We start from the raw sequence: 48278 nt of genomic DNA on the forward strand, positions 1-48278 counted from the left end.
ATTTTCAAACAAAATGGTAACGATTTGGTAACGTAATTACTGTTATCATTAGGTTGTTGTTGTCACAATTTTGACTTAAACAACTAAGTTCAAAGGTAATGATAAATTAGTAATAGTGAATTATTAAGTTTCCTTTAAAAGCCTAAATTAAATTGCACATAGCTTATCCTATTAGCTTTTAAGGTTACAATAGTTTTAAAGTTATTTAGTTCTTCGTTTTACTAAATGTTTATAATAAATAGTTTGAAAATATTTTTCTTTATTCCATTGTAGTAATACAGAAAAGATGTTTATTTGATAACACTATATTAACACATGTGATTTAAAACGGTTATACTTTTATGGTGTATTTACTAATCAAAATTAGTAATACACATCTTGATATTTTTCGTGTTCCTTTCCAAAACTTCATTTAATTTTCTGAATTAGAAATACAATGCCTAGGCGACATTGAGTGAAAACAGTAAAACATTTTATTCATCATAAAAACAGTATTATGGATATAATCACCTTTGAAAGCAAAGCCTATCATGATCTATTAGAAAAAATTGAAAAGATATTAGAGTTTGTAGAAAATCAGGCGCTATTATCTTCAAAGAATTCTGAAGATATCTGGCTTGATGGTCATGATGTATGCGAATTACTTCATATAAGTTCAAGAACCTTAATACGGTTGAGAAAAGACAAAACTATACCATACACCCTTTTAAGAGGAAAGTGTATCTATAGATTATCAGATATAGAGAAAGAGTTTAGCACTCGTTTAATAAATAATGATGTTAATACGTTGGCTGATTTTAAAAGAAACTATTTGTTATTACTTAACAAAAAAAGGAAGTAGTATATGTTTATATAGTAAACTAACATTAAGCTCAAGCTTTTGTGAGACTGTCGAAACTAGCAATAAAGAGCTGAATATTGAATTTATTATCAATCAATCATCTGTTATTATTTGACTATAAAGGCTCGACAGAATTCGAATCGCAAAAAATCCAAATAATTAATTTTCAATAATTTATATTATTTCAAAAAGAAAAAGTATCCCTTAGTTAGATTGTAGGTAAAACTTACTTTTAAACATCATTAATTAATTCAAGTACCTAAAGTATCTCTTCTTGTTCATTCGATTTATCTACAAATCTTGAAAATAGGAAAACTGATTGTCTCTCTACAAAATTATTAATCCTTTGCATGAGTAAAAAATCAAATTGATCTTTATCACCTTTTGAATAACCTATAAAGCGAATAAACTCTTTCATATCAAAAATATGGATCATCATATTTCCTTCTATCATAGCTTTTTGTAATGCGATTACAATTTCTTTCCAATCACCGAATGGAAGCAATTCGGATACTAAAATAACTCCATGAGGAACTAGCCTTTTATTAAAAAATATCTCTTCTCCTAATTGATCATATACAGAAACTTCTTCAGCAATGCTTTTTGAAGCTCCCACCAACTGTTTGATTGCTTTATTGACTTGTTTCTGCAGGCCTAAGGTCTTTCTTTCCATTGTCCTTTCGGTCTCCAGGTTAATCACACCTAAAGCCTTAGCTTCAATTAAGAAGATGCCATATTCAGAAAAAGTTAAAATATCCGTTAATTCCCTAGTAGTATTCTTATTGGGTATCCTTGCTCCTTTATATGTGTCCTTACCAAATAATGAGGTCATTGCTATAAAAACTTCGTCTTCCAGAGTATTGCCCTCATCTTTGTCATCAATTAAAAGCTCAACATGATGGTTATCCGTATAAATAAAATTCTTTATTACGCTGATATCCGAAATACGGCTATTGATCACTAGCATATTTAATCGCTTAACCTCTGATATATCCTTAAAATCATGACCAAGGCTAAACTGAAAATTGTCCAATGACTTACTAACCTCATCATTAAATGCCCCAACATATAAATTTTTGGGATTACCTAATAAAAATAGTACAGATTGCTTCCCCGGTTCATCGAACGTCAGTTTTCCAAATACTTGGCACGTATTTAATTCATTGTAAAATTGTATCTGAACGTTATCCAAATACATGATTTTTGCTATGGACAAATGTTCAAACAAAAACCTCTGGGCACAGATAATCTCCTGATAATTTATAGAATCATCATAAATTCTGATTCCAATATGAAAAAAATTAGGTTTTTGATAGGTGTCTTTGCAAAATAGAAACTCAACTTTACAGCCTTTAATTATTGCCTTAATCGATGGAGAAGGCACTTTTACCATCACTTTAGAACCAAAATCATCACTGATGTACCAAATCGCAGCAGTTTCATGTCTTAATTCATTTGATATTCTTTTAGCATCTTCCACTTAATGAAAATAAAGATTTTAAATAAATCGCCTACGATGAAATAGTCATTGCAAAAACTAATCATTCAATTCTTTTGAAAAATTTGCAAGATTAATCTATCGAAAGTCCACAATAATAACTTTTGTATTATTTTATTAGTATGAGCCTATTAATTTCTGCACCCTAAATACATAATCTTTATATTATCTGAATATTTCGGCAAAGTCTGATCAGTAAATCCCAATTTAACCTGACAGTTTGAAGCAAAATACACTGCAAAATTTCTTACATCAAAAAACTACCTAGAATGATAGCCTTTACGTACATTTAATTTGACCGTCGTATGGCTAAAAAGTGCCCCTTAAAATCCCCTATCCTCAATTCAAATACTTCCTAAGAATCAACTCTTTCTTTTTAGGAATTAAATCAATTTCATTTTCTAAATCTGTTAATTTCTTTTCAGTTTTTTCTATATCTAATACAATTTTTTCTTGTTCCGATAAAGAAATCTTAGGGATCTCAAATGAAGAATACTGCTGAGCATTAATATTTGGCTGGGCCGCTCCTCTCCTCATATCTAAAACCCAATTATTATAATTATCTCCTTTCAGGATAAAATTTAAAAAATCTGAGTTTAATTTTTCCTTCTTAGCATTAAATTTAATTAAGTAACCTGCATATAATGCCTTGCCATATTCTTTTTTATACAGAAATGTCTTTCCTGCCGTTGCCCCAGAACGAGCAAATAAAAAATCCCCTTCCTCCAAAATATATTTTTCTTCAACTTTTTCAGCTGTTTTCCAATCATTATTTAGCGAACCATTATCATTAATATCGGTAATCCTAATATATCGGTAATCAATCAATGGATTTCCACTAATTGCTTTTTCATTTGCTCCATATACTGGGACTTCACAGAAATGCCCTAATTTCTGAAGCTTATTATTTTCATATAATAAATTTGCTCTATTAATGATCTCTTGTTTTAAAACAGCAATCTCATTTTTAATTTGGCTTTCTTTTTTTTCTAAAATCTCAATTTCAGAAACAATTTTTTTCTGAATATCTTTAGATGGTACTGGTATTTTAATTTTTGCCAGATCATCTCCATAAACGTGAGGTTGAGCCTGACCTCTTTGCAATTTATAAACCTCCTGTTGCATTGATTTTAAAAAATCAAAAATCAACTTAGTCGTAATTATATTTTCATCTTTAGACTCAATTGTGTTACAATCAGAAGCAAAAATAGGTGTATCAAAATAATTCAAAAAACCAGCATAGGCACCTGATGCACTTACCGTTATTACATTACCACTCCTATTAGAATCATTATGATAATATGCTGGGCTTTGCCCGCCAGCAATTACAGGAATATCTCCTTTTATAGCTTTAGATGCTGTAATTGTTTTTCCTTTTTTAATTACGGCTATTTCATCTAAAAATTCCAACTTAGCTGTCTTCCATATTTCTTCAAATTTTACTTTTTTTTTAATTGAGAGGGAAATATTTTTTTCAAAATCTACACGATCAAAAGTAAACATATCAACCAAATTATGATAGCTAATATTCTTTTGTAAGTCCTTAGGTAAATCTAAGTCAAATTCACCTTTAAAGGCTTTATAAATATAAGTACTTGCCTTATTTGGGTTATCAAACAAATCAGGATCATAAAGATGCGTGCAATCATCTATAGTTTTTTCTCTTTGTATTGCGTGAATCCCTTCACTTCCCCTACGATTGCTAAACTCATAACCTAAAAAGCGTTTTTCTTCGTTCTTTTCTCCTGTTTTTACTAAAACAATTTTTTGAGGATATGCAATAACAAAATACAGTAATTTATCTTGTTCCAAAGCCAAAATACTATTCCATTTATCATATTCATTTTTAGCCTTGATCTTACTCCTATATTCTTGGTAAATTTCATGTTTTTCAATTACTGCGTTAGGTTGCTTTTGCAACAACGTAACATAGTCTTCTAGGCTTATATTATTCCAAACGTGAGAAATATATTTTTGAATTGGTTTTTCTATTCCGTTTATTGTCACGTCTTGAAAATTTACAAAAAACTTTTTTATAGCTTCTTCTATATTGAAAGAATCTGCATTATTTCTACGTCTTAAAAACAAAGTAACAGTATTTGTTCCTGTCGCCATAAAAGTACCTGAACCTAATTCAGTAATTCCTAGAATATCAAAATACTTTAATAATATCTCACGGGTTTGTGTATAAATTCCAGTATTACTCAAAATACTACTTGGTAGAATAATCCCTGCAACACCTCCATCTTTTAAGAGTTGTTTTGTCCGTTCAATAAATAAACATTCAATTTCACTACTTTGATCAGTTAATCTTGGATACAAATCAAAAGCTCTTTTAGCTTTTTCTTCAGTCACCATAGAACCTTTAAAAGCAGACACCGAATAAGGAGGGTTTGAAATAATAACGTCAAACTGTTTATTATCTTGTGGATATGTCTTATCTGTCTCCTTTAGCAAGTCTTTAAATTCTGTAGAAGTAGCGAAATCACCTAAACCGTCTCCATGTATTACTTTTGCCAAACCATCTCCATGCAAATAACAACTTACCTTTGCAGTTTTCACCAAACGATAATCTTTTTCAATTCCATACACATAGGTTTCAGCCCAATCAAACTGGTCTTCCTTCCATTTCTTAATAGATTTTTTAGTAGTAGGATTATATTTATTTTCATCTAAATTATCAATAAATTTTTGAACCACCTCCATTGATTCAGTTATAAAATGACCACTTCCCGCCGCATAATCAATTATAGCTGGCAATAAGTCATTTTTATTTCCTTGTTCAATTTTTTGCTCTGTAATTTCTTGAAAGGGCAAACTTTTTATAATAAATCTAGCTATTGGAACTGGTGTGAAAAATTGTCCTGATTCTTGCTTTAACCCCGTAGTTAGTAATAATTCGAAAAAATCACTTAAAAATTGCTGACGATAATTATAACGTATTTGATATACTTGAAGTAATTCAACAACTTCTTTTACAACCTTGGCATTCTCTTCAAAAGAAGCATCATCATAAACTTCTTTTATAGCAAACTCGTTATTTTTTTTAAGCCGGATTTCAGTTAAAATCTCTTTAAATTTATCTTTGTATTGGTCTTCGACTTGTAGAAACTGCTTATCAAATTCACTATCACTAACATCAGTAACTTTTTTTTCCAAAAGCTCCAACATTCCCCTATTATAAAGATCTGTCAGCCTCTTTTGAAAAGACACGTGATTATCTTCTCCCTCCAACCATTGAAAATGTAATTGTTCATCTTCATTTCTATTTTCATCAACAATTTTACAAAGGAAAAGTGTAAATATTTTATTAAAAGCATTTGGTTTATCAGACACTACATTGTGTCTTAAAATCTCTAAGAACCGATTAAATATAAAACTACTATCTTCTTGTCTTAATACTTTCAAATCATTTTTTGTAAGCGCCTTACTTTGAAACTCGTAAACAGACACCCAATTTTCAAAAACGCCATTAGATTTAGGTAACTTATTCCAGCGCTCATAAAAATCCTTTACATTTCCAGCTTGTCTATAATCCTCTTCGATTTTAATAATTTCATTTCTATACTTAGTTCCCGAACTATCTAAATCAGAAGCATACAGCATCAAAATCTCTGCATTTTTATCTTGTTGAAAATAAGTAAAAAGTTGCCCTCCGTTTTTTTCTAAGTTTTTCAACTCTTTATCAAATTCCGTTCCCCAAGTTTTACATTCAATCATTAAATAAGCCGAATTATCATCACGGCTTACCAACACATCTAAACGTCCGCTTGTCCCATGTCCCGTTTTCCAAGTTTTTTCTAATGCGATATTTTGAGGTTGGTACCCTTTTTCAAGTAACCTATCAACACACTCTAACACAACCCAATTTTCAGCTTGTGAAAAATTTTGAGTGGTTTTACTCTCTCCTTTTATTTTATCTCCAAAATTTATTACTTCTTTTTCAAAATCAATCTCTACAGCATAACCATTAGATTTTGAATACTTTTTTTGAAAAATTCCAGATGTATTTACTTTAGGCGTAAATCCTAATCTTTGTATGAGTTGCTTATGTTTCATAATATTAGAATTTAAGTTTTCCTTGTTTACTATTGATCTCTCTGAAATACTTTGTTTGTGTTTCAGCAGCTACAAAAACTTTATCAGAACAATTATATTGGAATGCTTCTTTTGCAAATTTATCAGCAAAATAAAGGTCTTTAACTATATCATAGTTCATCCCAAAAAGTTCTGACAGTAATTTTATCTTGTCTAAAGCAAGTGATTTCTTGTCATTTTCTATACGACTAACAAGAGGAGTATTAACCTTGATTAGAGCACCAAACTCCGTTTGACTCCAGCCTTTCTTCTCTCTTTCTGTTTTTATAAATTTGCCAAAACTTGCCATTTTATTGTTTTATCTAAAATCATTTTACAAAAAATGATTTTACCTAATTTAAGCAAATTTATAACATCGATGTCGTATAAGCAATTTTTTTGAAATATTAACTTAAAATAATCCTTTAAGAGTTACATCATAACGGTATTTGCCATATAACTGGATATACCAACTTAGCATGTTGCTAATATACCCTATATTCAGAATATCATAGTTAGTTTTTAAAGACTTATCTTTTAGACTATTTATTTCACAAACTTATTTATGTATTAATAACTAAATTGAAATTTTACAAAAGCAATAAAACGCAGAGTTTTTAATTATTTATCAGTCAATAAATTGTCAATATTTGGCTGTAAAGGTTCGAGAGAATTTGAATGCAAAAAAACACGCTGCAAATCATTGATTTACAGCGTGTTACATTAAAAAGCAGAGAGGAAGGGATTCGAACCCTCGATACTCTTTTGGAGTATACACACTTTCCAGGCGTGCGCCTTCGACCACTCGGCCACCTCTCTAAATTTTCAGACTGCGAATTAACGACTTTTATTTTGTTTTTTCAATGCTTTTCTGAAAAATTTTTAGCTCATTTCACCGCGAATCGCCGTTTCGAATATGGTTTTAAAAACCGATGGGGAAACCTGTTGTCCCAACAGGTACATTAGCTTGGCTATCGCGGCTTCGGTAGTGATATCCCGACCCGAAATAACGCCTATTTTTTTAAGCTCCAATCCGGTTTCGTATTTATCCATATTGACACTTCCGCCCGAACATTGAGTCACATTGACTACATGAAGTCCTTTTTCGATTGCTTTTTCCAGCGTTGCAATAAACCAGTCTTCCGTTGGCGCATTACCAGAACCGTAGGTTTCCAATACGACGCCTTTTAGGTTTGGAATATGCAAAACCGCCTGTAATACGCTTTCGTTGATGCCCGGAAACATTTTGATGATCACCACATGATCGTCGAAGGCCGTGTTGACTTTCAGCTTTTTAGTTCCGCTTTTATGGAACAGTAGTTCTTCGTTCACTTTTAAATGCACACCCGATTCGGCAATGGCCGGATAATTGGGCGATGCAAATGCATTGAAATGTTCCGCGCTTATTTTGGTTGTCCGGTTCCCACGGTATAATTTATATTCGAAATACAAACATACTTCCGTGATCAACGGTTTGTTTTTATTTTTTAGGGTCGCAATTTGTATTGCTGTGATCAGGTTTTCTTTCGCATCGGTTCTTAAATCCCCTATTGGCAATTGCGAACCGGTAAACACTACCGGTTTACTTAGATTTTCGAGCATAAAACTCAATGCTGAAGCCGAATACGACATCGTATCCGAACCGTGCAACACCACAAAACCGTCAAATTTATCGTAGTTCGTTTCGATTGCATTCGCCATAGCGACCCATTTTTGTGGGTTCATATTAGACGAATCGATCGGTTCTTTAAACGAAAACGTTGCAATATCACAATCTAACAGCTTTAATTCCGGGATACGTAATAACAATTCGTCAAAATCAAAGGCTTTAAGCGCACCGGTTTCGGCATCTTTCACCATACCAATGGTACCGCCTGTATAGATTAACAGAATGTTCGGTCGGTTAGACATTTTCGTATTTCATTTTATTGATAACCGGATTGGCATACATTGCCAGGAAACCATCACGCAGTGTTTTTACTTCTGCACCTAATTTCATTTCCAGTCTTCGTTCGAAAAGTTGCTTCTCTTTTTGCGTGTATTTATCCGAAAACTGATCCGTTTTATGTAGTAAATCGTAGGCAATAAAATTGGTTGGCCACAATCTGTAGGTCGACAGAATCGAATCGTCGATTACCTGTGCCAATGCCTGGATCTGTTTGTTGGAATTATCAAATTCGGCACCAATCTTATCCAATTCCGTATCCAATATATCACCAACATGGATATGAATTCTTTTTTTCTGTCCGATAATGCCGCTAATCAGCGTTATAAAATCTTCGTTTTTTTCTTTTATATATACCTCATCGTTAGCTTCAGCCATTAATTGTGGCATTTTTAACGCATCTGTAGGGTCGTATTCATAAGAAATCGAAACCGGTACTATTTTTAATTTCTTAAAAAAGGGAATTACGTCTTTTCCTTCACAGGCCATTGCCAACATTTTCAACACACCGGGATGTGTTGCATCATTACCGTCTTTTGTACGTCCTTCGCGCTGGGCAATCCATACCGAACGATTCTCTTTTGTCAGCAAATGATACATAAACTCCGACATCAGCTTGGAACTTTGCAGTAATTCTCTTGGCGATAATCCGCGTTGTACCAAAAAGTTACGGTTTAATTTGGAAAGGGATAATAAAAAGGACTTTTGTACCAGATTATCTCCAATTGCCGATGCAGTCATAACCATTCCATGGTCAAAAAGGCTGACATTCAATAAAGAAGTATCCAGAATGATATCCCTATGGTTCGAAATGAACAGATAAGCCGTATTCGGATCCAGTTTCTCGAAACCGGAAGTGGTTAAGCCATCGGAGCTTTTTTCCAACACTCTTTGTACCGACTGATAAATAAAATTCACCTGAAAGTCCCTGATAGAATGTGTCCTTTTTAATTGCTCCATCCATACCGCTTCATCTACATCGGGAAACGTAAAGCTCATCAAAGCCTTCATCATCGGATGATGCATGATACTTTGCAGTGCTTCATTTACTTCAGAATCATAAAACTGGCGTATATGATCAAATTTTGACATTAGTTATAAATTTAACAATCCACAAATGAACGAAAATTTTATTAATTGAAGGGAAATTCTTTGTTAAATCCCAAAAATTGCTTTGGAGTTCTCCGTAGTGATTCGGGCGATTTCGGCAACCGGGAGTTGGTATAGTTCTGCCAGTTTTTCGGCCACCAATCGGGTATAGCCACTTTCGTTCCGTTTACCGCGATACGGAACCGGTGCCAGATAAGGCGAATCGGTTTCCAACACAAGATGTTTTAAGTCAATTTGATTTAAAAATTGATCAATTTTACCGTTTTTAAAGGTTACAACACCGCCAATTCCCAATTTCATATTATAGGAAATGGCCTGCAAAGCCTGTTCGTAGGTTCCGCTAAAGCAATGAAAAATCCCGAATAGCTCGTCTGATTTTTCCAATTCGAGTACTTCAAAAATTTCATCGAATGCTTCCCGGCAATGAATGTTAATCGGCAATTTGTATTTTTTAGCCAGCTGAATCTGGTGACGGAAGGCTATTTTTTGAATCTCCAGTGTTGTTTTGTCCCAATACAAATCGATCCCGATTTCTCCAATGGCTTTAAACTCCCGTTGCGCCAATGCTGCTTCCACATGCGCCAGTTCTTCTTTATAATTTTCCTTTACATAGCATGGATGCAAACCCATCATGAGGTATATATGTCCCGGATAGGCTTTTTCCAACGCATACATTTTTTCCGTATACGTCGAATCGATCGACGGTACAAAAAAACGGGTCACACCTGCTGCAATGGCTCTTGTTATCATTTCATCCCGATCCTGGTCAAATTCTTCCGAATATAAATGCGTATGGGTATCTGTTAAAGTCATCCTAATCTTGTCTTTTTAAAGTTGCAAAGGTACAAAGTTGTTCGTTTTTTAAGCTACATTTGATTTATGGAAAATTTACAGGGCGTTTTAAAAGACAACGGCTATACCAAGATCCCTTTTAAAGTATCAAAAACACAACATTTGTTGGTCAAAGCAAAAATCAACGGGGTTTCCGGTGATTTTATTTTAGACACCGGTGCTTCCAACAGTTGTATCGGTTTTGAAAGCATTGATCATTTTCTGCTATCCGCGGAAGATTCGCCAACAAAAGCTTCCGGTGCCGGCGCTACCGGTATGCATACACAAATGGCTTCGGGCAATTTGCTACAACTTTCGCGTTGGAAAACAGATGATTTTTCAGTAGTCATTTTTGACATGAGCCATGTAAATCTTGCGCTACAACAGTACAAAGCGAAACCCGTTCACGGGATAATTGGTGCAGATATCCTATTAAATGGCAAAGGAATTATCGATTACTATAACCATTATCTTTATTTGAAGAAAAAATAATCGCTATTCGCAATTTTTTAGTAGTTTTAGAGTCAAATTAGCAACTATTTGACATCATGACAAAAAACTACTTATTCTCCTTACTCGTATCACTTTTAACGACTGTCGTTATGGGGCAAGTTTGTCCTGTACCGGGCAACATCGCGGTGACCAATATTACTTCGAATTCGGCTGTTATCAACTGGACCGGTTCCGGTACAACACAATGGGAAGTCTATATCACACCTGCCGGAACGGCTCCTCCAAACAGCAACACAGTCGGAACTATCGTAACCAGCAATCCTTATGTTGTGACCAATCTTATCGGATGCACTTCTTATAATGCTTATATAAAAGCCGTTTGTTCTCCAACACAGAGTAGCAATTGGTCGGCTGCAATGTCATTTTCGACCGTTTTAGGACTTAATTCCGATATTCCGGATCTGGAAGCCTGTGACGCAAGCACGACCGGTTTTGCAACATTTGACTTAACTTCGAATAATTATGCCGTATTATACGGACTTAATCCTTCCGAATATACCGTAAGTTATTTTGAAACCATAACGGATGCCTATACTAATACGTCTGCTTTGGCCTCACCAACAAACTATGTAAATATTAATCAGCAACAAATGCAGATTTATGTTCGGGTTGAAAACAACACTTCGGGATGTTTTGCGATTGCCTATTTTTACATCAGAGTGACACAAGCTCCTCATGTTTATTTGCCAGCCAACGGACAAATCTGTTACAACCAGGCAAACAGTACAGCAACCCCTTACACCATTAACACCAATTTATCAGGCAACGGATATACATTTCAATGGTCTAAAGATGGTGTGATCATCGCCGGAGCAACGGGGAATTCATTTTCTGCCACAACCGAAGGCACCTATGCTGTTTCCGTACAAAACATCATTACAGGTTGTTCGGCCATGGCTTCAACTTTATTAACCTATTCCAGTGCTGTAAATGCCAATGCTACCATAGATGATCAAACAATTACAATCAATACTACAGGACCCGGAAATTACCAATATCAGATCGATAATGAACCGGCACAATTGAGCAATACCTTTGAAAACGTAGCCTTAGGCTTTCATAGTATCGCTGTTATCCCTGTTAATTCCAGTTGCTCGCCTTTGTACCTAACCGTACAGGTAACGACACCTTCGGCACCTCGTGGACAATCGACACAAACATTCACGCAAGGACAAACGTTAGCCAACTTGGTTGTTAACGGACAAAACATTCATTGGTATGCAAATGCTTCGGCTCCCGGTTTAACAACAACTACCGAAACACGTCTACCACTGACTACAGTTTTAACGCATAATACCACTTATTATGCTTCGCAAACCATTAATGATATCGAAAGCCCGGATCGTCTGGCGGTAACGGTTCAATTAACGGCACTGAGCAACGAAGATTTTAACTTGAATAAACTAGCCTATTATCCCAACCCAGTGACGAATAGTCTTACTGTTTCCAATCCGGAAGCGTTTACCGGGATTACCGTTTCGAATTTGTTAGGACAGATCGTTTTCGACCGCAAAGTAAATTCCACTTTACACGAAATTGATTTTTCGAATCTTTCCAAAGGAATTTATATGGTCCGTGTCTCTGCTAATGATCAAAGCAAGACGTTTAAAATCATAAAAGAATAAAGAATTGAAATTACATTGTCATTAAAAAACGGAACTCAAAAGGTTCCGTTTTTTTATTATACACTAAAACAGCGATAGCATAACATGGCGCTTCTCTTTGTTCATTGCGACTATTTCGCCTCTCTTTACATCCATTTTCATTTCTCAATCGACTAAATATTAAATTATTTCACGCCGGAAAGACAAAAATAAAACTTCAAACAAATTCGTTAAATATATTTATATTTACATATATTTTGTTAAATCAACCACTAATTAACCAACAAAATAGCTCAAACTGATTTATTTTATTCAATGACACTAAACCCAAAATAAATTAAAATCTAACCCAATCTTAACTAACTAAAAAATGAAACTGATTATTGAGCAACTCAAAAAAGGAATTCAAACCCATCCTTCCGTTCTTAACAGTACCTTATCTAGTGTCAAATCATGGAAACGAGCCCAGTATATCATCCTTTCGGAGATTATAGCCGATACCTTATCGCGGTCGGAATACTTACAGGGAAATCGGAAAAACGAACTGGGAACCACTATTTCGAGTACCACGCTACACCGTATTTTTACCAATGACTACGAGACAAAAGAAAACTCCGATTTGCGTTTTCTGAAAACATTGGACAAACTGGCTATTTTTATCGGTTATGCTTCGCTAAATAGTTTTATCGCAAACCACAAAGAAAGAACCAATCCCATTTCGTTATTCGATACTAATGATGAACATACCGCCTATTTTGAACATCTTATTCATCAGTTTTGTGAAGATGAATTTCGATGCCTGCTGAAACTACCCGAAGTAAACCTGAGTCGGTTATCCGATTTTATTTTTGAAGACGGTCCGTTAACCCAACGCATCACCGGATTACTGGAAAAATATGCCAAACTGAACCTCTTTTTAAACAACGATGACAATCGGTCGAAATTTGAGATCTACGATTTCCGGATTACACGCATCGACGATACGCTGACCGTAATTTCCGCTAAAGAACGCTGGAATCTGGAATGGCGCGACGCTACCGGGACAATCAGTAACACCTACAACAAGGTAAACCTACAAACGTATTTTATCAAAAAACAACATAACACCTGGAAAATCTGGGACAATTACAATCCCGATTACCACAATCTCAGTTTGGAAGCATCGCTTAATATGCTTCAGAAAATTGAAGCCTGAAAAAACAAAAAACCTGTCAGAATACATCCGACAGGTTTTTTTTATGGTAAACATATACTATTTATAATTTTCCTTTCCGGAATACTGAATAGGATATTATCGTACTGATCAACATTAGAGTTCCTCCTAACAAAAAGGGCGCACCCGGAAATTGGAATGGCGCTTCGTCGTGGGTAAAAAAGTAGAACGTATTGGTCATTAAAGGCGGACCAATAATGGACGTTACACTCATCAAACTCGTTAAGGTTCCTTGTAATTCTCCTTGCTCCGTTGGTGGCACATGACTCGTGATAACCGATTGTAATGCCGGACCGGCGATACCTCCCAGACAATACGGTACCAGGAACATTAACATCATCCAGCCTTCATAGGCAAAGGCAAACAAGAACATTCCGATGGTATATAGTAACATTCCAACATAAATACTTTTCTCATTTCCAAGTTTTGGATTGATCCATCGGATTAAACCTCCCTGAACCAAACCAACTAGTAATCCGATGGCTCCTAATGAAATTCCGACCATTTTTTCGTCCCAATGGAAACGGTACATCGTAAAGAAACTCCAGTTACTGTGAACGGCGTGTGCCGCAATGTATAATATCGTCATGGATACCACCAATCCGATTAACGACGGGTATTTTTTCAGGTTTAACAACGAACCTACCGGATTCGCTCTTTTCCAGTCGAAAGCACGACGGTTTTCTTTGGCTAACGATTCCGGAAGGACAAATATTCCGTACAGGAAGTTAATCGCACACAAAACGGCGGCCGCATAAAACGGTACCCGCGCACCATATTGTCCCAATACACCACCAATTACCGGTCCGATGATAAATCCGAGGCCAAATGCCGCTCCAATCATTCCGAAGTTTTTCGCCCGGTCTTCAGTGGTACTGATATCGGCAATATAAGCCGAGGCTGTGGTAATACTCGCTCCGGTAATACCGGCCAAAATCCGCCCTATAAACAACCAGGTGATGGTTGGGGCGAACGAAAGCAACAGATAATCCAGTGCAAATCCCAAAAGAGAAACCAATATAATGGGTCTTCGTCCATATTTATCACTTAGGTTTCCGATTACCGGAGCAAAGATAAATTGGGTAAAAGCATAGGCAAATGTCAACCATCCGCCGTATTTGGAAGCCACACTAACGTCTCCCTGTATTAACTCTTCGATCAGTTTTGGGATTACGGGAATAATAATCCCCCAACCGGTAATATCGATGAGCATGGTTATAAATATAAAACCAATCGCTGCCGATTTTTGTTTCTGTTTCATTTATTTTTTCTTACTTAATCCGTCACAAAAATATTCTTTTTTGCTTCTGTTCGTATTTTTTCTTTTAAAGGTTATTTTATCTTTTTTAAATCGGCTTGCTTACAGGCATAAAAAAACCACGCAAAATGCGTGGTTTTATATCGTGTCGGAAGATCTCAATTATAGCTCTAACGCTTTTTTAGGATTGTTATCCATTAAGATTTCTACCGGGTTTTCCAACGCTTCTTTTACAGCCACTAAGAATCCAACAGATTCACGGCCATCAATAATTCTATGATCGTATGACAAGGCAACAAACATCACAGGAGCAATAACGATCTGACCGTTTTTAACTACCGCGCGTTCTACCACATTGTGCATTCCTAAAATACCGGATTGCGGTGGGTTGATGATTGGTGTTGACAACATACTTCCAAATACACCTCCGTTTGAAATAGTAAACGTACCACCTGTCATTTCATCTACTGTGATTTGTCCGTCACGGGCACGAATCGCCAAACGTTTGATTTCTGCCTCCACACCTCTGAAGGTCAACAATTCTGCACTACGTACAACCGGTACCATTAATCCTTTCGGACCAGAAACCGCTACGGAAATATCACAGAAATCGTAAGAAATTTTCTCTTGTCCGTCGATCATTGAGTTTACATCCGGATATAGTTGTAACGCTCTTGTAACCGCTTTTGTAAAGAAAGACATGAATCCTAATCCCAATCCGTGTTTTGCTTTGAAAGCTTCTTTATATTCTTCGCGTAAAGCATAGATCGCACTCATATCCACTTCGTTGAACGTTGTCAACATTGCTGTTTCGTTTTTAGCAGAAACCAATCTTTCCGCTACTTTACGACGCAACATGGATAATTTTGTTCTTTCCGATCCTCTGCTTCCACCTGTAGGCGTACCCATAGATGGAACTGCATTTACCGCATCATCTTTTGTAATTCTTCCACCTTTACCTGTACCAACGATTTCTGCAGGCTGAATGTTTTTCTCATCAAGAATTTTTCGTGCTGCCGGAGATGGTGTTCCCGTAGCATACGTAGTAGCTGCCGGTGCCGGAGCTGCTTTTGGAGCTTCCGCTTTAGGAGCTTCCGCCACTTTTTCTTCTTTTGCAGGTGCTGCTGCGCCACCTTCCGGTTTTGCGGCTCCTGTATCGATTAAACAAACTACCTGACCTACTGCAACGGCATCACCTTCTTCCGCTTTAAGGGTAATAATACCACTCGCTTCCGCTGGTAACTCCAGGGTTGCCTTATCGGAATCAACCTCTGCAATAGCCTGATCTTTTTCTACATAATCTCCGTCTTTTACCAACCACGTTGCGATTTCAACTTCTGTGATCGATTCCCCCGGTGAAGGGACTTTCATTTCTAAAATCATCGGTATATAATTTTATAAGGTGTTGTTATTTTTATCTGAATTTCAAATGTACAATTTAATTGAATAAATTTTTGTCAAAAACCATCGCAATTGCATTGGCGTGACGTTTTTTGGAACGGGTATAACTTCCTGCTGCCGGCGCACTGTATGCTTTTGGCGATGCTAAACGGAATTTCACTTCGTTAAAATTCATTAGCATATATCCGTAAGCTCCCATGTTTTTCGGCTCTTCCTGTGCCCAAACGAAATCGTCTGCATTCGGATATTTCGCCAATACCGCTTTTAATTGTTCTACCGGTAACGGGAATAATTGCTCGATTCGCACCAAAGCCACATCGTTTCTTCCTTTTTCTTCTCTTTCGGCCAATAGGTCGTAATAGAATTTACCAGTACAGAAAACAACCGATTTTACATCGTTCGGGTTTACCGTTACGTCGTCGATCACTTCCTGGAAGTTTCCGGTTGCAAATTCCTCAATTGAAGAAACTGCTAATGGATGACGCAATAAACTTTTCGGTGTGAATACAATCAACGGTTTACGGAACTTGGTTACCATTTGTCTACGCAACAAGTGGAAGAAGTTCGCCGGAGTAGTACAATCCGCTACATACATATTGTGTTTTGCACACAACTGTAAATAGCGCTCCATACGTGCTGAAGAGTGTTCTGCTCCCTGGTTTTCATATCCGTGCGGCAATAATAGCACCAATCCGTTTTGGTTGTTCCATTTGTCTTCCGCAGCCGAAATATACTGATCAATCATGATTTGTGCTCCGTTCGAGAAATCTCCGAACTGTGCTTCCCAGATTGTTAAGGTATTCGGGCTTGCTAAAGCATATCCGTAATCAAAACCTACAACTCCGTATTCCGACAATAATGAGTTATAGATATAGAATTTTCCTTTTTGATCTTTTAACTGGTTTAACAATACCACTTCTTCTTCCGAATCCTCCACCTTTACAACCGCATGACGGTGCGAGAAGGTTCCTCGTTCTACGTCCTGACCGGAGATACGTACATCGTACCCTTCGGTTAACAGGGAACCATAGGCTAACATTTCACCCATTGCCCAGTCTAACTTGTCCGTTTCGAAGAACATGTTTTTTCTGTCGTTAATCAGTTTCTGGATTTTGCTGATAAACTTCTTATCAGACGGTAATTCGGTTACGACTTTGGCAATGTCGGTCAATACCGCTTTGTCTACTTTCGTATCGAATTTTTGTAACATTCCTTCATCACTCACCTGCTCAAATCCTTTCCATTCATCCTGCATAAACGGTGTGATGATTGTCAAATCTTTTTTACGGGAAGCTTCCAGATTTTCTTCCAATCCCGCTTTATATTCGGCTTCCAATGCGCCAACATAGTTACTGTCGATTACATTTTCCGCTTTTAATTTCTCAGCATAGATATCTCTTGCATTTTTGTGTTTCGAGATGATCTTATATAATTGTGGCTGTGTAAAACGAGGCTCATCCCCTTCGTTATGCCCGTATTTTCTATATCCTAAAAGATCGATAAATACATCCGATCCAAATTCCATGCGGTAATCCAAGGCGAATAACATCGCGTGAACCACTGCTTCTGCATCATCTGCATTTACGTGTAATACCGGCGATAAGGTTACTTTGGCAATATCCGTACAGTAAGTAGACGAACGTGCATCTAAATAATTCGTTGTAAATCCAACCTGGTTATTGATCACTAAGTGAATCGTTCCGTTGGTTTTATATCCGTCCAGTTTTGCCATCTGAACGATTTCGTATACAATTCCCTGTCCGGCTACTGCGGCATCACCATGAACGGCGATTGGCAATACTTTTGCCGTATCGTTCGGGAAATAACGGTCTTGTTTGGCTCTGGCAATACCTTCGATTACCGCTCCAACTGTTTCCAGGTGCGACGGATTTGGCGCCAGGTTAATATTGATATTTTTTCCGGTTTGTGTCGTACGGTTTGCCGTTAATCCCAAGTGGTATTTTACGTCACCGTCGAACAACGCGTCATCATCATAATCTTTTCCGTCAAATTCCGAGAAAATATCCTGAGTTGCTTTTCCGAAAACATTGGCCAACACGTTCAAACGGCCACGGTGTGCCATTCCCATTACAAACTGCTCTACTCCTTTTTCGGCAGCCGTCTCGATCAAAGCATCCAATGCCGGAATCGCTGACTCACATCCTTCCAGAGAGAAACGTTTTTGTCCAACGTATTTGGTATGAAGGAAGTTTTCGAAAGAAACCGCTTCGTTTAATTTTTTAAGGATTCGTTTTTTCTGATCCGCATTAAAACTTGGGTGATTGTCGTTAATATCCAGTCTTTTCTGGATCCACTCGATCACTTTCGGATCACGGATATACATATATTCTACTCCGATAGACTCGCAGTATACTTTATTCAGGTGGTTTAAAATTTCCTGAAGCGTACATGGGTTAAGGTTTACTACCCGCGCTGCATCGAAAACGGTTGTCAGATCGGCTGTAGTTAGTCCGAAATTTTCAATTGCCAGTGACGGCGTAAAAATTCGTCTGTCGCGAACCGGGTTTGTTTTGGTAAACAAATGCCCACGGGTGCGATAACCATCAATCAATTTTAAAACGTTAAATTCTTTTTGTAGTTTGTCCGAAACAATAGAACAATCCGCTTGTCCATTTGCTACTGCTGCCAGTTGCTCTACCGAACCTTCGCTATATTCGCTAGCAAAATCAAACCCCTGGAAGAAGCTCCTCCAACTTGGTTCAACGCTATCTGGATTTTGTAAATATTGATCGTATAAATCTGCAAAAAATGCAGTGTGTGCCGCGTTTAAAAAGGAAAACCTATCCATAACTTTGTCTAAAGACCTTTTTTGTTAGAAAATTTTTCGCAAAAGTACGACAATTGTAATAATCTTTCAATGTTTTTCATACTTTTATGTCATAAAATATTCCTAAAAATGAACATCAAATCAAGCATCAACAGTTTTTTAACAATCTTTTTGAGTTGTGTCTTTTATTTAATGATGACTTCTACATTAAAAGCACAAGTTTATCAACAAACGGCTCAAAAAAGTGATTTCTGGCAACGCGTGCGGTTTGGAGGCGGTTTAGGACTAAACTTTGGGAATAATTTTACAAATATTAACGTTGCTCCAAGTGCCGTCTATCAGGTGAACGAATATTTCGCTGCCGGAATCGGTCTTAGCGGGAGTTATGTCAAACAAAAAAACTACTACGATTCGTATATCTACGGCGCGAGCATTATCACCCTTTTTAACCCACTACCGGAAATACAATTATCTGCCGAACTCGAGCAACTTCGCGTGAATAATACCTATACGCAATTTAACCCACATATTGAAGATGATTTCTGGAATACCGCATTATTTCTGGGCGCAGGGTATCGTGTACAGAACTTTACCATAGGGGTTCGCTACAATGTTTTGTTTAAGGAAAGTAATAATGTGTATAGCGAGGCGTTTTTACCTTTTGTCAGAATTTATTTCTAAACCAGACTTTTTGCCATTCACGTTTTAAGACCAGAAAAGCAACCTGTTCGGCCAATTCCACCAAATCGGAACCGTCCAGACTTTTAACCTGCTCCTCCGGTACGTCGATGATGTACAACAGGTTTAGGTATTCGGCAAATTTAAACTGGATCAACTGGTAAATTTTATCATGTAACCGCACTTTCAAGTCGATTGGCGCAATCGAAACGTCAAAATCAAGGCTTTCATTCGCCAGCGTAAAATCTTTATTGATCTGCTCCACCAATTTCAGGTACAACGCTTCTTTTTGTGCTTCCGAAAGCAGTAAATCGGTATTTAAAGGTGCTACAAACATGATTATACTTGTCGTTTCATCAGGTTTATCCCGAAATCTTTTAGTTCCCGTTTTTTCTCCGTCGAAATATTCATTTTTTCCAGGGTTTCGAATGCTTTTAACGTATAGGCTTCGATCGCTTCCTGCGTTACTTTGGCCGCTCCCGTTTCGATAAAAATAGTTTTAACCGACGCAATTTTATCGCTATTATCTACCGGCTGAATCGAAAATAAATGTTGCAACTCGGCTTTGGTTCCGTCGTTGGCAAATTCAAGTGCTTTTAAATACAAATAGGTCTTTTTGTTTTCGATAATATCACCACCAACCTGTTTTCCAAAAGTCAGCGGATCACCAAAAGCATCCAGATAATCGTCCTGTAACTGGAAGGCAATTCCGAGATTTAATCCAAAATCATATATCAGATCGGCATTTTCAACAGTTGCTTCCGCTACAATGGCGCCCATTTTCATGGCTGCTCCAACCAACACTGCGGTTTTGTATTCGATCATTTTCAGGTATTCCGGAATGGTCACATCGTCACGTTGTTCGAAATCGACATCCCATTGTTGTCCTTCGCAAACTTCCAAAGCGGTTTTGCTGAATAGTTTTGCAAGAGCCGAAAAAATACGGGGTTCGTATTGTTCGAAATATTGGTAGGCCAGAATCAGCATCGCATCACCCGATAAAATCCCGGTATTGATGTCCCACTTTTCGTGTACCGTTTCATTTCCTCTTCGCAAAGGCGCATCATCCATAATATCATCGTGAATCAACGAAAAATTATGAAACAGCTCCACTGCGGTTGCCGCCGCCATCGCCCGATTCGCATCGGTATCGAAAATTTCTGCCGCCATCAGCGTTAAAACCGGCCGCATTCGCTTACCTCCCAACGATAAAATATAGACAATCGGGTCGTATAAATTCCTCGGTTCTTTTTCGATCGAAAGTTTTGAAAAGTGTTCTGCAATGAGCGTCTGATAATAACTTACTGGGTGCATACCTGATATTTTCGGCTAAAATAGCGCAAATATCCGCGCCGTCAAAGCAAAAAATTTATGTTAAAATATCGTAAAAACTTTGGAAACTTTTTTAGTATTAAAAGTTTCCTTTATACATTTGCCGAAATTTTTTGACCATGAAAAACGAAATTTTAGAGAAAGCATCCGACATGTTCCTGAATCTTGGCTTTAAAAGTGTGACGATGGATGATATCGCTTCTGAAATGGGTATTTCAAAAAAAACCATTTACGAACACTATGCCACAAAAGTGGAATTAGTGAAAGCGGCGACTACCTATTTGTTTGAAAAAATATCGTCGGGTATTGATCAGATCTGCACACTGGGCAAAAATCCGATCGAAGAATTATTCGATATCAAAGATTATGTTCAGCACAATATAAAAGAGGAAAACTCCTCGACCATATTCCAGTTACAGAAATACTATCCTAAAATCCACGATTGTTTAAAATCGATGCAATTTGAAAAAATGGACACTTGTGTGATCGACAACCTGAACCGCGGTAAAGCAGCCGGATTATTCCGTCAGGAAATCGATGTAGATTTTATCGGACGTATTTACTATGCCAGCGCCATGAGCACGATGGACATTGAATTGTTTCCGGAAAAAATGTACACCCGTAAGGAACTGGATGAAAAACTGCTGGAATATCACGTTCGCGGTATTGCCACTCCGAAAGGGATTGAAATCTTAGAAAAATTACTCATTAATCAATAAACATCATATGAAAACAAGAATAACAATTGCGTTATTATTTTTTGCCATTGTCTCCCAGGCTCAGGTACAGCGTTTGTCATTAAAAGACGCGCTGAAATATGCTTTGGAAAATAAAGCCGACGCCAAAAAGGCCAAGCTGGAAGTGGAAAACAGTAATCACAAAATAGCCGAAGTGCGTTCCCGTGCCTTACCGCAAATCAGTTTGAACGGAAGCCTTACCTATAACCCTATCTTACAGTTAAATGCCTTACCGGGTGATTTCTTCGGACAACCGGGTACGACTATTTTAGCGCCGTTAGGACAAAAATGGAATTCGGTTGGTGGTGCTTCCTTAACTCAGAATATTTTCGACTATTCGGTTTTTACGGGTTTAAAAGCGGCCAAATCAACACGTGAGTTCTATCAGGTAAATGCACAGTTAACCGAAGAGCAAGTGATCGAAAAAGTAGCCAATGCCTACTATCAGGTGTTTGTTCAAAAACAAAAACTAAATACGATCGACAGCACATTGGACAATACAACCAAAGTGCGTAACATCATCGACGGTCAGTTTAAAAACGGATTGGCTAAAAAAATCGATTTGGATCGTGTAAATGTTAAATTGATCAACTTAAACTCAACAAGACAACAATTGGTCAATGGGGTACAAATGCAGGAAAACTCATTAAAGTTCCTTATCGGTTTACCGGCTTCCACGCCTATCGAAATCGTAAAAGAGGATATTCAGGTAAAACCGTTTATAAACGAAACACCATCGGTTACGAATCGTTCCGAATATCAATTGCTTGAAAAACAAAAAACACTTTTAAAATACCAGAAAGAGTCTTTTGTAGCCGAGCATTATCCAACGCTATCGCTTACAGCCAACTATAACTATATCGGACAAGGTCCTGTGATGCCTTTGGGTGCCAAACCTGCTGACGGTGTATACTGGTCGGATTTCTCAGCGATCGGATTAAACCTTAAAATTCCTGTTTTTACCGGTTTTGCGACACGCTCAAAAATCAGACAGGCGGATATCAGTTTACAAAAAATCGAAGAAGATCTTAAAGACTCTCAATTGGCTTTAGGATTGGAATTTGAAAATGCCAAATCGCAATTGAACAATAGTTTGATCACGATCAACAACCAAAAAGAAAATGTGACGCTGGCACAGGAAGTTTTCAGCAACACTAAAAACAATTACGTTAACGGGCTGGCTTCTTTAACCGACCTGTTGGATTCTGAAAATGCATTAACAGAAGCAAAAAACAACTATACTTCTGCATTATTGGAATACAAAATGGCCGAGATTCAGATCATCAAGTCCAAAGGAGAACTAAAAACACTTTTAAATCAATAACCATCAATCAATATGAAGAAAAAAATTATCACAGCAGTCGTTATATTAGGTTCTTTAGGCCTGATCGCTTATGTGTTAAGCAGCAATAAAGCAAAGAATGAAGAGAAAACAGCCGTGGTTGCCGAAACCAATGCTACGGTTGTGGTAAAAATTGACACGATAAAAACACAGCCGGTAGCTATGGATTTCGTAGCCAACGGAAATTTCTATCCGTCTCAGGAATTGAATTTTTCGGCCGAAAATTCCGGACGTGTAACCAAAGTTTTGGTGGATGAAGGAACACCGGTACGTATCGGTCAGACTTTAGCGATAATCAAAGCCGATAAAATCAACGTGGATTTACAAAATGCGGAAGCATCGTATCAGAATGCCGCTACCGACGCACAACGTTTTGAAAGCGCTTATAAAACCGGCGGGGTTACCAAACAACAGCTGGATCAGGCAAAACTGGCGCTTGCCAATGCCAAAGCGCATTTACAACAAGCCCGAATCACATTAGGTGATGCCAGTATCAAATCGTCTATCAACGGAATCGTAAACAAACGTTTTATCGAGCCTGGATCGGTGGTTTCTCCGGGAACACAATTGTTCGAATTGGTTAACGTATCGACTTTAAAATTAAAAGTTACCGTAAGCGAAGATCAAATCGCCGGACTTAAAATCGGTTCGCCAATTAAAGTAAAAGCCAGCGTTTATCCGGATAAAGAATTTAACGGAAAAATCACATTTATCGCACCTAAAGCCGATAGCAGTCTGAACTTTCCGGTAGAGATCGAAATCGCAAACAATGCCGGAAACGACCTGAAAGCAGGTATGTATGGAACGGCTTTATTCTCACCATCAAGCGACAAAACGCCATTAATGATTGCACCGCGTAATGCATTCGTAGGAAGTGTGAGCGCCAATCAGGTTTTTGTAATGCAAAAAGACGGAACGGCGAAAATGAAAAATGTAACCGCCGGAAGAATCATCGGAGAAAAAGTGGAAATCCTTAACGGATTAAGCAATGGGGATATTGTGATCACCAGTGGTCAGATCAACTTAACTGATGGTGCAAAAGTTACGGTTTTAAAATAGTTAGGTGTTGCTTCGAGACAACATAAGACTTAAAACTTAAAGAAACATATGAAATTAGCAGAAATATCCATAAAACGCCCGTCACTAATTGTCGTTCTCTTTACGATTCTGACATTAGGGGGACTATTCAGCTACGGCCTTTTGGGTTACGAGTTGATCCCGAAATTCGAAAATAACGTAATCAGTATTTCGACCATCTATCCCGGTGCTTCTCCTGGTGAGGTGGAAAATACGGTGACAAAAAAAATTGAGGATGCGATTTCCTCTTTGGAGAACATTAAAAAAATTGACTCCAAATCGTACGAAAGTTTATCCGTTGTAGCGATCCAGTTAAATAACAATGCCAATGTGGATTATGCTTTAAATGACGCACAACGTAAGATCAACGCGGTTTTAAGTGACCTTCCGGACGACGTAAAACAACCGTCATTGAGTAAATTCTCCCTGAGTGATTTACCGATTATGACCATTGCAGCCAATGCCAAAATGGACGAAGCACAGTTCTTCGATTTGATCGACAAAAAGATCAGTCCGATTTTATCCCGTGTAAATGGTGTGGCACAGATCCGTCTGATTGGTGGTCAGGAACGTGAGATTCAGGTAAACATGGATGCCAACAAAATGAAAGGCTATGGTTTATCGGTTCCGCAGGTGCAACAAGGAATTCTTACTTCCAATTTGGATTTCCCTACCGGAAACATCCAAACCCGTGATCAAAAGATCCTGATCCGTTTGGCCGGTAAATATAAAACGGTAGAAGAATTGCGAAATCTGATTGTATCCGATAATAAAGGCGTTCAAATTCGCCTTATGGATATCGCCGATGTACAGGATACACAAAAAGACGTGGAAAAAATTGCCCGTGTAGATGAGAAAAATGCGATCATCCTTCAGGTAATCAAACAATCGGATGCGAATGCCGTAGAGGTAAGTGAGCACATCCAAAAATTATTAGGACAATTAAAAGTAGACTACAAAGCACAGGATTTACAGTTGGATATCGCCAACGATAGCTCGGTGTTTACACTTCAGGCAGCCGATTCGGTTATCCACGATTTGATTCTTGCGGTTATCCTGGTAGCATTGGTAATGTTGTTTTTCCTTCACAGTGTACGTAACTCCTTGATCGTAATGGTATCGATTCCGGCTTCGTTAATCGCGACGTTTATCGGATTCGTATTCCTGGATTATACCCTAAACTTAATGAGTTTATTAGGTCTTTCACTTGTAGTAGGTATTCTTGTGGATGACGCAATTGTGGTATTGGAAAATATATATAGGCACATGGAGATGGGTAAAAACCGGGTTCGCGCCGCATACGATGCAACAGCCGAAATCGGTGGAACGGTAGTTTCGATTACGTTGGTAATCGTGGTGGTATTCTTACCGATCGCGATGAGTACCGGATTGGTATCGAACATTATTACGCAGTTCTGTGTAACCGTAATTATCTCTACCTTATTATCATTGCTTTCATCCTTTACTATTGTACCTTGGTTATCGTCTCGTTTCGGTAAATTGGAGCACATTGAAGGTAAAAACTTATTCGGACGTATCATTTTAGGATTCGAAAGTATCTTAACTCGTTTTACCAACTGGGTAAGTGATATTCTGGTTTGGTGTTTGGGTCATAAGAAAACAACATTGGGGATTGTTGCCGGTTTATTCTTCGCATCTTTATATATGGTTGCTGGTGGATATGTGGGTGGTGAGTTCTTCGCCCGTTCGGATGCCGGTGAATTCTTAGTGCAAATTGAAATGCCAAAAGATGCTTCATTAGAGCAAACCAACTTTATGACGCAAAAAGCGGAGGATTTCCTTAAAAAACAAAAAGAAGTAAAAAGCTTGATCACTACTGTAGGTCAAACCAGTGAAGGTTTTGGTGGAACACAGGCAACTGCTTATAAATCGGAGATCCGTGTAAAATTAGTAGATCAGGATCAACGTGAGGATGACTCGTATGTATATGCGGCGAAGACCAAACTTAAAATGCAAAACGTATTAGTTGGTCCGAAAATCAAAACCGTAGGTATGAGTATCATGGGTACTGCCGAAGAAGCGCCATTGGCGTTGGTCGTTACGGGTACAACTTTAGACAGCGCAATGGTTTTTGCCAAAGCAGCCGAAAAAGAATTGTATAAAATTAAAGGAGCTTCGGAGATTAAATTATCGGTTGAAACCGGAAACCCGGAGGTTAACGTTCAGGTAGATCGTGATAAAATGGCGGCTTTAGGGCTTACATTACAAACGGTGGGTATGACAATGCAAACGGCTTTTAGTGGTAACACCGATGGTAAATACCGTGCCGGAGAATACGAATACGACATCAATATCCGATACAACGCTTTCGACAGAAAGAACATCAACGATGTAAGTAACCTTATCTTCGTTAATAATAAAGGAGAACAAATCAAATTATCGCAATTCGCAACGGTAAAAGAAGGATCCGGACCAAGCCAGTTAGAGCGTCGTGATAAGAGTGCTTCGGTTACCGTACAGGGACAAACCGTAGGTCGTCCTACCGGTACTGTTGCTGCGGAATGGCAATCGGCTTTCGAAAAATTACACAAACCAACCGGAGTAAACTACGTTTGGGGTGGTGATATGGAAAACCAGACCGAAGGTTTTGGTACTTTAGGATTTGCATTATTAGCGGCGATCATTTTGGTTTACTTAGTAATGGTTGGACTTTACGACAGTTATGTTCACCCGTTTGTAGTATTGTTCTCGGTTCCGTTATCGTTTATCGGTGCGTTACTGGCCTTAGGTTTAACCAACAACTCGTTAAATATCTTTACCATTCTGGGGATCATCATGTTGATCGGATTGGTGTGTAAGAATGCGATTATGTTGGTCGACTTTACCAACCAACGTCGTGCGGCCGGTGAATCAATTCACGATGCATTGATCCAGGCGAACCATGCGCGTCTTCGTCCGATTTTGATGACGACTATTGCGATGGTGTTTGGTATGTTACCGATCGCATTGGCTTCAGGTGCCGGTGCTGAGTGGAAAAACGGTTTGGCCTGGGTTATTATTGGAGGTTTGATCAGTTCGTTATTCCTGACATTGGTTATCGTTCCGGTAATCTATGATATCATGGAAAAAATTGTTCACAAATTCTCCAAAGGCAAATCAACCGATTATGCTCAGTTGATGGTGGAAGACTATGTTCCGAACGAAATAAGTGAAGACGGTTTTACACCAACCCATAAAATGTAAACAAACAAAGCAATTTAAACTAAGAATGGCGGTTATGAAATTTCATAACCGCCATTCCTCATTTAGAAGCGAACCCTATTAAGGTCCTGCGAACAGTATTAATTTTTTTTGAAGGTCAAACCGTAATTAATTTCTGTTTACTAACGCTTCCTGTTTCCAGTTTTTGATATCAGAAATTCTGCTGTTGGAATAATCTACTTCGCTTAGCGTCGCTTTATTCCAGAAAAACCATTTTCCGGTTTTTTGTCCGTCTGCATATTCTCCTATCGCCTGCTTGGATCCGTCTTCGTTAAACGAAGCCCATTTTCCATGCGGTTTTGCATCTTTGTAAAAGCCTTCCTGTTTCAACTGACCATTATCATAATAATAGGTCGCCTTGACTAAATTACCGACAATCTCATATTTAGGTTCTACATTTTGAGCGAAAATCACTCCAGAAAACAGCAACAATCCGGCAATTAAGTTCTTTTTCATAGCTTTAGTTTTTAAATAGTTAATCAATTCTAAATCAAATTTAAAAAATGTATTTACAATTTCAAAACTTTCACTTAACAATTTCGTAACATTGCAGTTAAATTTAACATTGGAAGCCTGTTTTAAGGCAATTCGGATTCCTTTTCCTGATTTTATTCCACAGAAACTTTAACCTATTGACTTTAAACTTGAAACAAAAAACCTAAATTTGCGCATAAATTTTTAAGAAATGTACAGAAGTCATAATTGTGGAGCGTTACGAGCTTCCGATAGCAACAAAGAAGTTACTTTAGCCGGATGGGTGCAAAAAACACGTGATAAAGGTTTTATGATATGGGTGGACTTACGCGACCGTTACGGAATTACACAATTAATTTTTGATGCCAACAGAACGAGTCCGGAAGTTTTTGAAAAAGCAAAAACATTAGGCCGTGAATTTGTAGTTCAGGTAAAAGGAACCGTGATTGAACGCGAATCCAAAAATCCAAATATGCCAACCGGTGATATCGAAATTTTGGTTAACGAACTAAATGTTTTGAATACCGCTTTAACCCCTCCGTTTACAATCGAAGATGAAACCGATGGTGGTGAAGATATCCGTATGAAGTTCCGTTATCTGGATATTCGTCGTAATCCGGTAAAAAACAATTTGTTGTTCCGTCATAAAGTGGCACAGGAAGTACGTAACTACTTGTCGGCACAAGACTTCTGTGAAGTGGAAACACCGTATTTAATTAAGTCGACTCCGGAAGGCGCACGTGATTTCGTTGTCCCATCCCGTATGAACGAAGGTCAGTTTTATGCCTTACCACAATCGCCGCAAACCTTTAAACAGTTGTTAATGGTAGGTGGTATGGATAAATATTTCCAGATCGTAAAATGTTTCCGCGACGAGGATTTAAGAGCTGACAGACAACCGGAATTTACACAAATTGACTGTGAAATGGCTTTCGTAGAACAGGAAGACATCCTGGATACTTTCGAAGGACTAACCCGTCATTTATTAAAAGAAATAAAAGGTATTGAAGTAGACAAATTCCCACGAATGACCTACGATCATGCCATGAAAACCTACGGTAACGACAAACCGGATATCCGTTTCGGAATGGAATTCGGAGAATTGAACGACGTAGCACAACATAAAGAATTTGCCGTATTTAACTCGGCCGAATTAGTAGTTGGTATCGCCGTTCCCGGTACTGCAAGCTATACCCGTAAAGAGATCGACAACCTTATTGACTGGGTAAAACGCCCACAAATTGGCGCGTCCGGTATGGTATATTGTAAATACGAAGCCGACGGTTCTTTAAAATCATCGGTTGATAAATTCTACGATCAGGACGATTTAGCCAACTGGGCAAAAGCGACCAACGCAAAACCAGGTGACCTAATTTTGGTTTTATCCGGTCCGGCTCACAAAACCCGTACACAGTTAAGCGCCTTACGTATGGAAGTAGCAACCCGTTTGGGATTGCGTAAATCCGACGAGTTCGCGCCGTTATGGGTAGTAGATTTCCCACTTTTGGAATGGGACGAAGAAAGTGCTCGTTTCCACGCGATGCACCACCCGTTTACCTCTCCAAAACCGGAAGACATGCATTTATTAGACACCGATCCGGGTAAAGTGAGAGCAAACGCCTACGATATGGTATTGAACGGAAATGAGATTGGTGGTGGATCAATTCGTATCCACGATAAAGAAACCCAAAAATTAATGTTCCAACATTTAGGATTCTCCGATGAAGAGGCAAAAGCACAATTCGGATTCCTGATGGACGCGTTCCAATATGGTGCACCACCACATGGCGGACTGGCATTTGGTCTTGACCGACTGGTTTCTATTTTAGGCGGACAGGAAACGATTCGCGATTTTATTGCTTTTCCGAAAAATAATTCCGGTAGAGACGTAATGATTGATGCTCCTGCTGCGATCGACAACAAGCAACTTGAAGAATTATCGATAAAATTAGACCTTAAATAATATCGTAAAGCGGAGTAACATCCGCTTTTTTTTATCGATTTTAAAAAAAATTAACACTAATTTAAAGTCTTCAAAATTTAAACATTTTTGTTTGTTTTTTTTCATCAAAAACTTGCTTGTGTTAAAAAAAAGTATATCTTTGAGTATTATTAATTATTTTTTATTATTACACTATGCGAACAGGCAAAGTAAAATTTTTTAATGAATCCAAAGGTTATGGATTTATTACTGACGAAGAAACTGGAAAAGACATTTTTGTTCACGCTACAGGAATTAAAGTTGAAACTTTAAACGAAGGCGACAAAGTTTCTTACGAAGAAGAAGACGGAAGAAAAGGTAAAGTAGCTGCTAAAGTAGTAGTTATCGAAGACTAATATATATATTAATTTTTGGTTACCTAAATGGACTAAGCCGCTCATAACCGAGCGGCTTTTTTATATTTTCACTTTCCTTAAAAATAGTTCCTCAAAATTTTGTTATTTATATTTAGTCTAAATATGTTTTGCATTTATGACAGAAAACAACGGTAAATTGATTAAAAAATAAGGTTGCTTATCCCGTTTAGGAGTGTATATTTGTGAATTATTTCCAGAATTAAGAGAACTAAAATCATGCAAACAAATCAAATTGATTACATTCCAATAGTGATGCAATCACTACTAGCTATCGGGTTTGTGGTTACAACGATCATAATTTCAGGGCTATTAGGTCCTAAAAGACACTCTCAAAACAAGGACAAAAACTTCGAGTGCGGTATCGAATCTGTAGGAAACGCCCGTATTCCTTTCTCCGTTAAATACTTTTTAGTCGCCATATTATTTGTTCTTTTTGATGTTGAAGTAATCTTCATGTATCCATGGGCTGTGAATTTCAAAGCTATGGGTGTTGAAGGTTTTATGAAAATGGGTATTTTCATGACGCTTCTTGTCGTAGGTTTCTTCTACGTAATCAAGAAGAAAGGATTGGAATGGGAATAAAGAATTCAGAATTTTAATCTGTCTCAAAATACTTGGGATACTTAAAGTTTAAAATAATAAAACGATGAGTGATACTTCAAAATATAATACGGTAGACGCACCGGAAGGATATGCCGGTGAAGGTTTCTTTGCTACCAAATTGGATTCCGTTGTCGGATTAGCCAGAGCCAACTCGCTATGGCCTTTGCCTTTTGCAACTTCATGCTGTGGTATTGAATTTATGGCTACTATGGCCGCTCACTACGATGTGGCACGTTTCGGATCGGAACGTATGAGTTTCTCACCAAGACAAGCCGATATGCTTTTGGTTATGGGTACTATCGCTAAAAAAATGGCGCCTATCTTACGTCAGGTATACGAGCAAATGTCCGAACCAAAATGGGTTATTGCCGTAGGTGCCTGCGCTTCTTCAGGTGGTGTATTCGACACGTATTCTGTACTTCAGGGAATCGATAAAGTAATCCCGGTTGACGTATATGTTCCCGGATGTCCGCCAAGACCGGAACAAATTCTGGATGGTATTATGCGACTTCAGGAGATTGTTAAAAGCGAATCCGTAAGACGAAGAGGCTCCGACGAATATAAAGATTTATTAGGTTCTTATAACATCAAGTAAAATGGCTTTAGAAACCTCTGTAATACAAAAAAAACTAATTGAAAACTTCGGTTTAAAAGTAACCGATTTCTTTCAACAACATGATATTTTCACATTTGAAGTAGCATCAGACTCTATCGTAGAAGTTATGAAATTTCTAAGAGATGATGCTACTTTACGTTTTAATTTCCTAACCGATTTGTGTGGTATTCATTACCCGGATTACGAAAAAGAACGCCAGTTTGCCGTGGTATACCACATGCACAACTGGATGGACAATGTTCGTATCCGTATCAAATGCTATTTGGATGGCGATAAACCCGAAATCGATACGGTTTCCGGATTATTCCTAAGCTCCAACTGGCAGGAAAGAGAAACCTATGATTTTTACGGGATTATTTTCAAAGGCCATCCGCAATTGAAACGTATCCTGAATATGGATGAAATGACCTCGTTCCCGCTTCGAAAAGAATTCCCTATGGAAGACAGCGGACGAACGGATAAAGACGACCGATTCTTCGGTAGAACATCCCAAAATTGCTAATAGTAACCTGAAAAAAATATTTTACAGCTAAAATGTCAGATCTATTATTATCACCGGAACACCGATATGCGAAAGAAATCGAAAAGAGACGCAATGAAGACGGCAGCGAACTTTCCATATTAAACCTGGGGCCAACGCACCCGGCGACACACGGTATTTTCCAAAATATCCTCCTAATGGACGGAGAACGGATCCTGGACGGCGAAGGAACTGTGGGTTATATCCACCGTGCTTTCGAAAAAATTGCCGAAAACAGACCGTTCTACCAGATTACGGTTTTAACCGATCGTATGAACTATTGCTCCGCTCCTATTAATAATATGGGTTGGTGGATGACTTTGGAAAAAGCACTTGGAATTGAAGTTCCAAAACGCGTACAATACCTTCGTGTTATTATAATGGAGTTAGCCCGTATTGCCGATCATATTATCTGTAGTTCGGTTATGGGTGTGGATACCGGAGCCTTAACCGGTTTCTTATATGTATTCCAGTTCCGTGAAAAAATCTATGAAATTTACGAAGAAATCTGCGGTGCCCGTTTAACAACAAACATGGGGCGTATCGGAGGTTTTGAAAGAGAATGGAGCCCGGAAGCTTTTAAAAAGATCGATGCCTTTTTGGAAGAGTTCCCTCCTATATGGACAGAGTTTGAAAACCTGTTAACCCGTAACCGTATCTTTATGGATCGTACTATCGGAGTTGGAGCTATTTCAGCCGAAAAAGCGATTAGCTATGGTTTTACAGGTCCTAACCTACGTGCTGCCGGTGTCGATTATGACGTTCGTGTAATGCAGCCGTACAGTTCTTACGAAGATTTTGAATTTAATATCCCTGTAGGAAAACACGGTGATACGTACGATCGTTTCTGCGTGCGTAATGCCGAGGTATGGGAAAGTTTAAGTATTATCCGTCAGGCGTTGGCAAAACTTCCGGAAGGACCTTTCCACGCTGATGTTCCGGATTATTATCTACCTCCAAAAGACGAAGTATACCACAATATGGAAGCGCTTATCTACCACTTTAAAATTGTGATGGGTGAAGTTCCGGTTCCGTTAACCGAAGTATACCATCCAGTAGAAGGCGGTAACGGAGAAGTTGGTTTCTATTTGATCACCGACGGTAGCCGTACCCCATATCGCTTGCATTTCAGAAGACCTTGTTTTATCTATTACCAGGCGTATAACGATATGGTTAGAGGACAAATGCTTTCGGATGCCATCGCAACTTTGTCAAGTCTTAACGTAATTGCAGGTGAATTAGACGCATAAGGATTATGGAAAATACACAGTATAAACAAGAAATAAATATCACGCCGGAACTGATGACGCGTATTAACGAGTTAATCGGCCATTATCCGGACGACAAAAGAAAATCGGCTTTATTGCCGGTATTACACGAAGTACAGGATGCACACGAAAACTGGTTAAGTTATCCGTTAATGGATAAAGTGGCCGAAATCCTAAACATCCAACCGATTGAAGTATATGAGGTAGTATCGTTTTATACGATGTACAACCAAAAACCAATCGGAAAATACATGTTCGAGTTTTGCCGTACTTCCTGTTGTGCCGTTCGCGGTGCCGAAGATCTGATGGATTATACCTGCGAAAAACTGGGTATCAAAGAAGGAGAAACCACTCCGGATGGTATGTTTACCGTTGTGGGTGTGGAATGTCTTGGTGCCTGCGGATACGCTCCGATGATGCAGGTTGGTGATTTCTACAAAGAGCACCTGACCAAAGAAAAGGTAGATACCATCATCGCGGAATGCAGAGAAGGAAAAATCAACTTACACGATAAATAATACCATGGGAAGAAAGATATTATTAGACAAGATAAACATTCCAGGTATCAAAACCTACGAAGTGTACCGCCAGAACGGAGGATATGCTTCTGTTGAAAAAGCACTGAAAACATTAACTCCAGACGAAGTAACCGAAGAAGTAAAAACTTCCGGATTACGAGGTCGTGGTGGAGCGGGTTTCCCCGTTGGACTAAAATGGAGTTTTATCGATAAAAAATCGGGTAAACCAAGACACCTGGTATGTAATGCCGACGAATCGGAACCGGGTACTTTTAAAGACCGTTTCCTGATGGAATATATCCCACACTTATTAATTGAAGGTATGATCACGTCCAGCTATGCGTTGGGTGCGAATCTGTCCTATATCTATATCCGTGGGGAATATATGTGGGTATTTAAAATCCTGGAAAGAGCCATCAAAGAAGCCTATGCGGCCGGATGGTTAGGAAAAAACATCTTAGGTACCGATTTCTCTTTGGACCTTCATGTGCATTGTGGTGCCGGAGCCTATATCTGTGGTGAGGAAACTGCTTTGATCGAATCATTGGAAGGAAAAAGAGGAAACCCACGAATCAAACCACCATTCCCGGCGGTTAGCGGTTTATGGGCCAACCCTACTGTAGTAAACAACGTAGAATCCATTGCAGCTGTGCCATGGATCGTTAATAATTCCGGAGCAGAGTATGCTACTATCGGAATCGGACGTTCTACAGGAACCAAATTGATTTCGGCTTCCGGACATATCAAAAACCCGGGTGTATACGAAATCGAATTGGGATTAAGTGTGGAGGAATTTATGAATTCCGACGAGTATTTAGGTGGAATGATGAACGACAGACCGCTTAAAGCTTTGGTTCCGGGAGGTTCATCCGTGCCAATTTTACCGGCACATTTAATCTATAAAACCGCAAACGGAGACGACCGTTTAATGTCGTACGAATCGTTGAGCGACGGTGGTTTTGCTACCGGTTCAATGTTGGGTTCCGGCGGATTTATTGTCTATAACGACACGACTTGTATCGTACGAAATACCTGGAATTTTTCCCGTTTCTACCACCACGAAAGCTGCGGACAGTGTTCGCCATGTCGTGAAGGTACCGGATGGTTGGAAAAAGTATTACACCGAATCGAAAACGGTCACGGACGTATGGAAGATATCGACTTGCTTTGGGACATTCAGAGCAAAATCGAAGGAAACACAATCTGTCCGTTGGGTGATGCTGCTGCATGGCCGGTGGCTGCCGCAATTCGTCACTTTAGAGACGAGTTCGAATACCACGTTCGTTTCCCGGAAAAGATCAAAAACAGAGATCACTTTGTGGAAGAACCTTTCGAAAAGGTACGCCACTTAATTGCAAAACAAACAGTATAAAGTCAAGAATCGCACTATGAAAGTTACTATAGACGGTCACGAAATAGAAGTAGAACCAGGAACCACTATCCTGCAGGCTGCCCGAATGATTGGAGGAGAATCCGTTCCGCCGGCAATGTGTTATTACTCCAAATTAAAAGGAAGCGGAGGAAAATGCCGTTGCTGTTTAGTAGAAGTTTCCAAAGGTAGTGATGCCAATCCTACGCCAATGCCTAAATTGATGGCATCGTGCGTAACTGGTGTTATGGACGGTATGGAAGTAAAAAGTATCTCTTCACCAAGAGTTGTGGAAGCCCGTAAATCGGTTACCGAATTCTTATTAATCAATCACCCGCTGGATTGTCCGGTTTGTGATCAGGCTGGTGAATGTGATCTGCAAAACCTAAGTTTTAATAACGGAAAATCCGAAACCCGTTTTATCGAAGAAAAAAGAACCTTCGAACCGGAAAACATCGGTGAAAATATTCAGTTACACATGAACCGTTGCATCCTGTGCTACCGTTGTGTGATGACAGCCGATCAGTTAACCGACGGACGTGTACACGGTGTTGTAAATCGTGGTGATCATTCGCAAATTTCAACCTGTATTTCCAAGGCGATCGATAATGAATTCTCCGGAAACATGATCGACGTATGTCCGGTTGGAGCGTTGACGGATAAAACCTTCCGTTTTAAATCGAGAGTTTGGTTTAACAAACCATTCAATGCACATAGAGACTGTGATAAATGTTGTGGAAAAACAACTGTTTGGATGTTCGGAAACGAAATTCAGCGTGTAACAGCCCGTAAAGATGAATACCACGAAGTAGAAGAGTTTATCTGTAACAGCTGTCGTTTTGACCATAAAGATGTAAAAGACTGGGTAATCGAAGGACCTCGTAAATTCGAGAAATTCTCCGTAATCAACCAGAACAACTACACCCGTAAACTGGACAAAGTAACGATCGAAACCGAAAAACAAATTCTTTTGGGTCGCGATCAGGACAGAAAGAAAATCAGTATGGTGGAAGTTCCGCTTAAGAACACCGAAAATTCTAAATCATAATACGCCATGGAGAGTACGATAATTATAGAAAAAAGTGTCATTATTATTGCAGTTTTCGCTTTAACCATGCTAATGGCCATGTATTCTACTTTGGCCGAACGTAAAATCGCGGCCTGGCTTCAGGATCGTGTCGGACCCAACCGTGCCGGTAAAGGGGGAATCCTGCAACCGCTTGCCGATGGTCTGAAATTGTTTTCAAAAGAAGAATTCTTACCGAATACCCCTAATAAATTCCTGTTTGTAATCGGACCTGCCATTTCGATGAGTATGGCCTTAATTACAAGTGCGGTAATTCCGTGGGGTGACAAATTGCATTTGTTCGGACGTGATATTATCCTTCAGGCTACCGATATCGACGTAGCGATGCTGTTTATCTTCGGCGTTTTGTCGGTGAGTGTATATGGTATTATGATTGGTGGATGGGCGTCAAACAATAAATTCTCCCTGATGAGTGCTATGCGTGCCGGATCGCAAATGATCTCGTACGAGGTAGCAATGGGACTGGCAATCATTGCTTTGGTGATGATGTCCGGAACGTTGAGCTTACGCGAAATCGCAGCACAACAATCCGGTATGAACTGGAATATTTTCTACCAGCCGCTTGGATTCCTGATCTTTTTAGTGTGTTCGTTTGCCGAAACCAACAGAACACCATTTGACCTTGCCGAGTGTGAGGCCGAGTTGATCGGTGGTTACCATACGGAATATTCGTCTATGAAAATGGGATTCTATTTATTCGCCGAATACGCGAGTATGTTTATCTCTTCAACGATTCTGGCCGTATTGTATTTCGGAGCCTACAACTACCCGGGAATGGACTGGGCTGTTGAAAACTGGGGTGTAAATATTGCCAACGTTATCGGAATGGTAGTCTTGTTTGCCAAAATCTGTTTCTTCATCTTCTTCTATATGTGGATTCGATGGACGATCCCGAGATTCCGATATGACCAGTTGATGAATTTGGGATGGAAGATGTTAATTCCTCTGGCCATTGTAAACATTGTTATAACGGGAGCAGTAATATTACTTTTCCAATAATAAAATAATACAGAAATGTCATTAGATACAGTTTCATTATCAGGAAGAAAAAAAGAGGTTTCCAACAAAAAGATGACTTTTTGGGAAAGCCTTTACCTGGTTGCGATCGCAAAAGGTTTAGTCATTACGATCCGCCACTTGTTTAAAAGAAAAGTTACGATTAAATACCCGGAACAAAAACGGGAATTTAGCCCGGTATATCGCGGTCAGCATATGTTAATGCGCGATGATGAAGGTCGTGAGCGTTGTACTGCCTGCGGACTTTGTGCGCTTTCCTGTCCGGCTGAGGCAATCACAATGAAAGCCGAAGAGCGTAAACCGGAAGAAAAACATTTATACCGCGAAGAAAAATACGCTTCGATCTACGAAATCAATATGTTGCGTTGTATTTTCTGCGGATTATGTGAAGAGGCTTGTCCGAAACAAGCGATTTACCTTACCAAATCGAAGGTTATCGTGAAATCGAACAGCAACCGTGAAGATTTTATCTACGGAAAAGACAAATTGGTAATGCCGTTGGAAATGGCTATCCAAAATACTAACCAGAATAAGGCAAGTTAATTATGATTGAAGTTTTATTTTATATACTATCGACCATTACACTAGGTACGGCACTGCTTACGATCTTTAGCAGAAACCCGATCCACAGTGCGATTTACCTGGTTATCTGTTTCTTTTCGATTGCAGGACATTACCTGTTACTAAATGCGCAGTTCCTTGCGATTGTGCACGTTATCGTATATTCCGGTGCCATCATGATCCTGATGTTGTTTACCATCATGTTGATGAACCTGAACAAAGAACACGAAAAACACAAACCAAAACTGATTATCATTGCCGCTACCATCGCCTTCTGTTTGGTTGCGTTGGTATTATTGGCTGCTTTACTAAAAACCAAACCGGTTGTAGAAAGTTATTACAATTCGGGTACCGACTTCCAGTCGATTAAAGTATTAGGTCAGGTGTTGTTAAACGAATACATGGTTCCATTCGAGTTTGCTTCGGTATTACTATTGGTAGCCATGATCGGTGCGGTATTAATTTCAAAAAAAGAAAAAGAAAAAGCCTAAATTGATATGGAACATATTTTAAAAGAAATAGGTGTAGAAACCTACTTATATTTATCGGCTCTACTATTCAGCATAGGTGTTTTTGGAATCCTTTTGCGTAGAAATGCCATCATCATGTTTATGTCTATCGAGATCATGTTGAATGCCGTGAATTTGCTATTGGTTGCGTTTTCTACCTTCCATCAGGATGCTTCCGGACAAGTGTTCGTATTTTTCTCGATGGCTGTGGCCGCTGCCGAAGTTGCCGTAGGTTTAGCGATTCTGGTTTCGATTTTCCGTAACCTTGGATCGATTGATATTGACAATTTAAAGAATTTAAAAGGATAATCCCTAATGGAGACAAGTTTAGTTTTACTCTTATTATTGGCCCCTTTTGTCGGGTTTTTATCTAATATATTTTTTGGAAAACAACTCGGTAAAACCGGTTCCGGTGTTCTGGGAACGTTAGCCGTTGTGGTTTCCTTCTTTGTTTCCTGCTACTTCTTCGCACAAGTAAGCGGAAGCAAACAGCCCATTAATGTGCATCTATTCGACTGGATTTCGCTTGGAAAATTCAGCATTAATTTCGATATACTATTAGATCAGTTATCCCTGTTATGGTTGCTGTTCGTTACCGGTATCGGATCGTTGATCCATATCTACTCGATCAGTTATATGCATGACGACGAAAACATCCATAAGTTTTTCGCCTACCTGAATTTGTTTATTTTCTTTATGATCACTTTGGTAGTGGGAAGCAACTTATTAATCATGTTTATCGGATGGGAAGGCGTTGGATTATGTTCCTACCTGTTAATCGGGTTCTGGCATAAAAACCAGGAATATAACGACGCTGCTAAAAAAGCATTTATCATGAACCGTATCGGGGATTTAGGTTTCCTGATTGGAATCTTTATCATCGGATATTTATTCAATTCATTGGATTTTAACGTAATCAAACAAGCGGTATTAACGGGATCAAATCCTGAAGTAGCCGGTTGGTTGAGTATCGCTACGTTGTGTTTATTTATCGGAGCTTCCGGTAAAAGTGCGCAAATTCCATTGTATACCTGGTTACCGGATGCGATGGCAGGACCAACTCCTGTTTCGGCTTTAATTCACGCTGCAACGATGGTAACAGCCGGTATCTTTATGATCACCCGTTTGAATTTCTTATTCGACCTAACACCGGATGTTCAGAATATCATTGCCGTGGTTGGAGCCATCACTTCGTTGGTAGCCGCTTCTATCGGATTGGTACAAAACGATATCAAAAAAGTATTGGCCTACTCTACCGTTTCCCAATTGGGATTAATGTTCCTGGCTTTAGGTTTGGGAGCTTATGAGGTAGCCGTATTCCATGTAATCACACACGCTTTCTTTAAAGCTTGTTTATTCCTTGGTTCGGGTTCGGTTATCCACGCCTTACACGGCGAACAGGATATGCGTAGAATGGGTGGTTTAAAAGGCGCGATGAAAGTTACTTTCCTTACGTTCCTATTGGCAACCCTTGCCATTTCGGGTATTCCGCCATTTGCCGGTTTCTTCTCTAAAGACGAAATCCTGATGGTAGCCTTCCACGAAAATAAAGTATTATGGGTAATCGCAGCAGTAGCATCTATCATGACTGCTTTCTATATGTTCCGTTTGTTATACCTGACATTCTTTAAAGAATTCAGAGGTACCGAAGAACAAAAACATCATTTACACGAAAGTCCGATGCTGATCACCTTCCCATTAATGGTTTTAGGCGTATTATCAGTAGTTGGTGGAGCAATCAGTCTTCCGGGTAACAGCTGGTTAAACCATTATCTGGAACCGATTTTTGCACATGCTCCGCACGAAGCACATCATTTGGGTACAACCGAATATATGTTAATGGCTTTTGCCGTTGTGGGAGCGCTTATCGGAATCGGAATTGCCTATTCCAAATACATCAAAAAAGCAGAAGTTCCGGCAGAAGACGATCAGATCACCGGTTTTGCCAAAGTGTTATACAACAAATACTATGTGGACGAAGCCTATATGGCCGTAATTGTAAAACCAATTTATTCGTTATCAAAATTCCTTAGGGATTATATTGAGACTGGATTGTCGCAAATTATCTTCGGATTCGGAGCGGTTGCCGACGGATTGGCTTTACAAGGTAAAAAATTACAAAACGGAAATATCGGTTTTTATTTATTCGCCTTTGTATTCGGACTTTGTTCGGTAGTGTTTTATTTATTCTTTTTACGATAATCTATTAAAAATGGACGTAACAATAGTACTCTTAATCTTATTACTCGGAGCGGTTGTCACTTATTTTTCAGGAAATAAAGCGGCATCCAAAGTAGCTTTGCTTTTTAGCGCAGTTGCTTTTGGCGCTTCCCTTATGATTCTAAATCAATATAATCAGGGAATCGATTGCGGTTTTTCAGCAGTCTGGATGACCAACCCAAATATCCTTTTCTCACTGAAAGCAGACGGACTGGCTTTAGCTATGGTACTTTTAACTACCGTATTAACGCCGTTAATCATACTGTCTTCTTTCGGAAACAATTTTAACAACGCCAAAAACTTCTACGCTTTAGTAATGTTTATGGCTTTTGCAATGACAGGTACTTTCCTGGCCTCCGACGGTTTCTTATATTATATTTTCTGGGAACTTTCGTTAATCCCGATTTATTTTATCGCATTACTTTGGGGGAATGGCGATGCCGCTGAACGCAAAAAAGCAGTAATCAAATTCTTTATCTATACGTTTGCCGGTTCGTTATTTATGTTGGTTGGGTTTATCTACCTGTACCAAAAAGCCGGAAGCTTCCAATTGGATAAATTATACGCATTGGAATTATCGTCTACAGAAGAGTTCTGGATTTTCCTGGCCTTTTTCTTTGCTTATGCGATCAAAATTCCAATCATCCCATTCCACACATGGCAGGCCAATGTATACCAGAAAGCACCAACTGTTGGAACCATGCTTTTATCCGGTATCATGCTTAAAATGGGATTATATTCCGTAATCCGTTGGCAGTTGCCAATCGCGCCGAATGCCGCTCAGGAATTACTATATACCATTGTTGGTTTAAGTATTGCCGGTGTTATTTACGGTTCGGTTGTAGCCTTAAAACAACGTGATTTAAAGAAATTATTAGCGTATTCGTCTTTGGCGCACGTAGGATTAATCGCTGCCGGATGTTATACGTTAACACTAGATGGTTTACGCGGTGCCGTATTGCAAATGATCGCACACGGTTTTGTAATCGTAGGTTTGTTCTTTGCTGCCGAAATCATTTACCGTCGTTTCGAAACCCGTACCATTGCCGACATGGGTGGTATCCGTTCACAATCACCAAAATTCACGTCGATGTTTATGATTCTGGTATTGGCATCGGTTGCCTTACCGGGGACGTTTAACTTTGTGGGTGAGTTTACCGTATTATACAGTTTGTTCCAAACCAATCTGGCCTTTGCCATCGTAGGTGGAACAACCATCATCCTGGGAGCATTCTATATGTTGCGTATGTTCCAACAGGCCATGTTAGGAGAAACAAATGCAAAACCATTTGCAGATGTGAGCTTTAATGAAGGAATTGTTTTTGTGCTAATCATCGGTTTCCTATTGTTCTTCGGATTGTATCCGAAACCAATTATCGATTTGATTACGCCAAGTATACAAGATATTTTAGTACATATTAAATAAATTTAGTCCAGCATAATGAGTACAATAATAGCAATTGCAGTATTAGGGGTTGTTTGCCTGCTAGCTGAAATTTTTAACTTACGAAAAGCCATTATTCCAATAACCGTTGCCGGTTTGTTGGCGATATTGGGTATGACCGTGACTGAATTTAACGTAACTGAAAGCTACTACAACAATATGATTGTAGTAAACCGTTTTACGGTGGCTTTTTCAAGTCTGTTTATTCTGCTAACTCTTTTTCTGGTTACGCTGAGTCATCATTTTTACAAAAATCGTCCGTCTAAAGTTTCTGATTTTATCGCGATCAAAATTTTCCTTTTATTAGGAGCTGTCGCAATGGTATCGTTCGGAAACCTGGCGATGTTTTTCTTAGGTCTTGAGATTTTATCCATTTCATTATATATCCTTGCCGGAAGTAAGCCTTTGAGTCTGAAAAGTAATGAGGCCGGTATGAAATACTTCCTAATGGGATCGTTTGCCTCAGGTGTGATCCTTTTTGGTATTGCTTTGATTTATGGTGCTGTCGCTTCATTCGACATGAATATGATCTACGAAGCATCCAATTCGGCTGCAACCGGTGACTGGTTTTATATCGGGGTATGTATGATTACCGTGGGAATGTTGTTTAAAATTGCCGCTGTTCCGTTTCATTTCTGGGCTCCGGATGTATACGAAGGCGCTCCTGCCCTAACAACCGCTACGATGAGTACGTTGGCAAAAGTAGTGGCTATGGCGACTTTCTTTAAGCTTAACATGGCCATGAACGGTAATATGAATTTTGCCTATGAAACGATTATCGTGATCATTTCGATCTTCTCGATGACAGTTGGTAATATCATGGCATTACGTCAGAACAATATCAAAAGAATGTTGGCCTTTTCGGGTATTTCACATGCTGGTTTTATGCTGATGGCACTTTTAAACCTGTCGAACGCGACCGGAAGTTTGTTTTACTATGCGACGGCTTATACTCTTGCCGGTATCGCTGCTTTTGCTGTAATCCTTTACGTATGTAACGATAAAGACGATGAAAGCATCACATTCTTTAACGGACTTGGAAAAAATAATCCTGTAATGGCTGCTGTTTTATCGGCATCCTTATTATCGATGGCCGGTATTCCGATTTTCTCCGGATTCTTCGCCAAATTCTTTATCCTGAATCAAACACTACAGGCCGGTTACCTGATTTTGGTTATCGCCGGTATCATTAACTCCATCATCAGCGTATATTACTATTTTAAAGTAATCAGCGCGATGTACACCAAAGAACCGAATGAAACTAAAAAACCGGTTCCGTTCGAATATTACGTGGTAGCTGTATTGGCTATCGGACTGAATATCGCGATCGGTTTATTCCCTTCTTTTCTAATGGATTTACTATAGTTTATTACACATTCATTTATACTAACTAAAAAAGTCACCGGGAAACTGGTGACTTTTTTTATTGATACGTCTTACAGTCATAGTTGTAGCAAATTTCCTGTCTTTTTTTGTTGCGATTCAAGAGCCAAATAAAGTCGTAAAGCTCCCAAAATATTTCCTATTCTATAATTTTTGTTTTTTTAGTCCTAATTTCAAGTTCAATTAAGAATCTTCCTCCGTAAACTAATTAAATCTAAACTTTATGAAGGCTACTATTCTACCATTATTGACTTTTCTGAGTTGTTTTTTATGCAACTTTACCGACATCAAAGCGCAAACGATTTATTTTTCTTATGATTCCGCCGGAAATCAGAATATCCGAGAATTGAAATGTATCAGTTGTGAACCCAAACATACGGTCGATCGCGTTGCTTCGGAAGAATTGACAACGCTTTCAGAAAAATCGACACTGCGCTATTATCCAAATCCGGTTACCAATGAATTGCATCTTGACTGGACATTGGTAGACAATCAACAGCTGACTTCTATTACACTTTATGCTATAAACGGACAACATATCCGGACGTTTTCAAATCTGGAAAAACAAACCAAATTTCAAATCCCTTTCTCCGATTATCCCAATGGGATGTATAGTCTGATTATTCTCTATAATAACAGTGAAAAACAGGCCTATACTATTATCAAAAAATAGTGCATTAATCCAACTGCTCCGAAATCTAAAAATTTGTAATACGCTCCCCATAATCAAGATACTTATGGTATGAAAAGAGCCATACAATTAACGATGTTTTTGTGGTATGCTATTGTATTTTCACAACAGCAACAACCATTTCACGATACTCAGGGAAAACTGGAAATAACCAATTCCGGACAGGCGACTTACACCTTGCCCATTGCGATGCCACCGAGTCTTAAAAACACCGGGCCGGTGATCAATCTTGTTTACCAAAGTGGTCAGTTTGGAGGAATCGCCGGACAAGGATGGAATATCAGTTCCATTTCGGCCATCACACGTGTTTCAAATCGCACCGATATTGACGGTTCCCGTCAAGGGCTTCATTTTGACAGCACCGATAAACTCGCACTCGACGGGCAACGTCTTTTGGTGGTTTCCGGTGAATACTGGCATATCGGTTCTGTTTATCAAACCGAAACCCAATCCAACCTTAAAATCGAATTACAACGAAGCGGATTCGGACTCTATTTTATAGTGACTACACCCGATGGGTCGCGTTCCTGGTATGGTAATTATAACAACAGTAGCACCGACCTGTCGGCATTTTATATCCGCCGGTATGAAGATCCGCTTGGAAATTTTATTACCTATCGCTATACCAAGCCTTTTGCTAAAAGTTTGTGCCTTAGCGAAATCCGGTTTAGCGGCAATACTGATGCCCTGAATCCGTTAAACAGCATACAATTCCATTATAAAAAAGCACAACGAACCGAATCAGCTTACGCCAGAGGGCAAAAACTCGAAAAAGAAGCACTGCTATCTTATATCGAGGTCAAAACCAATAACCAACTCTTTCGGAAATATGAGTTTACCCATATCGCCGATCCGAAACTAGGATATGAAAAAGTATCCCAAATTCAGGAGTTTAACGGTGCTTTGGAACCCGCTAATCCAGTAACCTTCGAATATCAAAATACACAAACGCTTGGTCTTGGATCGGAATTACTGACTACCTACCATAATAATCTCGATTTCGATTCAATCGTACTAAGCGGTGACTTTGATGGCGACGGCCGGCTTGATTTTACCACCGAAAATCAGATTTTTACAAACAATTTTCTCGGGACTACTGGCCAGACACCTGTTAATTCTCCAATCGTTTTTGACAAACAGGATACCTTTACCGCCACTACACTTGCTGTCAATAAATTAAATCCCTTTCAATCGATCGTTAAGTTTTCGGAAGGGGAAGGCTTTAAAGTATACAATCTTCAAAATGGTAATCTCAATTTATCCTACACCAAACGCTTTGATTTTCCGATACATCTGTCCTGTTTTAATCCGATTGAATCCTGTACTTCGACAAAAAATGCATTTCTCGAAGGTGATTTTAACGGAGATGGGATATCAGAAGTACTACTATATAAAATATGTAAGGTTGGTGAGAAACGAAAGTATACCGAATACGAATGTGGCCAATTTTACTGGGTTGACTTAAACCCTACTATATCCAGTCAGCTAACGGGTAATTCTTTATCCGCCGGTCCAACACCGGGTGCCGTTATTCTATCAAATCCGGATTTATTGATCGGAAAAAAAAGATATGTGGGCGACTTTAACGGCGATGGAAAATCGGATATTTTTATTATCAATGCTAATGGAACCTATAAAGTGGTCGGTTTTAAACAACTCACAGCCACACCATGGGTAGAACCGGAGTTATTGGGAAAAGGAACCTTAAGTACCTATTCCGAAACCAAACAAATCCTTTTTGGCGATTTTAACGGTGATGGCAAAACCGATGTCATGTTGCCAAGAGCCAGTGGAAAGTATAACGAAGCCAATGATTGGTGGGATATTTATTATAGCAATCCAAAACCCGATCACACTTCCTTTTTCACCATGGAAACCTTCCGTATTGTCGACTACTGGCAGCATTCCGGCATGCATTTTAAAGATGGTATACAATACAGTAATTATTACGCTTTGGATACTAACGGTGATGGAAAATCGGATCTGGTTCGGATCTGGCGCAATAAATACGCGCCCAAATGGACCATTAACGATTACAATACCAATTGGAAAATCACCTCTTTTGTCAACAATATCGGAAAAACAGGCGCCAGTGGCTTTACACTCGACTATGAAACACCATGTCAGGGTAAATTCTACATTTCCTGTGATCATCACAGTGATTCCCCGGATATGGTTATTCCAATTGTATCAACATACCGACAAGGAATAAACAAAGAAATCCTTATGGTTCGAAACCATTACAATCAGGTTACCTACGTTAATTTCACAAAAGATGTCGCAAAAGACAATCTGCTTAAAAAAGTAACCACTGCCAATGGTGCTTTGATCCATGAAATCAACTATCAGCCATTAGAACCATCAGAAAATAATTCCGGTTATGGAAATCCGGATGAGTTCTATTCCTCTTCCAATAGTGTCCGCTATCCCAATATCGAAATCAAACGATTGCCTTTTTTCTGGGCCGTGTCCCGATTGACCCGTACTACCGGTGAAGTAACCCGTCATCAGGATTTCCGATACCACGGGTATACTGTAAATATGACCGGACTTGGCGCTTTAGGATTTACTAAAACCGCCCGAAGTAGTTGGTATCAAAAGCCTTCCAATTCCAGAATATGGAATGTTATGCAGAACGATCCAACCAAAAGAGGATTACTGATCAATACCTATACACAGCTGCAACGCTCCGGAGCCGCTTTTTCGTTTGCCTCCGGATCCAATATCCCGGAGAATGTGATCAGTAGTATGACTAACCAATATGCGATCACCACAAATAATAAAGTCTATACGCCTTTGCTTACCCGGCAAACCACAACCGATCATCTCACTTCGGTGAAATCGGTAAAAGACTATCAGTACCAGCCGGTATTCTATTTACCGGAAATCGTGCGAACACGGCATTTTTCAGGTTCGACCTTACAAGGTGAAACAACCACCGAAACCGAATACCAAAATAATCCAAACGGTGTCGGAAACAGCTATTATATAGGTCGGCCAATAAAAACCATTACCCGGACAAATGCATATGATGATTCACAAAGCACCGAAACGCTTTATACTTACAATTCCAACGGAACTTTGCTTACCCTCCGGAAAAAACCTTTGGTCGAGAGCTATTATCTCACCGAGGCTTTCGAATATGATCCCTATGGTAATATCCTGAAAAAGACCCTTAGTACCCCGGGATCTGAAATTCCAACGTCACCACGGGTTACCGAATATACCTACGATCCCTCCGGAAGGTTTGTTATCGCCAGTAAAGCCATAACCGGACAAACAACCCAATATACCTATCATCCCTTATATGGAACCGTACTTACCCAAACCAATCCGGATCAGCTAACCACAACTACCCGTTATGACAATTGGGGAAAACCGGTTCAGGTAACCAACTATCTTGGAAAAAGTACCTACTATACCTATACTAAAAATCAGCAGACCTATATCTCCCAACAGTTAGATGCCGATGGCGGCAGTACCATCAGTCAGTCCAATGTACTGGGACAAGAACTTAAAAAAGGAATAAAATTATCCGATGGGCAATGGAGCTATACCGCTATACAATACGATTTCCTGGGACGAAAAGTAAAGGAAAGCAACCCTTTTGTTGACACTCCTTCCTTATGGACTTCCTATACCTATGATGACTATAATCATTTAGTCGAAACCATATTGCCCACCGGGAAAACCAACCGTATTTCCTATAGCGGACTAACGGTAACTACTTCCGACGGAAACAAAACCAGTAGCACGACTCAAAATGCCAACGGACATATCATGAGCGCTACCGACAACGGTGGCACCGTTACCTATAAATATAACGCTGGCGGAGCCGTAACAGAATCGGATTTTCAGGGGACTACGATTACAACCCAATACGACAATTGGGGACGAAAATCAAGGCTTTCCGATCCTTCGGCCGGGGAATATCGCTATACCTATTATCCTTTTGGAGAAGTCCGTACCACGACCACGCCTCTGGGAATCCTAAAAAATTTTATCGACGATTTCGGCAGGCTAACGCTAACCGAAGAAGAACCTAAAAACGGTACTTCTTTTTACTCCCGATATTATTATAATACCGATCATACTTTAAACAGTACCATCCGGGAAGAATACACTACCGGAAAAGTGACCGATCAAATACTGTACGAACATGATCACTATAAG

39 protein-coding genes and 1 tRNA gene are annotated in these 48278 nt (G+C 39.0%); 27 read left to right on the plus strand and 13 right to left on the minus strand.

Annotated features, from left to right (window positions below):
• Positions 1-496 precede the first annotated feature (496 nt).
• Positions 497-841, plus strand: coding sequence for a helix-turn-helix domain-containing protein (locus Q1R07_RS14580; protein WP_300491660.1), 345 nt, complete (start codon positions 497-499; stop codon positions 839-841).
• A gap of 259 nt (positions 842-1100) precedes the next feature.
• Here Q1R07_RS14580 and Q1R07_RS14585 read toward each other — a convergent pair whose 3' ends face one another.
• The 7 genes from Q1R07_RS14585 to Q1R07_RS14615 all read right to left on the minus strand — a co-directional run bounded on the left by Q1R07_RS14585 (position 1101) and on the right by Q1R07_RS14615 (position 10284).
• Positions 1101-2321, minus strand: coding sequence for a hypothetical protein (locus Q1R07_RS14585; RefSeq protein ID WP_300491662.1), 1221 nt, complete (start codon positions 2319-2321; stop codon positions 1101-1103).
• 357 nt (positions 2322-2678) lie between these two features.
• Entirely contained in the window at positions 2679-6398 is a 3720-nt protein-coding gene (locus Q1R07_RS14590; RefSeq protein WP_300491664.1) for a restriction endonuclease subunit S, read from the minus strand.
• A 4-nt stretch (positions 6399-6402) separates the two neighbouring features.
• Positions 6403-6726, minus strand: coding sequence for a helix-turn-helix transcriptional regulator (locus tag Q1R07_RS14595; protein ID WP_300491665.1), 324 nt, complete (start codon positions 6724-6726; stop codon positions 6403-6405).
• A 421-nt stretch (positions 6727-7147) separates the two neighbouring features.
• A tRNA-Ser gene (locus Q1R07_RS14600) sits at positions 7148-7235 on the minus strand.
• Between the two features lie 63 nt (positions 7236-7298).
• Positions 7299-8327 carry an asparaginase gene (locus tag Q1R07_RS14605; protein WP_300491667.1) on the minus strand — a complete coding sequence of 343 codons (1029 nt, stop codon included), beginning with the start codon at positions 8325-8327 and terminating at the stop codon, positions 7299-7301.
• Entirely contained in the window at positions 8320-9453 is a 1134-nt protein-coding gene (locus tag Q1R07_RS14610; RefSeq protein ID WP_300491669.1) for a 1-acyl-sn-glycerol-3-phosphate acyltransferase, read from the minus strand. The genes Q1R07_RS14605 and Q1R07_RS14610 overlap by 8 nt, the downstream gene beginning before the upstream one ends.
• Before the next feature lie 63 nt (positions 9454-9516).
• On the minus strand, positions 9517-10284 hold the full coding sequence (locus tag Q1R07_RS14615) for a TatD family hydrolase (RefSeq protein ID WP_300491671.1): 768 nt from the start codon (positions 10282-10284) through the stop codon (positions 9517-9519).
• 66 nt (positions 10285-10350) lie between these two features.
• Here Q1R07_RS14615 and Q1R07_RS14620 point away from each other — a divergent pair, with 66 nt between their 5' ends.
• The 3 genes from Q1R07_RS14620 (at position 10351) to Q1R07_RS14630 (ending at position 13614) form a co-directional block, all read left to right on the plus strand.
• Positions 10351-10794: a retropepsin-like aspartic protease gene (locus Q1R07_RS14620; protein WP_300491673.1), complete on the plus strand. Its 444-nt coding sequence runs from the start codon at positions 10351-10353 to the stop codon at positions 10792-10794.
• Positions 10795-10850: 56 nt separating this feature from the next.
• Complete coding sequence (locus Q1R07_RS14625) at positions 10851-12440, plus strand: T9SS type A sorting domain-containing protein (RefSeq protein WP_300491675.1); 1590 nt, start codon at positions 10851-10853, stop codon at positions 12438-12440.
• Positions 12441-12789: 349 nt separating this feature from the next.
• Positions 12790-13614, plus strand: coding sequence for a hypothetical protein (locus tag Q1R07_RS14630; RefSeq protein ID WP_300491677.1), 825 nt, complete (start codon positions 12790-12792; stop codon positions 13612-13614).
• Positions 13615-13675: 61 nt separating this feature from the next.
• Here Q1R07_RS14630 and Q1R07_RS14635 read toward each other — a convergent pair whose 3' ends face one another.
• The 3 genes from Q1R07_RS14635 to Q1R07_RS14645 form a co-directional block, all read right to left on the minus strand.
• Positions 13676-14893 carry a TCR/Tet family MFS transporter gene (locus tag Q1R07_RS14635; protein ID WP_300491679.1) on the minus strand — a complete coding sequence of 406 codons (1218 nt, stop codon included), beginning with the start codon at positions 14891-14893 and terminating at the stop codon, positions 13676-13678.
• 159 nt (positions 14894-15052) lie between these two features.
• A complete protein-coding gene (gene odhB / locus Q1R07_RS14640) occupies positions 15053-16273 on the minus strand; it encodes a 2-oxoglutarate dehydrogenase complex dihydrolipoyllysine-residue succinyltransferase (RefSeq protein WP_300491681.1) in 1221 nt (406 codons plus the stop codon).
• A gap of 55 nt (positions 16274-16328) precedes the next feature.
• A complete protein-coding gene (locus Q1R07_RS14645) occupies positions 16329-19100 on the minus strand; it encodes a 2-oxoglutarate dehydrogenase E1 component (RefSeq protein ID WP_300491683.1) in 2772 nt (923 codons plus the stop codon).
• Positions 19101-19208: 108 nt separating this feature from the next.
• Here Q1R07_RS14645 and Q1R07_RS14650 point away from each other — a divergent pair, with 108 nt between their 5' ends.
• Positions 19209-19760, plus strand: a complete 552-nt coding sequence (locus tag Q1R07_RS14650; RefSeq protein WP_300491685.1) for a hypothetical protein — start codon at positions 19209-19211, stop codon at positions 19758-19760.
• Here the strand turns inward: Q1R07_RS14650 and Q1R07_RS14655 are convergent.
• Positions 19744-20094, minus strand: coding sequence for a hypothetical protein (locus Q1R07_RS14655; RefSeq protein WP_300491687.1), 351 nt, complete (start codon positions 20092-20094; stop codon positions 19744-19746). The two genes, Q1R07_RS14650 and Q1R07_RS14655, sit on opposite strands and share 17 nt — an antisense overlap.
• 2 nt (positions 20095-20096) lie before the next feature.
• Positions 20097-21071, minus strand: coding sequence for a polyprenyl synthetase family protein (locus Q1R07_RS14660; RefSeq protein ID WP_300491689.1), 975 nt, complete (start codon positions 21069-21071; stop codon positions 20097-20099).
• A 137-nt stretch (positions 21072-21208) separates the two neighbouring features.
• On the opposite strand from Q1R07_RS14660, the gene Q1R07_RS14665 reads away from it, so the two are divergent.
• Genes Q1R07_RS14665 through Q1R07_RS14680 form a run of 4 tightly spaced genes read left to right on the plus strand, consistent with a single transcriptional unit; the run spans position 21209 to position 27449 of the window.
• Entirely contained in the window at positions 21209-21808 is a 600-nt protein-coding gene (locus Q1R07_RS14665) for a TetR/AcrR family transcriptional regulator (RefSeq protein WP_300491691.1), read from the plus strand.
• A gap of 7 nt (positions 21809-21815) precedes the next feature.
• Entirely contained in the window at positions 21816-23150 is a 1335-nt protein-coding gene (locus tag Q1R07_RS14670) for a TolC family protein (RefSeq protein ID WP_300491693.1), read from the plus strand.
• Between the two features lie 12 nt (positions 23151-23162).
• Positions 23163-24227 carry an efflux RND transporter periplasmic adaptor subunit gene (locus Q1R07_RS14675; RefSeq protein ID WP_300491695.1) on the plus strand — a complete coding sequence of 355 codons (1065 nt, stop codon included), beginning with the start codon at positions 23163-23165 and terminating at the stop codon, positions 24225-24227.
• A gap of 48 nt (positions 24228-24275) precedes the next feature.
• Positions 24276-27449, plus strand: a complete 3174-nt coding sequence (locus Q1R07_RS14680) for an efflux RND transporter permease subunit (RefSeq protein ID WP_300491697.1) — start codon at positions 24276-24278, stop codon at positions 27447-27449.
• A 126-nt stretch (positions 27450-27575) separates the two neighbouring features.
• Here the strand turns inward: Q1R07_RS14680 and Q1R07_RS14685 are convergent, their stop codons facing one another.
• A complete protein-coding gene (locus Q1R07_RS14685; RefSeq protein WP_136403893.1) occupies positions 27576-27923 on the minus strand; it encodes a membrane-binding protein in 348 nt (115 codons plus the stop codon).
• Between the two features lie 229 nt (positions 27924-28152).
• Between Q1R07_RS14685 and aspS the strand changes: the two genes are divergently transcribed.
• The 18 genes from aspS to Q1R07_RS14775 all read left to right on the plus strand — a co-directional run.
• Positions 28153-29904: an aspartate--tRNA ligase gene (gene aspS, locus Q1R07_RS14690; protein WP_300491700.1), complete on the plus strand. Its 1752-nt coding sequence runs from the start codon at positions 28153-28155 to the stop codon at positions 29902-29904.
• Between the two features lie 173 nt (positions 29905-30077).
• Entirely contained in the window at positions 30078-30278 is a 201-nt protein-coding gene (locus tag Q1R07_RS14695; RefSeq protein WP_136403891.1) for a cold-shock protein, read from the plus strand.
• Between the two features lie 237 nt (positions 30279-30515).
• On the plus strand, positions 30516-30881 hold the full coding sequence (locus tag Q1R07_RS14700) for an NADH-quinone oxidoreductase subunit A (RefSeq protein WP_136403890.1): 366 nt from the start codon (positions 30516-30518) through the stop codon (positions 30879-30881).
• A gap of 64 nt (positions 30882-30945) precedes the next feature.
• Complete coding sequence (locus tag Q1R07_RS14705; protein ID WP_300491702.1) at positions 30946-31497, plus strand: NADH-quinone oxidoreductase subunit B; 552 nt, start codon at positions 30946-30948, stop codon at positions 31495-31497.
• 1 nt (position 31498) lies between these two features.
• Entirely contained in the window at positions 31499-32020 is a 522-nt protein-coding gene (locus Q1R07_RS14710) for an NADH-quinone oxidoreductase subunit C (RefSeq protein ID WP_300491704.1), read from the plus strand.
• A 32-nt stretch (positions 32021-32052) separates the two neighbouring features.
• The gene (locus Q1R07_RS14715; RefSeq protein ID WP_300491706.1) at positions 32053-33288 is read left to right on the plus strand and encodes an NADH-quinone oxidoreductase subunit D; all 1236 of its coding nucleotides are present in this window, start codon (positions 32053-32055) and stop codon (positions 33286-33288) included.
• A gap of 5 nt (positions 33289-33293) precedes the next feature.
• Positions 33294-33824, plus strand: a complete 531-nt coding sequence (locus tag Q1R07_RS14720) for an NAD(P)H-dependent oxidoreductase subunit E (protein ID WP_136403886.1) — start codon at positions 33294-33296, stop codon at positions 33822-33824.
• A 4-nt stretch (positions 33825-33828) separates the two neighbouring features.
• The gene (nuoF, locus tag Q1R07_RS14725; RefSeq protein WP_300491709.1) at positions 33829-35196 is read left to right on the plus strand and encodes an NADH-quinone oxidoreductase subunit NuoF; all 1368 of its coding nucleotides are present in this window, start codon (positions 33829-33831) and stop codon (positions 35194-35196) included.
• 16 nt (positions 35197-35212) lie between these two features.
• The gene (locus Q1R07_RS14730) at positions 35213-36241 is read left to right on the plus strand and encodes a 2Fe-2S iron-sulfur cluster-binding protein (protein ID WP_300491711.1); all 1029 of its coding nucleotides are present in this window, start codon (positions 35213-35215) and stop codon (positions 36239-36241) included.
• A gap of 6 nt (positions 36242-36247) precedes the next feature.
• Entirely contained in the window at positions 36248-37279 is a 1032-nt protein-coding gene (gene nuoH / locus Q1R07_RS14735) for an NADH-quinone oxidoreductase subunit NuoH (protein ID WP_136403883.1), read from the plus strand.
• A 15-nt stretch (positions 37280-37294) separates the two neighbouring features.
• Complete coding sequence (locus Q1R07_RS14740; protein WP_136403882.1) at positions 37295-37840, plus strand: NADH-quinone oxidoreductase subunit I; 546 nt, start codon at positions 37295-37297, stop codon at positions 37838-37840.
• A 2-nt stretch (positions 37841-37842) separates the two neighbouring features.
• On the plus strand, positions 37843-38349 hold the full coding sequence (locus Q1R07_RS14745) for an NADH-quinone oxidoreductase subunit J (RefSeq protein ID WP_300491716.1): 507 nt from the start codon (positions 37843-37845) through the stop codon (positions 38347-38349).
• Between the two features lie 6 nt (positions 38350-38355).
• Positions 38356-38676 (plus strand): NADH-quinone oxidoreductase subunit NuoK, encoded by a 321-nt coding sequence (gene nuoK, locus Q1R07_RS14750; protein WP_136403880.1) that lies wholly within the window; start codon positions 38356-38358, stop codon positions 38674-38676.
• Between the two features lie 6 nt (positions 38677-38682).
• Positions 38683-40569, plus strand: coding sequence for an NADH-quinone oxidoreductase subunit L (nuoL, locus tag Q1R07_RS14755; RefSeq protein WP_300491719.1), 1887 nt, complete (start codon positions 38683-38685; stop codon positions 40567-40569).
• A 10-nt stretch (positions 40570-40579) separates the two neighbouring features.
• Positions 40580-42013 (plus strand): NADH-quinone oxidoreductase subunit M, encoded by a 1434-nt coding sequence (locus Q1R07_RS14760; RefSeq protein WP_300491721.1) that lies wholly within the window; start codon positions 40580-40582, stop codon positions 42011-42013.
• A 15-nt stretch (positions 42014-42028) separates the two neighbouring features.
• Entirely contained in the window at positions 42029-43396 is a 1368-nt protein-coding gene (locus Q1R07_RS14765) for an NADH-quinone oxidoreductase subunit N (protein WP_300491723.1), read from the plus strand.
• Between the two features lie 241 nt (positions 43397-43637).
• A complete protein-coding gene (locus Q1R07_RS14770; protein WP_300491725.1) occupies positions 43638-44087 on the plus strand; it encodes a T9SS type A sorting domain-containing protein in 450 nt (149 codons plus the stop codon).
• Between the two features lie 69 nt (positions 44088-44156).
• The coding region (locus Q1R07_RS14775; protein WP_300491727.1) for an FG-GAP-like repeat-containing protein at positions 44157-48278 on the plus strand (4122 nt) is incomplete at its 3' end.

It is taken from the genome of Flavobacterium sp. (assembly GCF_030146175.1).
Classification (GTDB): Bacteria; Bacteroidota; Bacteroidia; order Flavobacteriales; family Flavobacteriaceae; genus Flavobacterium.

Bases quoted from the DNA above. Each gene is read 5' to 3' on its own strand.
- Q1R07_RS14650 (WP_300491685.1), top strand. From the start codon at position 19,209: ATGAACATCAAATCAAGCATCAACAGTTTTTTAACAATCTTTTTGAGT.
- Q1R07_RS14635 (WP_300491679.1), bottom strand. From the start codon at position 14,893: ATGAAACAGAAACAAAAATCGGCAGCGATTGGTTTTATATTTATAACC.
- Q1R07_RS14615 (WP_300491671.1), bottom strand. From the start codon at position 10,284: ATGACTTTAACAGATACCCATACGCATTTATATTCGGAAGAATTTGAC.
- Q1R07_RS14705 (WP_300491702.1), top strand. From the start codon at position 30,946: ATGAGTGATACTTCAAAATATAATACGGTAGACGCACCGGAAGGATAT.
- Q1R07_RS14630 (WP_300491677.1), top strand. From the start codon at position 12,790: ATGAAACTGATTATTGAGCAACTCAAAAAAGGAATTCAAACCCATCCT.
- Q1R07_RS14765 (WP_300491723.1), top strand. From the start codon at position 42,029: ATGAGTACAATAATAGCAATTGCAGTATTAGGGGTTGTTTGCCTGCTA.
- Q1R07_RS14695 (WP_136403891.1), top strand. From the start codon at position 30,078: ATGCGAACAGGCAAAGTAAAATTTTTTAATGAATCCAAAGGTTATGGA.
- Q1R07_RS14610 (WP_300491669.1), bottom strand. From the start codon at position 9,453: ATGTCAAAATTTGATCATATACGCCAGTTTTATGATTCTGAAGTAAAT.
- Q1R07_RS14760 (WP_300491721.1), top strand. From the start codon at position 40,580: ATGGACGTAACAATAGTACTCTTAATCTTATTACTCGGAGCGGTTGTC.
- nuoF (WP_300491709.1), top strand. From the start codon at position 33,829: ATGGGAAGAAAGATATTATTAGACAAGATAAACATTCCAGGTATCAAA.
- Q1R07_RS14720 (WP_136403886.1), top strand. From the start codon at position 33,294: ATGGAAAATACACAGTATAAACAAGAAATAAATATCACGCCGGAACTG.
- odhB (WP_300491681.1), bottom strand. From the start codon at position 16,273: ATGATTTTAGAAATGAAAGTCCCTTCACCGGGGGAATCGATCACAGAA.
- Q1R07_RS14685 (WP_136403893.1), bottom strand. From the start codon at position 27,923: ATGAAAAAGAACTTAATTGCCGGATTGTTGCTGTTTTCTGGAGTGATT.
- Q1R07_RS14665 (WP_300491691.1), top strand. From the start codon at position 21,209: ATGAAAAACGAAATTTTAGAGAAAGCATCCGACATGTTCCTGAATCTT.
- Q1R07_RS14675 (WP_300491695.1), top strand. From the start codon at position 23,163: ATGAAGAAAAAAATTATCACAGCAGTCGTTATATTAGGTTCTTTAGGC.
- Q1R07_RS14660 (WP_300491689.1), bottom strand. From the start codon at position 21,071: ATGCACCCAGTAAGTTATTATCAGACGCTCATTGCAGAACACTTTTCA.
- nuoH (WP_136403883.1), top strand. From the start codon at position 36,248: ATGGAGAGTACGATAATTATAGAAAAAAGTGTCATTATTATTGCAGTT.
- Q1R07_RS14680 (WP_300491697.1), top strand. From the start codon at position 24,276: ATGAAATTAGCAGAAATATCCATAAAACGCCCGTCACTAATTGTCGTT.
- Q1R07_RS14580 (WP_300491660.1), top strand. From the start codon at position 497: ATGGATATAATCACCTTTGAAAGCAAAGCCTATCATGATCTATTAGAA.
- Q1R07_RS14710 (WP_300491704.1), top strand. From the start codon at position 31,499: ATGGCTTTAGAAACCTCTGTAATACAAAAAAAACTAATTGAAAACTTC.
- Q1R07_RS14715 (WP_300491706.1), top strand. From the start codon at position 32,053: ATGTCAGATCTATTATTATCACCGGAACACCGATATGCGAAAGAAATC.
- Q1R07_RS14595 (WP_300491665.1), bottom strand. From the start codon at position 6,726: ATGGCAAGTTTTGGCAAATTTATAAAAACAGAAAGAGAGAAGAAAGGC.
- Q1R07_RS14770 (WP_300491725.1), top strand. From the start codon at position 43,638: ATGAAGGCTACTATTCTACCATTATTGACTTTTCTGAGTTGTTTTTTA.
- Q1R07_RS14655 (WP_300491687.1), bottom strand. From the start codon at position 20,094: ATGTTTGTAGCACCTTTAAATACCGATTTACTGCTTTCGGAAGCACAA.
- Q1R07_RS14745 (WP_300491716.1), top strand. From the start codon at position 37,843: ATGATTGAAGTTTTATTTTATATACTATCGACCATTACACTAGGTACG.
- nuoK (WP_136403880.1), top strand. From the start codon at position 38,356: ATGGAACATATTTTAAAAGAAATAGGTGTAGAAACCTACTTATATTTA.
- aspS (WP_300491700.1), top strand. From the start codon at position 28,153: ATGTACAGAAGTCATAATTGTGGAGCGTTACGAGCTTCCGATAGCAAC.
- Q1R07_RS14590 (WP_300491664.1), bottom strand. From the start codon at position 6,398: ATGAAACATAAGCAACTCATACAAAGATTAGGATTTACGCCTAAAGTA.
- Q1R07_RS14625 (WP_300491675.1), top strand. From the start codon at position 10,851: ATGACAAAAAACTACTTATTCTCCTTACTCGTATCACTTTTAACGACT.
- nuoL (WP_300491719.1), top strand. From the start codon at position 38,683: ATGGAGACAAGTTTAGTTTTACTCTTATTATTGGCCCCTTTTGTCGGG.
- Q1R07_RS14670 (WP_300491693.1), top strand. From the start codon at position 21,816: ATGAAAACAAGAATAACAATTGCGTTATTATTTTTTGCCATTGTCTCC.
- Q1R07_RS14645 (WP_300491683.1), bottom strand. From the start codon at position 19,100: ATGGATAGGTTTTCCTTTTTAAACGCGGCACACACTGCATTTTTTGCA.
- Q1R07_RS14730 (WP_300491711.1), top strand. From the start codon at position 35,213: ATGAAAGTTACTATAGACGGTCACGAAATAGAAGTAGAACCAGGAACC.
- Q1R07_RS14740 (WP_136403882.1), top strand. From the start codon at position 37,295: ATGTCATTAGATACAGTTTCATTATCAGGAAGAAAAAAAGAGGTTTCC.
- Q1R07_RS14605 (WP_300491667.1), bottom strand. From the start codon at position 8,327: ATGTCTAACCGACCGAACATTCTGTTAATCTATACAGGCGGTACCATT.
- Q1R07_RS14620 (WP_300491673.1), top strand. From the start codon at position 10,351: ATGGAAAATTTACAGGGCGTTTTAAAAGACAACGGCTATACCAAGATC.
- Q1R07_RS14700 (WP_136403890.1), top strand. From the start codon at position 30,516: ATGCAAACAAATCAAATTGATTACATTCCAATAGTGATGCAATCACTA.